This window comes from Deinococcus soli (ex Cha et al. 2016), from assembly GCF_001007995.1.
Taxonomy (GTDB): domain Bacteria; phylum Deinococcota; class Deinococci; order Deinococcales; family Deinococcaceae; genus Deinococcus; species Deinococcus soli.
Map to the genome: position 1 here is coordinate 3069779 of NZ_CP011389.1, position 56453 is coordinate 3126231.

At 70.2% G+C, this 56453-nt stretch carries 52 protein-coding genes (2 of these 52 running past the window's edge); 27 read left to right on the top strand and 25 right to left on the bottom strand.

The window, feature by feature from the left end; genetic code table 11:
- Together SY84_RS14875 and SY84_RS14880 are read left to right on the top strand one after the other, a co-directional pair.
- A protein-coding gene (locus SY84_RS14875; protein WP_046844656.1) for a tryptophan-rich sensory protein crosses the window boundary here: on the top strand, positions 1-435 show its 3' portion. Its footprint begins 318 nt before the window's first position; only the last 435 of its 753 coding nucleotides appear in the window; the start codon falls outside the window, past its left edge; the stop codon is at positions 433-435.
- A 73-nt stretch (positions 436-508) separates the two neighbouring features.
- A complete protein-coding gene (locus SY84_RS14880; protein WP_046844657.1) occupies positions 509-1255 on the top strand; it encodes a hypothetical protein in 747 nt (248 codons plus the stop codon).
- Positions 1256-1309: 54 nt separating this feature from the next.
- Here the strand turns inward: SY84_RS14880 and ileS are convergent, their stop codons facing one another.
- Together ileS and SY84_RS14890 are read right to left on the bottom strand one after the other, a co-directional pair.
- On the bottom strand, positions 1310-4495 hold the full coding sequence (ileS, locus tag SY84_RS14885) for an isoleucine--tRNA ligase (protein ID WP_046844658.1): 3186 nt from the start codon (positions 4493-4495) through the stop codon (positions 1310-1312).
- Between the two features lie 191 nt (positions 4496-4686).
- Positions 4687-5016 carry a DHCW motif cupin fold protein gene (locus SY84_RS14890; protein ID WP_046845301.1) on the bottom strand — a complete coding sequence of 110 codons (330 nt, stop codon included), beginning with the start codon at positions 5014-5016 and terminating at the stop codon, positions 4687-4689.
- A gap of 628 nt (positions 5017-5644) precedes the next feature.
- Between SY84_RS14890 and rho the strand changes: the two genes are divergently transcribed.
- The 5 genes from rho to pdxT all read left to right on the top strand — a co-directional run bounded on the left by rho (position 5645) and on the right by pdxT (position 10255).
- Complete coding sequence (gene rho / locus SY84_RS14895) at positions 5645-6919, top strand: transcription termination factor Rho (protein WP_046844659.1); 1275 nt, start codon at positions 5645-5647, stop codon at positions 6917-6919.
- A 39-nt stretch (positions 6920-6958) separates the two neighbouring features.
- Positions 6959-8296: a M23 family metallopeptidase gene (locus SY84_RS14900; protein WP_046844660.1), complete on the top strand. Its 1338-nt coding sequence runs from the start codon at positions 6959-6961 to the stop codon at positions 8294-8296.
- Positions 8293-8688, top strand: coding sequence for a response regulator (locus SY84_RS14905; protein WP_046844661.1), 396 nt, complete (start codon positions 8293-8295; stop codon positions 8686-8688). The genes SY84_RS14900 and SY84_RS14905 overlap by 4 nt, the downstream gene beginning before the upstream one ends.
- 83 nt (positions 8689-8771) lie before the next feature.
- Positions 8772-9662: a pyridoxal 5'-phosphate synthase lyase subunit PdxS gene (gene pdxS, locus SY84_RS14910; protein ID WP_046844662.1), complete on the top strand. Its 891-nt coding sequence runs from the start codon at positions 8772-8774 to the stop codon at positions 9660-9662.
- Between the two features lie 2 nt (positions 9663-9664).
- Positions 9665-10255 carry a pyridoxal 5'-phosphate synthase glutaminase subunit PdxT gene (pdxT, locus tag SY84_RS14915; RefSeq protein ID WP_046844663.1) on the top strand — a complete coding sequence of 197 codons (591 nt, stop codon included), beginning with the start codon at positions 9665-9667 and terminating at the stop codon, positions 10253-10255.
- 56 nt (positions 10256-10311) lie between these two features.
- Here the strand turns inward: pdxT and SY84_RS14920 are convergent, their stop codons facing one another.
- Positions 10312-11691, bottom strand: coding sequence for an MDR family MFS transporter (locus SY84_RS14920; protein ID WP_046844664.1), 1380 nt, complete (start codon positions 11689-11691; stop codon positions 10312-10314).
- A gap of 83 nt (positions 11692-11774) precedes the next feature.
- Between SY84_RS14920 and SY84_RS14925 the strand changes: the two genes are divergently transcribed.
- Entirely contained in the window at positions 11775-12749 is a 975-nt protein-coding gene (locus SY84_RS14925) for an aldo/keto reductase (RefSeq protein ID WP_046845302.1), read from the top strand.
- 56 nt (positions 12750-12805) lie between these two features.
- Here SY84_RS14925 and SY84_RS14930 read toward each other — a convergent pair whose 3' ends face one another.
- Positions 12806-13246, bottom strand: a complete 441-nt coding sequence (locus tag SY84_RS14930) for a response regulator (RefSeq protein WP_046845303.1) — start codon at positions 13244-13246, stop codon at positions 12806-12808.
- A gap of 149 nt (positions 13247-13395) precedes the next feature.
- On the opposite strand from SY84_RS14930, the gene SY84_RS14935 reads away from it, so the two are divergent.
- From SY84_RS14935 to SY84_RS14950, 4 genes are all read left to right on the top strand, one after another.
- Positions 13396-13821: a DinB family protein gene (locus SY84_RS14935; RefSeq protein ID WP_046844665.1), complete on the top strand. Its 426-nt coding sequence runs from the start codon at positions 13396-13398 to the stop codon at positions 13819-13821.
- Positions 13818-14372 carry an inosine/xanthosine triphosphatase gene (gene yjjX, locus SY84_RS14940; protein ID WP_046844666.1) on the top strand — a complete coding sequence of 185 codons (555 nt, stop codon included), beginning with the start codon at positions 13818-13820 and terminating at the stop codon, positions 14370-14372. Before SY84_RS14935 ends, yjjX begins: the two co-directional genes overlap by 4 nt.
- 24 nt (positions 14373-14396) lie before the next feature.
- Positions 14397-15248: an MBL fold metallo-hydrolase gene (locus tag SY84_RS14945; protein ID WP_046844667.1), complete on the top strand. Its 852-nt coding sequence runs from the start codon at positions 14397-14399 to the stop codon at positions 15246-15248.
- A gap of 111 nt (positions 15249-15359) precedes the next feature.
- The gene (locus SY84_RS14950) at positions 15360-15917 is read left to right on the top strand and encodes a hypothetical protein (RefSeq protein ID WP_046844668.1); all 558 of its coding nucleotides are present in this window, start codon (positions 15360-15362) and stop codon (positions 15915-15917) included.
- A gap of 40 nt (positions 15918-15957) precedes the next feature.
- Here the strand turns inward: SY84_RS14950 and SY84_RS14955 are convergent, their stop codons facing one another.
- Positions 15958-16608, bottom strand: coding sequence for a glycosyltransferase family 2 protein (locus tag SY84_RS14955; RefSeq protein ID WP_419177420.1), 651 nt, complete (start codon positions 16606-16608; stop codon positions 15958-15960).
- A 94-nt stretch (positions 16609-16702) separates the two neighbouring features.
- Positions 16703-18502: a hypothetical protein gene (locus tag SY84_RS14960; protein WP_211117118.1), complete on the bottom strand. Its 1800-nt coding sequence runs from the start codon at positions 18500-18502 to the stop codon at positions 16703-16705.
- Between the two features lie 270 nt (positions 18503-18772).
- Between SY84_RS14960 and SY84_RS14965 the strand changes: the two genes are divergently transcribed.
- The 3 genes from SY84_RS14965 (at position 18773) to ftsY (ending at position 22178) form a co-directional block, all read left to right on the top strand.
- Positions 18773-20854, top strand: a complete 2082-nt coding sequence (locus SY84_RS14965) for a protein kinase domain-containing protein (protein ID WP_046844670.1) — start codon at positions 18773-18775, stop codon at positions 20852-20854.
- Between the two features lie 2 nt (positions 20855-20856).
- Entirely contained in the window at positions 20857-21138 is a 282-nt protein-coding gene (locus SY84_RS14970; protein ID WP_052751199.1) for a glutaredoxin family protein, read from the top strand.
- Positions 21139-21221: 83 nt separating this feature from the next.
- A complete protein-coding gene (gene ftsY, locus SY84_RS14975) occupies positions 21222-22178 on the top strand; it encodes a signal recognition particle-docking protein FtsY (protein WP_046844671.1) in 957 nt (318 codons plus the stop codon).
- A 54-nt stretch (positions 22179-22232) separates the two neighbouring features.
- Here ftsY and SY84_RS14980 read toward each other — a convergent pair whose 3' ends face one another.
- The 6 genes from SY84_RS14980 to SY84_RS15005 all read right to left on the bottom strand — a co-directional run bounded on the left by SY84_RS14980 (position 22233) and on the right by SY84_RS15005 (position 30604).
- Positions 22233-23234, bottom strand: a complete 1002-nt coding sequence (locus SY84_RS14980; RefSeq protein ID WP_046844672.1) for an ABC transporter permease — start codon at positions 23232-23234, stop codon at positions 22233-22235.
- 16 nt (positions 23235-23250) lie between these two features.
- Entirely contained in the window at positions 23251-24279 is a 1029-nt protein-coding gene (locus SY84_RS14985) for an ABC transporter permease (protein WP_046844673.1), read from the bottom strand.
- 98 nt (positions 24280-24377) lie between these two features.
- Positions 24378-25955: an ABC transporter substrate-binding protein gene (locus SY84_RS14990; protein WP_046844674.1), complete on the bottom strand. Its 1578-nt coding sequence runs from the start codon at positions 25953-25955 to the stop codon at positions 24378-24380.
- Between the two features lie 652 nt (positions 25956-26607).
- On the bottom strand, positions 26608-27363 hold the full coding sequence (locus SY84_RS14995; RefSeq protein ID WP_046844675.1) for a fumarylacetoacetate hydrolase family protein: 756 nt from the start codon (positions 27361-27363) through the stop codon (positions 26608-26610).
- A 51-nt stretch (positions 27364-27414) separates the two neighbouring features.
- Positions 27415-29196, bottom strand: a complete 1782-nt coding sequence (locus tag SY84_RS15000; RefSeq protein WP_052751200.1) for a putative bifunctional diguanylate cyclase/phosphodiesterase — start codon at positions 29194-29196, stop codon at positions 27415-27417.
- Positions 29197-29467: 271 nt separating this feature from the next.
- The gene (locus SY84_RS15005; protein ID WP_046845307.1) at positions 29468-30604 is read right to left on the bottom strand and encodes an acyl-CoA dehydrogenase family protein; all 1137 of its coding nucleotides are present in this window, start codon (positions 30602-30604) and stop codon (positions 29468-29470) included.
- 194 nt (positions 30605-30798) lie between these two features.
- On the opposite strand from SY84_RS15005, the gene SY84_RS15010 reads away from it, so the two are divergent.
- Positions 30799-32094 carry a hypothetical protein gene (locus tag SY84_RS15010; protein ID WP_046844676.1) on the top strand — a complete coding sequence of 432 codons (1296 nt, stop codon included), beginning with the start codon at positions 30799-30801 and terminating at the stop codon, positions 32092-32094.
- A 21-nt stretch (positions 32095-32115) separates the two neighbouring features.
- Here SY84_RS15010 and SY84_RS16590 read toward each other — a convergent pair whose 3' ends face one another.
- A complete protein-coding gene (locus tag SY84_RS16590; protein ID WP_157883013.1) occupies positions 32116-32259 on the bottom strand; it encodes a hypothetical protein in 144 nt (47 codons plus the stop codon).
- Between the two features lie 155 nt (positions 32260-32414).
- Positions 32415-33722, bottom strand: coding sequence for an adenylosuccinate lyase (gene purB, locus SY84_RS15015; RefSeq protein ID WP_046844677.1), 1308 nt, complete (start codon positions 33720-33722; stop codon positions 32415-32417).
- 205 nt (positions 33723-33927) lie between these two features.
- Here purB and SY84_RS15020 point away from each other — a divergent pair, with 205 nt between their 5' ends.
- Positions 33928-34443 (top strand): hypothetical protein, encoded by a 516-nt coding sequence (locus tag SY84_RS15020; protein ID WP_046844678.1) that lies wholly within the window; start codon positions 33928-33930, stop codon positions 34441-34443.
- Positions 34444-34518: 75 nt separating this feature from the next.
- Positions 34519-35634 carry a DNA glycosylase AlkZ-like family protein gene (locus tag SY84_RS15025; RefSeq protein WP_046844679.1) on the top strand — a complete coding sequence of 372 codons (1116 nt, stop codon included), beginning with the start codon at positions 34519-34521 and terminating at the stop codon, positions 35632-35634.
- On the opposite strand, the gene SY84_RS15030 is transcribed toward SY84_RS15025, so the two are convergent.
- Both SY84_RS15030 and SY84_RS15035 read right to left on the bottom strand, forming a co-directional pair.
- Positions 35604-36620, bottom strand: coding sequence for a phosphotransferase family protein (locus SY84_RS15030; protein ID WP_081424623.1), 1017 nt, complete (start codon positions 36618-36620; stop codon positions 35604-35606). The two genes, SY84_RS15025 and SY84_RS15030, sit on opposite strands and share 31 nt — an antisense overlap.
- Positions 36621-36633: 13 nt before the next feature.
- On the bottom strand, positions 36634-36867 hold the full coding sequence (locus SY84_RS15035; RefSeq protein ID WP_046845308.1) for a hypothetical protein: 234 nt from the start codon (positions 36865-36867) through the stop codon (positions 36634-36636).
- Positions 36868-36988: 121 nt separating this feature from the next.
- Here SY84_RS15035 and glmM point away from each other — a divergent pair, with 121 nt between their 5' ends.
- On the top strand, positions 36989-38323 hold the full coding sequence (gene glmM / locus SY84_RS15040; protein ID WP_046845309.1) for a phosphoglucosamine mutase: 1335 nt from the start codon (positions 36989-36991) through the stop codon (positions 38321-38323).
- A 132-nt stretch (positions 38324-38455) separates the two neighbouring features.
- Complete coding sequence (locus SY84_RS15045; RefSeq protein ID WP_046844681.1) at positions 38456-38956, top strand: hypothetical protein; 501 nt, start codon at positions 38456-38458, stop codon at positions 38954-38956.
- A 246-nt stretch (positions 38957-39202) separates the two neighbouring features.
- Here the strand turns inward: SY84_RS15045 and rpsT are convergent, their stop codons facing one another.
- A complete protein-coding gene (gene rpsT / locus SY84_RS15050; RefSeq protein ID WP_046844682.1) occupies positions 39203-39481 on the bottom strand; it encodes a 30S ribosomal protein S20 in 279 nt (92 codons plus the stop codon).
- Between the two features lie 248 nt (positions 39482-39729).
- Between rpsT and SY84_RS15055 the strand changes: the two genes are divergently transcribed.
- Complete coding sequence (locus tag SY84_RS15055) at positions 39730-40296, top strand: RecX family transcriptional regulator (protein WP_046844683.1); 567 nt, start codon at positions 39730-39732, stop codon at positions 40294-40296.
- Positions 40297-40320: 24 nt separating this feature from the next.
- Here SY84_RS15055 and SY84_RS15060 read toward each other — a convergent pair whose 3' ends face one another.
- From SY84_RS15060 to SY84_RS15070, 3 genes are all read right to left on the bottom strand, one after another.
- Positions 40321-41253, bottom strand: coding sequence for a diacylglycerol/lipid kinase family protein (locus tag SY84_RS15060; protein ID WP_046844684.1), 933 nt, complete (start codon positions 41251-41253; stop codon positions 40321-40323).
- A gap of 71 nt (positions 41254-41324) precedes the next feature.
- A complete protein-coding gene (locus SY84_RS15065; RefSeq protein WP_046844685.1) occupies positions 41325-41513 on the bottom strand; it encodes a hypothetical protein in 189 nt (62 codons plus the stop codon).
- A gap of 114 nt (positions 41514-41627) precedes the next feature.
- Positions 41628-43274, bottom strand: a complete 1647-nt coding sequence (locus SY84_RS15070; protein ID WP_046844686.1) for a methylmalonyl-CoA mutase family protein — start codon at positions 43272-43274, stop codon at positions 41628-41630.
- 132 nt (positions 43275-43406) lie between these two features.
- Between SY84_RS15070 and SY84_RS15075 the strand changes: the two genes are divergently transcribed.
- On the top strand, positions 43407-44360 hold the full coding sequence (locus SY84_RS15075) for a hypothetical protein (protein ID WP_211117119.1): 954 nt from the start codon (positions 43407-43409) through the stop codon (positions 44358-44360).
- A gap of 61 nt (positions 44361-44421) precedes the next feature.
- Here SY84_RS15075 and SY84_RS15080 read toward each other — a convergent pair whose 3' ends face one another.
- Positions 44422-45453 (bottom strand): peptidylprolyl isomerase, encoded by a 1032-nt coding sequence (locus SY84_RS15080; protein WP_046844687.1) that lies wholly within the window; start codon positions 45451-45453, stop codon positions 44422-44424.
- An 81-nt stretch (positions 45454-45534) separates the two neighbouring features.
- Between SY84_RS15080 and SY84_RS15085 the strand changes: the two genes are divergently transcribed.
- A complete protein-coding gene (locus SY84_RS15085) occupies positions 45535-46599 on the top strand; it encodes a lipid II:glycine glycyltransferase FemX (protein ID WP_046844688.1) in 1065 nt (354 codons plus the stop codon).
- Positions 46600-46665: 66 nt separating this feature from the next.
- Here SY84_RS15085 and SY84_RS15090 read toward each other — a convergent pair whose 3' ends face one another.
- Complete coding sequence (locus SY84_RS15090; protein ID WP_046844689.1) at positions 46666-48744, bottom strand: S8 family serine peptidase; 2079 nt, start codon at positions 48742-48744, stop codon at positions 46666-46668.
- Between the two features lie 113 nt (positions 48745-48857).
- Between SY84_RS15090 and SY84_RS15095 the strand changes: the two genes are divergently transcribed.
- The 4 genes from SY84_RS15095 to SY84_RS15105 all read left to right on the top strand — a co-directional run bounded on the left by SY84_RS15095 (position 48858) and on the right by SY84_RS15105 (position 53395).
- On the top strand, positions 48858-49373 hold the full coding sequence (locus SY84_RS15095) for a metal-binding protein (RefSeq protein WP_046844690.1): 516 nt from the start codon (positions 48858-48860) through the stop codon (positions 49371-49373).
- Between the two features lie 299 nt (positions 49374-49672).
- Positions 49673-49810, top strand: a complete 138-nt coding sequence (locus SY84_RS16595) for a hypothetical protein (protein WP_157883014.1) — start codon at positions 49673-49675, stop codon at positions 49808-49810.
- Positions 49811-49942: 132 nt separating this feature from the next.
- Entirely contained in the window at positions 49943-52723 is a 2781-nt protein-coding gene (gene polA, locus SY84_RS15100) for a DNA polymerase I (protein WP_046844691.1), read from the top strand.
- 72 nt (positions 52724-52795) lie between these two features.
- Positions 52796-53395 (top strand): HAD family hydrolase, encoded by a 600-nt coding sequence (locus tag SY84_RS15105; RefSeq protein ID WP_046844692.1) that lies wholly within the window; start codon positions 52796-52798, stop codon positions 53393-53395.
- 259 nt (positions 53396-53654) lie between these two features.
- Here the strand turns inward: SY84_RS15105 and SY84_RS15115 are convergent, their stop codons facing one another.
- From SY84_RS15115 to nrdE, 3 genes are all read right to left on the bottom strand, one after another.
- Positions 53655-53924, bottom strand: coding sequence for a thioredoxin (locus tag SY84_RS15115; protein ID WP_046844694.1), 270 nt, complete (start codon positions 53922-53924; stop codon positions 53655-53657).
- Positions 53917-54912 (bottom strand): class 1b ribonucleoside-diphosphate reductase subunit beta, encoded by a 996-nt coding sequence (nrdF, locus tag SY84_RS15120; protein ID WP_046844695.1) that lies wholly within the window; start codon positions 54910-54912, stop codon positions 53917-53919. Before nrdF ends, SY84_RS15115 begins: the two co-directional genes overlap by 8 nt.
- A 224-nt stretch (positions 54913-55136) precedes the next feature.
- Positions 55137-56453, bottom strand: the 3' portion of a protein-coding gene (gene nrdE / locus SY84_RS15125; protein WP_046844696.1) for a class 1b ribonucleoside-diphosphate reductase subunit alpha. 771 nt of this gene lie beyond the right edge of the window; only the last 1317 of its 2088 coding nucleotides appear in the window; the start codon falls outside the window, past its right edge — the gene reads right to left on this strand; it ends in the stop codon at positions 55137-55139.

The window sequence follows — 56453 nt, forward strand, 5'->3', positions numbered from 1 at the left end:
CCCAGCGTGCTCATCATGCTGGCCCTGCTCGCCAGCCTGATCTGGCTGTACCTCACCGTTCGCGGCCTGCCGCCCCAGGGCGCGGAACGCTGGACGCTCGCGCTGCCCACCTCGCTGTACCTGGGCTGGATCAGCGTCGCCACGATCGCCAACATCACCGCGTACCTCGTCAGTGCCGGCGTGACGACCGGCGCGCTGGGCCTCAGCGCCCCCGTCTGGTCCGCCGTGCTCGTCGTGATCGCCGCCGCCATCGGCGTGTTCTTCGTGGCCCGCTTCCACGACTACGCCTTCGCCGGGGTGCTCCTGTGGGCCTTCTACGGCGTGTACGTCGCCCGCCCGGACGCCGCGACCGTCGTGACCGGCGTCGCCATCGCCGCCGCGCTGGTCGTGCTGGGCGCCCTGCTCAGCCTGCGCACCCGCCGCACCGCCCTGTAACCTCACCCCCTGGATGGGCCGCTGCGGGCATGACCGGCAGCGGCCCATCTGCGGTCGCTACACTGAACTTCACATGCATCCCGACTCGCCCCTGGCCCTGATCGGCTACCCAGCCCCGGCCGCCCGCGCCCTGCGCGACCTCGGCCTGATCGCCGTGAACGTCCCCACTGACGACCTGCGCGCCGTGCTGGACGCCAGCCGCACCCTCCACTTCACCGGGGCGCTCGTCCACCCCAGCCAGGAAACGCACGCGCTCGGCGCCGTCACGCCCGACGCCGTCGCCCGCCGCGTGGGCCGCGTGGACGCCATCGCCCTGAGCGGCGAATTCCACGGCACCTTCGCCCTCAGCGACGCGCTGACCGACGCGCTGGACGCCAGCGGGTACGCCTCGCGCGGCGCGAGCGTCCTGATCCTCGGCGTGGACGCCCATGACCTCGCCCTCGCCCTGCCCCTCGCCCGGCTGGGCTTCACCGAGATCGGCATCGCCGCCGAGAGCACCCCGGAAGCGGAACGCGCCGCCCGCGACCTCCCCGCCGGCCGCCGCGCGTTCCCCCTCAGCCGCCGCGATCCCAGCGTCACCGACTTCGCCGCCCGCGCCGACCTGCTGATCCTCACGGCCGGGACCCTCCCGCCCCGCCTCGTGCAGCCGTACCACACCATCATCGACCTGACCGGCCGCGCCAGCGTCACCGGCAGCGGCGCCAGCACCCTCGACCTGCGCGACCTCCCCCTGCGCCGCCTCGCCCGGCAGCTGGAACACGCCACCGGGCAGCGCTTCCACCCACAGGAACTCGAAGGAGCCCTCCAGGCCCTCGTGTAAAGGAAAGGGGAGAGGCGCACCCAGTAATCCGGGTGCGCCTCTCTTGATGCCGGCTCAGTTGTGGCTGACGGTGTCCAGTTTCTGCAGGTAGGCCTTCCCGCCTTCGAGTTCGGCCTCAAAGCCGTCGGCAGCGGCGAACACCAGGGTCTCGGCGAGGGTCTCGCTCATCAGGTATTCCTGCCATGCTTCGGCGGCCTCGCGGGCGTCGCCTTGAAGGTCGAGGTGGAGGGCGATGCGGTCCTGCACCTCGAATCCGGCTTTCTTGCGGGCGTCCTGCACGCCGCGCACGAGGTCGCGGGCGAGACCCTCGAGTTCCAGTTCGCGGGTCAGGGTGGTGTCGAAGGCGACGAGGTACCCGGCTTCCTCCTGCGCGGCGAAGCCTTCGGGGGACTTGGCGTCCACGAGGACCTCGTCTGGCCCGAGTTCGAAGCGTTCACCGGTGGGGGCGATGACCTCGAACTGCTTGCCGTCGCGCACGAAGCGGGCGACCTCGCTGGCGTCGGCGGCGGCCAGCGCGGCGCGGACCTGCGGGACGGCCTTCCCGAACTTCTTGCCCAGCACCGGGAGGTTGGGGCGCAGCACGTAGCTGACGAGTTCCGCGTACTGGTCGATCAGTTCGACCTCCTTGACGTTCAGTTCCTCCTTGAGCTGCTCGGCGAAGCGGCCCAGCGCCTGGGTCTGGTCGGCGGTGCGGGCGCGGACCATGACCTTCGGGAGGGGCTGACGCTGGCGCAGGCTGGTCTTCCCGCGGACGGCGCGGCCCAGGCTGACGACGCGCAGGACGGCGTCCATCTCGCCCACCAGGGTCGGGGCGGCCAGCGCCTCGTCGACCTTGGGCCAGGGGGTGAGGTGCACGCTGTCGGGCGCGTCCGGGACCAGCGAGCGCACGAGGTTCCCGTACAGCGTCTCGGCGAGGAACGGCGTGAACGGCGCGGTGAGCTGCGTGACGGTCACCAGGGCGTAGTGCAGCGTGGCGTACGCGTTGTGGTCCGCGCCGTCGTCACCGGCCCAGAAGCGGCGGCGGTTGCGGCGCACGTACCAGTTGCTCAGGTCCTCCACGACGAAGTCCTGCAGGGCGCGGCTGGCCCCGGTCGGGTCGTAGTTCTCCAGCGCGCCCGTGACGGTGGCGATCAGGGCCTGCACCTTGGCGAGCAGCCAGCGGTCCACCTCGGGGCGCTGATCGGCGGGCGCGGCGGCCTTCAGGTCCGGCTGGTCGAGGTTCGCGTACAGCACGAAGAACGAGTAGGTGTTCCACAGCGTCAGGAAGTAGCTGCGGAACGCCTCGCCGACGAGGTTCATGCCGAAGCGGCGGCTCAGTTCGGGCGGCGCGCTGACGTACATGTACCAGCGGGCGGCGTCCGCGCCGTACTGCTCGAACACGTCCCAGGGGTTCACGACGTTCCCCTTGCTCTTGCTCATCTTCGCGCCCTTCTCGTCCAGGATGTGCCCGGAGCAGATGACGCTCTTGTACGCCACGGAGTCGAACACCATCGTGCCGATCTGGTGCAGGCTGTTGAACCAGCCGCGCGTCTGGTCGATGGCCTCCGCGATGAAGTCGGCCGGGAAGCCGCCCTGCTCGAACTTCTCCCTGTTCTCGAAGGGGTAGTGGTGCTGCGCGAACGGCATGCTGCCGCTGTCGTACCAGACGTCCATCACGTACGGCACGCGCCGGAAGGTCTTCCCGCCGTCCTCAAAGGTGATGTCGTCCACGAACGGGCGGTGCGGGTCGAAGTCGGGTCCCGTCAGTTCGGGTCGGCCGCTCAGTTCGGCCAGTTCGGCGTAACTGCCGATCACGCGGTACTCGCCGTCCTCGGCCTCCCACACGGGCAGCGGCGTGCCCCAGTAGCGGTTGCGCGAGAGGTTCCAGTCGATCAGGTTCTCCAGCCACCCGCCGTAGCGGCCGTTCTTGATGTGCGGCGGGTGCCAGTCGATCGTCTGGTTCAGTTCGATCAGGCGCTCTTTCAGGCGGGTGTTGTTCAGGTACCAGCTCTCGGTGGCGTAGTACATGAGCGGGGTGCCGCAGCGCCAGCAGTGCGGGTAGGCGTGCAGGAAGTTCTTCTCGCGCCACATCAGGCCGCGCGCGCGCAGGTCGCGGACGATCTCGGTGTTCGCGTCGCGGAAGAACACGCCCTGCCACGGGCCGAAGCGGTGCTTGCCCTCGCCGTCCACGCCCACGATCACCGGGAAGCCGTAGTTGCGGGCCAGACGCATGTCGTCCTCACCGAACGCGGGCGCGGTGTGGACGATGCCCGTCCCGTCACTGTCGGACACGTAGGTGTCCAGGCCCGACATCCACACGGGCTTGCCCTCGCCCTCGGCCTCGTACGCTTCGGTGAAGAGGGGCTGGTACGCCACGCGCTCCAGCTCGCTGCCCTTGAAGGTCTTCACGACCTCGGCGTCCTCGCCCAGCACCTCGTCCTTCAGGCTGGCCGCCAGGATCAGCACCGCGCCGTCCTTGTCGCGCGCCGCCACGTACTCGAACTCCGGGTGGATGGCGACGCCCACGTTGTACGGCAGCGTCCAGGGCGTGGTCGTCCACACCAGGAACGCCGCGCCGTCCTCCAGGCCCAGGCGGGCCGGGTCGGTCAGGCGGAACGGCACGTACACGCTGGGGTCCTGGATGTCCTTGTAGCCCTCGCTGACCTCGGCGTTCGACAGCGTGGTGCCGTCCTTCGGGCAGTAAGGCGCCACGCGGAAGCCCTTGTACAGCAGGCCCTTCTCGCTGAGGTTCTTGACGCTCCACCAGATGCTCTCGATGTAGTCCTTGTGCAGCGTCATGTACGCGTCATCCAGGTCCACCCAGTAGCCCATGCGCTCGGTGAACTTTCGCCACTCGGCCTCGTACTCGAACACGCTGGCGCGGCACTCGGCGTTGAACTTGTCGATGCCGTACGCCTCGACCTCACGTTTGCTGTTCAGGCCGAGTTTCTTCTCGACGCCCAGCTCGACCGGCAGGCCGTGCGTGTCCCAGCCCGCCTTGCGGGGCACGTGGAAGCCCTGCATGGTCCGGAAGCGCGGGAAGAGGTCCTTGAACGAGCGGGCCTGGACGTGGTGCACGCCGGGCTGGCCGTTCGCGGTGGGCGGCCCCTCGAAGAACGTGAACACGGGGCCGCCCTGGGTCTGCTCCAGCGAGCGTTCGAACACGCGTTCGCGTTTCCAGAAGTCGAGGATGCCCTGTTCCAGCGCGGGGAAGTTCGGGTTGCCCTGCACGGGCGTGAAAAGGGTCTTCTTGTCGGTCATGTGATCTCCAGATGGGCGGTGAGGGTCGTGGTGGGTCGGGCGTCGGAGGCGGGGGTCACCCGCGTCCGAATCGGCCGCCTGGGCCGGGCGGGGCAGAGGGGCGTTCCGTTGGCCAGTCGGGTGTGTTGGATTAGGGTGCGGGGCATGGTCACCTCCGGCGGGTGCGGGTCAGGACAGGCGAGGGGGGGTGGCTAGTCGACGATGAACAGAGTTGCCCCCACCTCAGTCCTGGATCGGTGCGGTTCGGCGTGGTCGGCCACCTGATACGACTCGCCGGGCCGCAGCGTGAAGGTGCGCCCGTCGGCCAGTTCGGTATCCAGCTGCCCGGCCAGCACGAGCAGGATGTGGCCCTTCTCGCACCAGTGGTCGGCCAGATACCCGGGGGAGTACTCGACCATTCGCACGCGGACCGCGCCGAACTGCCGGGTGCGCCACACGGCCACGCCGCGTTCGCCGGGGTGTTCGGTGGCGGGCACGTCGGCCCAGGTGGTCACCCCGAAGGGAATGTCGGTCAGGTGCATGGTTCGGGCCTCCGGGGACAGCACACGGGCGAAGCGGGGCAGGGGTGAATGGGAATGGGGGCGGCGGGTCTCAGCGGTCACGCCCCCACGTGGGGGGACGGTGCTGGGACGCGCCGCCCCCGTGGGGAGCTGGTGCGTGGTACCACCCAACTTCACCGGCACGCTGCCGGTCTCCATTGGCCCTCTGTCGGGGGGTGTCCGGGCGGGTCTAGTCGGCCCGTGGGCCTTTCTTCCGCCGGCGCGGGAGGTGATGTTCGGTGCTCGCGGCTGGCGTCAGGCTTCCACCGTCCCTGACTCGCTCGCGCTGCCCTGCGGCCCTACTGTCCTCTCGGTCGCCTCTGCTGTCTCACCCCGGTCTGGGGTGCCCCTCATGGTAGGGCGGCAGGCTGGGGGCGGTCAACGTGGTCCCCCGGCGGGCCGCGCTTGCGGGTATGCTGGACGTCCGTTCCTCCAGCGTCCCATCCCCCCTGCCCCCGGCGCGTACGTGTGAAAAGCGTCAGCGCGCGTTTAGAATCGGTTTCAGGAGTACGTGACGAATGATCTCAATCCATCCAACCTGCCTGAACGACCAGCCCACCGCGCGCGTGGCGGGCGTGCCTGACAGGTTCCCACCGACGGAGGCCCCGCTGTGACCGACGCCCACCAGAGCCTCCCGTACCACGAACTGCAGCAGAAGATCCTGCCCGAACTGCACCTGATCGCCGCCGGGTACGGCATCGAGAACTACCGCAAACTGAAAAAAGACGCCCTGGCCCTGGCGATCATGGAGCACCAGGCGGCCAGCGAGGGCCAGCTGCTCGCGCGCGGCTTCCTGGAGATCAGCCCCGACGGGTACGGCTTCCTGCAGGCCGACCTGCTCGACCCGAACAGCCGCACGGTGCTGATCAGCGCCGGGGTGATCAAGCAGTACCACCTGCGCACCGGGGACGAGATCATCGGCCGCGCCCGCAAACCCCGCGAGAACGAACGTTTCGGGTCGCTCGTGCAGGTCGAGGCCGTGAACGGCGTGGATCCCGAGACGGCCCGCCGCCGCCCGCGCTTCGACGACCTGACGCCCACCTTCCCGGACGCGCAGCTGGTGCTGGAAGACCCCACCATGGACGACGGCCTGAGCCTGCGCGTCGTGGACCTGCTCGTGCCCATCGGTCGGGGGCAGCGCGCGCTGATCGTCGCGCCGCCCAAGGCCGGGAAGACCAGCCTGCTGAAGAAGGTCGCAAACTCCATCGTCAAGAACTACCCGGACGTGACCGTCATGGTGCTGCTCGTCGACGAGCGCCCCGAGGAGGTCACGGACTTCCGCGAGAGCGTGCAGGGCGCGCAGGTTATCGCCAGCACCTTCGACGAGCCGCCCCAGCACCACGTGCGCGTCGCGGAGTTCGTGCACGAACGTGCCCGCCGCATCGTCGAGGAAGGCGGGCACGTGGTGATCCTGCTCGATTCCATCACGCGACTGGCCCGCGCGAACAACCTCGTCACCCCACCCACCGGACGCACGCTGTCCGGCGGTCTGGACAGCAACGCCCTGCACTGGCCCAAACGGTTCCTGGGCGCGGCGCGCAACATCCGCGAGGGGGGCAGCCTGACCATCCTGGCCACCGCCCTCGTCGAGACCGGCAGCCGCATGGACGACGTGATCTTCGAGGAATTCAAGGGCACCGGCAACGCGGAACTTGTGCTGTCGCGCCGCCTTGAGGAACGCCGCATCTTCCCGGCGCTGGACATCCTGAAGTCCGGCACGCGCCGCGAGGAGCTGCTGCTGCAGCCCGAAGTCCTGAAGAAGATGTGGCTGCTGCGCAAGGTCATCAGTGACATGGACCCGGCGGACGCCATGGAGATGCTGCTGTCCCGCATGGGCAAGACCCGCAACAACGTCGAATTCCTGGCGGCCCTGGCCGGCGGCTGACGTCCGTCTACTCAATTCCCCCCCCTCGGAGCTCATACTTTGTCCTTTCCCTCCCTGCGCCGCGCGACGCGGCTCCTGACTCTCGGTGCGCTGCTGGGCCTCGCGCACGCACAACAAGCCACCCCTGACGATCGCCTGCTCGCGCCGCTGCAACTGCACTTGGACGCCCCGGCGGACGTGGTCCTCAGCCGCGACACCGGCGAGCGCGTGCTGGAGGTCGTCACGACCCGCGCGACGCCGCTGCCGAACGTCGCGCGACGTTACGGTCTGACGCCGGGCGCCGTGAAACTGGCCTCCACGCACGGCGCCACGCAGGTCGTGCAGCTGACCCTGCCCGGGCGCGTGCAGGCCCGGCAGCCGCTGCGGCCGCAGTCGGTCGTCACGTACCGCGTGCGGCCCGGGGACACCATCGCCCGGGTCGCGGGCCGCTTCGGGCTGACGGTCGTGGACGTGCTGGGCGTGAACCTCGACCGCACCAGCCTCGACCGCCTGCAGGTCGGCTCGACCCTGAACGTCCCCACCGGGACGCGCGGGCTGCTCGTGCGGATCAAGCCCGGCCAGAGCGCCCTGTCCCTGATCGCCGGGTACGGCGCGGACCTGCTGGCCACCGCCCGCGCGAACGATGTGCTGCCCACCGAACTCGACGTCGGGGACGAGCTGCTGCTGCCCGGCATCCGCGCCGAGGGTTTCGCGCAGCAGCTGGCCGAGAAACGCGAGGCCGAGCGCCGCGCGCAGGTCGCCGCGCAGCGTCAGGCGCAGTACGAGAAGTTCGTCGCGTGGAAAAAGGGCCGCGAGAAGGCCCGCCTGGAAGCCAAGTACGCCGCGCAGGAACAGTACGAGAAGTTCCTGGCGTGGAAGAACAGCCCCCAGCGCAAGGCCGCCATCGCCGCGCTGGAACGCCAGCAGCAGTTCGAGGCCGCGCAGGCCGCTGCGCAGGCCCGCACCCGGCAGAACGCGCGGCAGGCCGCCGTGGCCGCCGTCAGTCTCACTCCAGGGCGCAGCGGGCTGATCTGGCCCATGCGCAGCTACCGCCTGACCAGCCGCTACGCGGAGCGGGACATCGAATTCCACCGTCAGGTGTTCCACGGGGGGATCGATCTGGCCGCGCCGTATGGCACGCCGATCTACGCCGCGTCGGCAGGTCGCGTCACGCAGAGCGGCTATGGGGCGTATGGTCTGAATGTGTTCACGCAAAGTGGCGACAGCACCCTGGTCTACGGTCACATGAGCCGCACTGCGGTCGTGTCCGGGCAGTCGGTCCAGCAGGGCCAGCTGCTGGGGTATATCGGCTGCACCGGCGTCTGCACCGGGCCGCACCTGCACTTCGAGGTCCGGCTGAACGGGCAGACGGTCGATCCGCTGGGCCTGCTGCCATGACCGCGCCGCGCACCGGCGTGCGCCTGCTCGTCGTGGACGACGAGGAACAGATCCTGGAACTGCTGGACCTGACACTGTCCATCCAGGGCTACGAGGTGTGCCCGGCAGGCAGCGGCCCGCGCGCGCTGGAGATCCTCGCGGCCGAGCACATCGACGTAATCGTCATGGATGTGCTGATGGTGCCCTGGGACGGGTTCGAGACGGTGCGGCGCATGGCGGCGCAGTTCGGCGCGGGCCTGCCGCCCGTGGTGTTCCTGTCGGGGCTGGCGCGGCCCGCCGTGATGCCGGAGCTGGGCCCGGACGTGGTGCAGGAGTATCTGGTCAAGCCGTTCCGGCCGTCGCAGCTGGTCGAACGGATCGAGGAGGCCCGCCGCCGCAAGGCGTCCGGCTAGTCTGGACCCCCGGATAAACTGACCCCGCCGGCTGCGTCAATGTGACCCTCCCGGCGGGGTCAGTTCTCTTCTACCCTGGGGGCATGACCGAAGCGACCACCGGTACCCCCGCCCTCAAGCAGGGCTTTGCTGAAATGTTCAAGGGCGGCGTCATCATGGACGTCGTCACCGCCGACCAGGCCCGCATCGCCGAGGCTGCCGGCGCGACCGCCGTCATGGCCCTCGAGCGCGTCCCTGCCGACATCCGCAAGGACGGCGGCGTGGCCCGCATGAGCGACCCCAAGATGATCAAGGAGATCATCGGCGCCGTCAGCATTCCCGTCATGGCCAAGGTCCGCATCGGGCACATCGTGGAAGCGCAGATCCTCCAGGCGCTCGGTGTGGACTTCATCGACGAGTCCGAGGTTCTGACCCCCGCCGACGACCAGTATCACATCCTCAAGCACGACTTCAAAGTGCCCTTCGTGTGCGGCGCCAAGAACCTCGGCGAGGCCCTGCGCCGCGTCGGCGAGGGTGCCAGCATGATCCGCACCAAGGGCGAGGCCGGCACCGGCAACGTCATCGAGGCTGTCCGCCACGCCCGCACCGTGCTGGGCGAGATCAAGCACATCCAGGCCCGTCCCGCCGAGGAACTCATGACTGTCGCCCGCGACCTTCAGGCGCCGTACGAACTGGTCCGCTACGTCCATGAGCACGGCAAGCTGCCCGTCGTGAACTTCGCCGCCGGTGGCGTGGCCACCCCCGCCGACGCCGCGCTGATGATGCACCTGGGCCTGGACGGCGTGTTCGTCGGCAGCGGCATCTTCAAGAGTGATAACCCCGAGCGCCGCGCGCAGGCCATCGTCAAGGCCGTCACGCACTTCCAGAACGCCGACGTGCTCGCCGAGATCAGCGAGGACCTGGGCGCGCCCATGACCGGCATCAACATCGACGACCTGATTCCCGCCGAGCGCCTCGCCGCGCGCGGCTGGTAAACATGGCCCGTATCGGCGTGCTGGCCCTCCAGGGCGCGTTCCGCGAGCACCGCGCCGCCCTGGAACGCCTGGGCGCCCAGGTGGCCGAGGTCCGTCTTGCGGCGGACCTGGACGGCCTGCACGGCCTGATCCTCCCCGGCGGGGAGAGCACCACCATGGCCCGCCTGATGACCGAGTACGCGCTGTGGGAGCCCCTGCGGGCCTTCCACGCGCGCGGCGGGCAGCTGTGGGGCACCTGCGCGGGGGCCATCCTGCTGTCAGGCGAGGTGCAGGGCGCCCCACCGCAGTTCGGGCGGCAGGACAGCCTGGGCCTGCTGGACGTGACCGTGCAGCGCAACGCCTTCGGCCGGCAGATCGACTCGTTCACGACCGGGCTGGACGTGCGCGGCCTGGACGGCGCGTTCCCCGCCGTGTTCATCCGCGCGCCCGCCTTCGCCCGCGTCGGTGAAGGGGTGGAGGTGCTGGCCGAGTACGAGGGGCAGGCCGTCGCGGTGCGGCAGGGCCGCGTGCTCGCCACCGCGTTCCACCCGGAACTCACCGGGGATGACCGCCTGCACGAGCTGTTCCTCCAGGGCTGCCTCACGCCCGCCTGAACGCAGACGCCACAGGCCGCCACCTTCGATCGGGGTGGCGGCCTGTTCTGTATGGGTCAGTCGTTGCTGGCGGGTGCGGGCGCCTGGGCGGGCCGTGTGACGCGCAGGCGCAGGCTGAGTGCCAGGGCCAGGATGACCAGCCCCAGCGCCAGCAGGTAGGCGCGCCGCAGGCCCTCGGCGAGTTCGAAGCCGCCGCTCTGGATGGCGGCCGAGCCGATCAGCAGCGCCATCAGCGCGGTGCCCAGCGCGCCGCCCATCTGCCGGGCGAACAGCACGCCGCTCGTAACGGCGCCCAGTTCCTCGCGGCTGGACGTCTCCTGCGCGGCCAGCAGCAGGCTCAGCATGGAAAAGCCCATGCCGGTCCCCACCGCGAAGCCCAGCGCGCTCGTGACCCACAGAGGCGCGTGCACCGCGAAGGTCAGCGCCCCGAACATCACGACCAGCACCGCGAAGCCCACCTGCGCGATGCGGGCCAGCGGCACGGTCTTCACGAGGCGCGAGGTGACGATGGCGGTCAGCGTCCAGCCGACCAGCATGGGCGTCAGGATCGCGCCGCCCGCCGTGGCCCCGCCCCCCGTGACGCCCTGCGCGTACAGCGGCAGGTACGCGATCACGCCGAAGTACGCCGCGCCGCCCAGCAGGTTCCCGGCGAACGCCACGCGCGGCAGACGCTCGCGCAGGGCGCGCATGGGCAGCAGCGGGTCCGGGTGGCGCCGTTCGAGCAGGATCGCGCCCACCAGCGTCACGGCGCCCAGCCCCACCAACGGCCACTGCCGCTGCTCCAGGCCCCACACGACCAGCCCGCTGCCCAACGTGAACAGCGCCGCGCCTGCCCAGTCGATCCGGGCGGGGCGCGGCTGCCCGGTCTCCGGCAGGAAGCGCAGCGCGAGCAGCAGCGCCGCCACGCCGAACGGCAGGCTGGCGTAGAAGGTCCAGCGCCACGAGAGCGTCTCGGTGAGCCAGCCGCCCAGCAGCGGGCCCACCAGCCCGGACACGCCCCACACGCCGGAGATCAGGGACTGCACGCGGCTGCGTTCCTGCAGCGAGTACAGTTCGCCGACCATCGTGAGGGTCAGGGGCAGCAACCCGCCCGCGCCGATGCCCTGCACGACCCGCGCGGCGATCAGCAGGCCCATGGAGTGGCTCTGGCCGCACAGGGCCGAACCGATCAGGAAGATCAGCACGGCCGCGAGGTACAGACGGCGGCGGCCCACCACGTCGCTCGCTCGGCCCCACAGCGGGCTGCTGACGGTGCTGGTCAGCAGGTACACCGCGAACGGCAGGGCGTACAGCCCCTCGCCGCCCAGGTCGCGGATGACGCTGGGCATGGCGGTGGCGACGACGCTGGCTTCCAGCGCGGCCAGGAAGACGCCCACGATCAGGCCGGTGGTGGCCAGCTGCCGGGCCTGCGGGCTCAGGGTGGGGAGGGCATTCACCCGCGCAGCGTACTCCCGTGAAGGCCCCGTCAAGGGTGGGGCTGGATTCACACGTTCTGAATCGTTACAGTCTGCCCATGAGCATGCACCAACGACCACTCGGCCGCACAGGCCTGAACGTCACCGAGATCGGCTACGGCGCCTGGGGCATCGGCGCGGACATGTGGAAGGGGGCGCAGGACGACCACAGCCTCGACGCCCTGCGCCGCTATGTCCAGCTGGGCGGCAACTTCATCGACACCGCCATGGGCTACGGCAGCGGCCACAGCGAACGCCTCGTCGGGCAGGTCGCCCGCGAGCACCCGGGCACGCTGGTCGCCACGAAGATCAGCCCGAAGAACATGGAGTGGCCCGCCGCGCCCGGCACCACCGCCGACGAGGCCTTCCCCGGCGGGTACATCACCGACATGACCCGCGCCAGCCTGGAACGCCTGGGCCTGCCGACCATCGACGTGCAGCAGTTGCACGTCTGGAACGACACCTGGCTGGGCCAGGGCGACTGGCAGGACGCCGCAGCGCAGCTCAAGCGCGACGGGCTGATCCGCGCGTTCGGCATCAGCATCAACGACCACCAGCCGGACAACGCCGTGAAGGCCGTCGAGGCGGGCGCCGTGGACTCCGTGCAGGTCATCTACAACGTGTTCGACCAGTCCCCGCAGGACCGCCTGCTCGACGCCTGCCTCGCGAACGGCGTGGGGGTCATCGTGCGCGTCGCGCTGGACGAGGGGAGCCTGACCGGCACCCTGACCGAGTCCACCACCTTCCCCGACGGCGACTGGCGCAACGGCTACTTCGGCGGCGACCGCCTGACGCAGCTGCAACCGCGCCTGCGCGCCATCGAGCAGGACCTCGGCATTCACACTGATCAGCTCGCGGAGACCAGCCTGCGTTTCGTGCTGGCGCACCCCGCCGTGTCCACCGTGATCGTCGGCATGCGCTCGGTGCGCAACGTCGAGCGCAACGCCGCGCTGGCCGACGGGCGCGGCCTGCCGCAGGATCAGGTGGCGCGGCTGTACGCCCACCGCTGGGACCGCAACTGGTACCAGAGCGCCGAGTAAGCCACAGCCGAAGGGGCCGCCGAGCATGCCTCGGTGGCCCCTTCAGCGGTATCCGGTCAGCCGGCCCGTGGCGGCAGGCGCACGATGGTGAGCATGTACCGGCCCAGCGCCTGAATCGCGTCGTAGAACTTCCCGAACTCGACGGGCTTCACGACGTAACTCGCCGCGTACGCCTGATACGAACGCAGGATGTCCTCCTCGGCGCGGCTGGTGGTGAGCATGATCACCGGAATGGTCATCAGCTGCGGGTCCTGCTTGACCTCGCGCAGCACCTCCAAGCCGTTCATGCGCGGCATGTTGATATCCAGCAGGATCACGTCCGGACGGGGCCGGGCCGGATCGCGCAGGAACTCCAGGGCTTCCACGCCGTCACGCGCGACGTGCAGGTGCGTGTGGATCCCCGCCTCCTTGAAGGCCTCCTGGGTGAGGATGATGTCGGCCTCGCTGTCCTCGACCAGCAGCAGGTGAATCGGAATGGGAGAGTGAGTCTGGGTCATGACGGTGCCTCCGGCCCCTGTGGGGACCACTGCGGCCCAGTCTGGCAGCCGCGCGTGACCGCCGCGTGCAGCGCGCGTTGGTGCTCCCCGCACGCTTCCTTATGGCTCCCTTGAGGACCCGCGCGCAGCGCTGCACTACTCTGGACGGCATGAACGTCCTGCACTACGCGCTGGCGGGCGGCGCGGCCTTCCGCACCCCCGGTGACCTGCTGCGCGGCCTGACCCTGGACGAGGCCACCTGCGCCGTGCCGGGCCTGCCGTACACGCTCGGGGACCTTCTCGCGCATCTTCAGGTGACGCAGCGCACCAGCCTGGATCTCGCCACCGGCCGCGCCGACCGCTGGCCCGATGGGCTGGACGTCTGGCCTGCTTCCCCGGCCAGCGGGGCGGACCTGACGGCCCTGCTGGGCGACCTCCAGGCCGGGCTGGCCGAGGCGCAGGCCCTGGCTGCCGACCCCAGCAGCCGCGCGCGTGACGTCCTGACCGATCTGGCGGCGCACAGCGCGTACCACTGGGGGCAGGTGGCGCTGATCCGCCGCCTGCACGGCACGCTGCCCGAACCGGAGGGCGCGTGACGGTCCTCGTCGGCTCGCTGAACCCGGGCAAGGTGCAGCCCGTCCGGGAGGTCTTCGGGACGCTGTTCCCTGAACTGGAGGTCAGCGGCGCGGCGGTCCCCAGCGGCGTGCGCGACCAGCCGGTCGGGGTGGGGGAGACCCGCCGGGGCGCCGTGAACCGCGCCCGGCGGGCTGCCCGGCTGCCCGGCGCGACCTGGGGCGTGGGCCTAGAGGGTGGGGTGCGGGTCGAGCGGGGGCGCGGCTGGCTGTTCGGGGTGGTGGCCGCCGCGCGCGCCGGGGACGGCCTGCTCCTGACCGCCCGCACCGCCGAACTGCCCGTCCCGGAGGCTGCCCTGCCACGCGTGCTGGCGGGTGAGGAACTGGGCGGCGTGATGGACGAACTGCTGGGCACCCACGACCTGAAACGCGGCGCGGGCACGGTGGGCGCCCTGACCGGCGGGCTCGTGACCCGCCCGGCGGTGTGGGCGCAGGCGCTGGTGCTGGCCCTGGCGCCCGCGCTGCACCCCGGGTTCTACCCGGCCGTCCATGCGGCGCGGACGAACGTGCGTTAGGCGCCGTCTGGTAGGCTCGGGCGCGTGAGCACCTGGATCCAGTCCCGTCAGATCGGCCCCGCCACCGTCCACTCCCTGACCGACGGCCAGTTCCGCCTCGACGGCGGGGCGATGTTCGGCAGCGTCCCCCGCGCCCTGTGGGAACGCGCCACGACCCCCGACGAGCTGAACCGCATCCGGCTGCGCATCAACCCCCTGCTGATCCAGCTGGGCGGCGAGAACATCCTCGTCGAGACCGGCATGTGGGACCAGGGCGGCGAGAAATTCGAGGCCATGTACGCCCTAGACCGCGACGAGACCGTCTTCCGGGGCCTGGACGCCCTGGGCCTGAGCCCCGACGACATCCACCTCGTGATCAACACCCACCTGCACTTCGACCACGCCGGACGGAACGTCACCACCCTGGGCGACCCCACCTTCCCGAACGCCCGCTACGTCGTCCAGAAACAGGAACTTCACGACGCCCGCCACACCCACGAACGCAGCCGCGCCAGCTACCTCCCCGCCTACATCGACCCCATCGAGCACGCCGGCCTGTTCGAGATCGTGGACGGCGAACACGAACTGCGCCCCGGCCTGAGCGTCCTGCCGCTCCCCGGGCACAACCTCGGCCAGCAGGGCGTCGTGCTACGCCAGGACGGGCAGACCCTGGTGTACGTCGCCGACCTGATCCCCACCCTGGCCCACGCGCCCACCGCGTACATCATGGGCTACGACCTGTACCCCGTCACCACCCTGGACACCCGCAAACGCCACCTGGGCCAGTGGTTCGAGGAGGGGGCCGTCATCTGCACGCCGCACGACCCGGACACCGCCTTCGCGCAGCTGCACCCCAACCCGAAGGGCGGCTTCACGCTGAATCCCGCGCAGCCCTGAAGGCCCCGCACGGACGCCCATCGGGTCTTGCGCCGGTCAGCGCAGCCAGATGGGCTGCCCCGCGCATCACGGGGCATATGGCCGTCCGGCACGCTACCCTGGGGGGCGTTCATGCGTCCCCTCCTGCCCCTGATCCTCACGGCCCTGACCCTCCTGACCGCCGTTCAGGCCGCCACCCCCGCACTGGACCCCAACTACTATCCGCACCGCCCCGGCACCCGCTGGACGTACAGCAGCGGCGAAACCCAGATCGTCGGGGCCCCCGTCATCCACCGCGGCGTGAAGGTCACGCCCGTCAGTCACCAGTACGGCAGCACCACCTACAGCCAGGACCTCCTGGAGTACCGCGCCGACGGCAGCGTCTGGCTGCGCGGCGTGAACGCTGCCGGACGCCTCAGCTGGTACAGCCCGCCCCTGCTCGTGTACCCCGCCGGGCCCCTCCAGACCGGCCAGAAGTGGCAGGCCGCCAGCGGTCCGCTGCGCATGACCGTCGCCGTCACCGGCACCGCCCCGCTGAAACTCGCCGCCGGGACCTTCAACGCCCTGATCCTGCGCACCGAAAGCGTCACCGGCGGCCGCAGCAGCGTCCAGCTGACCTACTTCGTGCCCGCGTTCGGCATAGTGCGCTACCAGACGGCCGACGGCAGCACCATCGACCTGCAACGCTGAACGCGTCGGGCCACCGACCGGCACGCGGCGCCTGGACCGGTCAGCCCCGGCGGCGCGCCCGGTACGTCAGCAGCGACACGTACATCTTCGTGCGGGCCTTCGCGCCCCCCCAGAAGCCCCGCTTCTTCTCCTTGACGACCTGCGCCACGTTCGGCAGTTCCACGTACGCCCAGCGCGCCCCGGTCGCCTTCAGGTGCCGCGTGATCGCCGGTTCCGGCCAGCGTTCCGCCGCCAGGTCCGGCACGGCCAGCAGCCATTCGCGCCGGCACGCCCGCTGCCCGCTCAGGTGCGGCGTGAGCTTGTTCCCCCAGTCCGTCACGAACCCGCCGCCCTCGAACACCCCGATGCTCATGTCCAGGTCGCCGCGCCGCACCGGGTCGCACAGCGTCTCCAGATGCGCGGCGCTCAGGCCCGTCAGGTCCGCGTCCAGCAGGATCACCACGTCCGCCCGCGCCGCCCGCAGGCCCGCGTGCAGTGCCCCGCCCTTGCCGACATTCACCGCGAGATCCACGACCTCCGCGCCGGCCTCCCGCGCCGCGCCGACCGTGCCGTCCACGCTGCCGTCGGACACCACGATCACCTCCGGCGTGAAGGACCGCGCCACGCGCACCACCCCGCCCACGGTGTCCTCCTCGTTGAAGGCCGCAATCACAACCGCGCAAGACACCGAGACACCCGACATGCCGCTCATGGTACCCGCCCGCGCCGCCCCCACCAACCCGGCGCCCGTCACCCACCACGCGCCCGGCGGCAGGCCCATCTCCCACAGCGCTCCAGGTCGCGCGTCAGTTCATGCGGATGTCGTCAGTTGACAACTCGGCCGCTTCAAGCGTCGGGACCGGCACGTCGGGCGCCAGCGCCGCGCCCAGCCACGACCCGTGCCGGACCAGCAGCAGGTTCCCGCCCGGCAGGCGCGCCACGAGCAGGTCGTGCAGCACCATCGGCGCCAGCCCCGGCATCATGACGACCAGTTCCCCCTTGTAGTCCCAGCGGATGGTCACGCCCCGGCCCTCGACCTGCACCGTCAGCGGCTCGTCGCTGAGCACCACGCTCGTGAAGTGCCCGCCCGGCGCGAGATCCACCTGCGTGACCGGCACACCCTCAGGCATGGTTTCCGGGTCGTGCAGCGCGATATGCAGCGCCGCATGCAGCCGGTCGGCCACCACCCGGTGCAGCCCCAGTGCCTGCGCGGCGCTGCGGAAGGCCTGCGCCGCGTCATCGGCGCCCACCCGCGCCAGGCGCGTCACCAGGGTCTCCACGCCCTTGCGCGCGAAGGACAGCAGCACGTCCGGCGTGGCGTCCAGATACTTGCGGGCGCTGTCCGGCGTGAGTTTCTCCAGTTGCAGCGGACCGCCACGCATCACCTGCGCCGCCGCGCGTGCCAGGCGCAGGAACGCGAAATCCTGCGCCGGGTCGAGCAGCAGCGCTGCCGCCCGCGCCGTGGACGCCCGCCGGCCCAGTTCCAGCGCCGTGTGACTCTCGACCACCAGGGTCATGTACGCCCCGCTGACGAACGCCCGGAACTGCTGGTCGGGCAGTTTCAGCGTCTGCGAGCGCTCGTGCGGAGGCAGCCCTGGGCGCAGGAGGGTCAGCTGCGAGCCCACCTGCACCTGCCAGTTCGGGCCGATCGGCTGCCACTCAATGTTCAGGCCGCGCCAGCGGGCGCCGCTGCCGCCGCGCAGGAACACCGTCAGCCGCTCTGCCCCGTCGTCCGGCACGCGCATGGCGCTGCCCGCGTGCTGCGCCAGCAGGATGCTGCCCTGCGGCGCGCCGTTCAGGCTGGGCTTGGGCAGCGCGTCCAGAATCGGGTCGAGCAGCTGCGCCACGTGCCGCGCCGCCGCGCGGATCGCGGGCCGTTCCCGCGGGTCGCGCGGCAGCGGGAACTCGGCCCGCAGCGCCCGCACGAGCGCCTCGCGCGCCTCGTGCGACACGTGCTCCCGCTCGGCGGCCGCGATCCGCGCCGCGAGCACGTCCTCATCCGGGTGGCGCGGGAATGGCTCGGCGTGCACGGCCGACAGGGCCGCGCGGACCCGCGTGCGGCCGTCCTCTGTCAGGAGCAGCACGGACAGCGCCTGCGCGAGGCGCCCCGTGACCTCCGGGTCGTGCAGGTCCATCAGCGCGTCATGCGCGGGCGGCACCGCCAGCGGCTGCGTGCCGGGCCGCGAGAGCCGCTCGGCATTCTCGATCACGGTGTACAGCACCCGCAGGTGCCCGAATTCCGGTTCACGCTGCCAGCGCAGCGTCAGGTCCCGCGCCTGCGCCGCCGCCCGCTGATGCCACTGCAGCAGCTGCAGTTCCTCCCAGGCGCGCGACTCCTCGGAATCCGCCGTGGGCGGCGCCGTCCAGGTGCTCTGCCCGCCGTGCCCGGGGCGGGGGCGGGTGTGCTGCACCGGGTTACCCTGGTGCAGGCGGTACTGCCGGTCGGTTTCCATCAGGCGGCGCAGCAGCGGCGGCTCCAGCGGCGCGCCCAGCAGCTCGTCACGCAGCACGGCCAGACCGCGCCGCCCGCCGCGCGGCACGCGGCCCTCCGTGAGGTCCTGCACCTTGTATTCGTACAGTTCAACCAGTTCAAGCCAGAAGTCCACGGCGCACCTCCGGGCGGGTCAGCAGCGTTGAAGCGGGCATCCCGTCCAGTATGCCCCGCGTGACACGCCCCGCGCGCGCTCCCCCCCCGGACGGGCGCCATCCCCCAGCCGCTGCGCTCGAGTCGCTGCGCACCCACCCCTGGGCGCTGGCTCCCGGGCACGCGGCGCGCTGCATGCGGGGGGTGGGATGTAAGGCGCGTGACAGTGCCGACCTGTATAACAAGGGGCAATGACGCGCCCCACCTGCCCCCGCCCGCGCCGGAGCCGACCGTGACCCCCGTCCTGCTCGCGTCGCTGTTCGTCGTCGGCGTCCTGCTGACCGTCCGCCTGAACGAACGGGTGCTGAGCGGCGCGGTGGCCGTCGTGGTGGGGCTGCTGGCCGCGCTGCTGGCCGCGCTGGCGCTGGGCGTGGGCGGCCCGCGCGCCGCCGAGATGCAGCTGAGCGACCTGAACCGCGCGCAGGGCGTGCTGGTCGCCGCGGCGTTCGTGATCGCCACCGCCGCGTACCACATGGGCCGCATGATCCTGCCCAGCCTGGACCGCCCGGGCCGCAAGCCCATGAAGGTGCAGCGCACCGCCGCGCCCACGCAGGTGCAGCGCCGCACGAACCTGACGCAGACGCAGGTGACCAGCGACCTGCGCTTCCAGGACTACGAGGTCCTCGACCGGATCGGGGTGGGCGGCATGGGCAGCGTGTACCGCGCCCGACGTCGCCAGGACGGCCGTACGGTCGCCCTGAAGGTCCCGCAGGACAAGTACCTCGCGGACGCGAAGTTCGTCAAGCGCTTCTACCGCGAGGCGGAGGTCCTCAAGCGGTTCAACCACCCGAATATCGTGCGGGTGTACGACTACCGCATGCAGGACCCCGAGCATTACATCGCCATGGAATTCCTGGACGGCGAGAGCCTCGAGGACGTGCTGGAAAACCGCACGCTGACCTTCACGGAAAGCGCGCAGATCATGCGCGCCCTGGCCGACGCGCTGCGCCACATCCACATGCAGAACGTCGTGCACCGCGACATCAAGCCCGCCAACGTGATGCTGCTCAAGAGTGCCTTCACCGACGGCGTGCTGCGTGACGGCGGCGTGAAACTCATGGACTTCGGCATCGCGGTCGGGAAGGTCCTGACCCGCCTGACCATGACCGGTGCGCGCGTCGGCACGCCCATCTACATGGCACCCGAGCAGGCCAAGGGCAACCGCGTGGACGCCCGCAGCGACGTGTACTCGCTGGGGCTGCTCGCCTACGAACTGGTCACCGGGCAAACCGCCTTCAAGGGCAGCTACGAGGCCGTCGTGCACCAGCAGGTCTTCGAGTCCCCCAAGCCCCCCAAGCAGGTGAGGCTGGAGGTGCCGGGCAAACTGAACGACCTGATCCTGCACATGATCGAGAAGGACCCCGCCTCGCGCCCCACCCTGGACGACGTGATCGCCCGCATCGACGCCGGGGTGCTGAGTGACGACGTGTTCAACGATCCGCTCGCGCTGGCCCTGAGCGTCCAGGAGAAACGCGGTACGCTGCGCCTGCTGGACCTCAAGGGGAAGCTGCGCGCCAGTCTGCGCGACCAGACCGGCGGTGCCCAGGGCCTGCCCGGCGCGCCCAACGCCATGGCCAGCGACCACGAGGGCAACATGTTTGTCACGCTGCTCGACTACCGCCAGGGCCGCAGCGGCACCCTGGCGCGCAAACTCGACCCGGACGGGCAGGAACTCGCCTCCTTCGGACCGTACGGGCTGGGCGACGGTGAACTGCTCCAGCCGGTCGGCGTGGCCGTCACGCAGGGGCAGGTGTTCATCCTGGACGCCGAGGCGCACCACGTGGTCGTCTTCGACCTTGAGGGCCGCTTCCTGCGCCGCTTCGGCGGGCGCGGGCAGGGCCTGGGCCGCTTCGAGAAGCCCCGCTCGATCGTCGCTGCGCCCGACGGGCACGTGTATGTCCTCGATACCGGCAACAACGAGGTGCAGCGCTTCAACGCACAGGGCGAGTACATCAGCCGCTTCGCGTTCCGCCTGGACCGCAACAGCGACGCGCTGCGCCCCCTGGAGGGCCTGGGCGTGGACCAGTTCGGCGCGGTGTACATCGTCGACAGTGTCGCCCGCAAGGTCCGCAAGATCGAGGCGGACGGCACCCCGGGCCTGACCTTCGCCATGGAAACCCTGGTCGGCGAGCCCGCCGACGCGCCCTGGCTGATCCAGGTCGGACCGGACGGGCAGATGTACGCCGTGCGCCAGGGCGGACAGGTGCTGCGCATCTACTCCAACGTCGGGGACCTGCTGTCCTCGAACGACATGTACGCCCCGGTGCAGGCCATGTCGCTGCTGCACCGCCCACACGTCCTGCACCCCGCCTGACCGTGACCCCCACCCCGACCCTCCCCACCCTGACGCTGTACACCCGCGCCGGATGCCACCTGTGCGAGCAGGCGGCCGCGAACCTCGGCGCGATGAACGTCCCGTTCACCCCGGTGGACATCGACGCGTTCCCCGACCTGCGCGCCCGCTGGACCGACCACGTGCCCGTCCTGGTCTGGACGCCGCCCGGCCAGTCAGAACAGGTGCTCGGCAAGGGCGCGTTCAGCCGCGCGCGCGCCGGGCAGATCAAGCTGCACCTCATGCGTACTGTGTCCGGAACCTGAAGCCGTCCGGGGACGCGCGACCGCGCGCCGGGACGCTATGGTGGGCGCATGAATCACCCCTGTCCCCCCGCCGGAGTGCCCGCGTGAGCTGGCTCGAACGTCTCCGCGACGGGCTCTCCAAGACCCGCAAGCAGATCAACGACACCGCCGGGTTCCTCGGCAGTGACGTCCGCGACGTCCTCACCAACCGCCTGGACACGATTGAAGACCTCGAGTACGCCCTGATCGCCGCCGACGTGGGCCGCGCCGCCACCGAGGAGATCCTCGACGACATCCGCCGCGCAGAGGGCAAGAACCTCCAGGACGCGCTGATGGACGCCCTGACCCTGCAACTGGAACCCGACGCCAAACGCGCCGAGTTCCGCAAGCTGGGCTTCAGCCCCGACGCGCGGCGCAGCAGCGTCGACCCCAGGGGCCACGTCGTCATGGTGATCGGCGTGAACGGGGTGGGGAAGACCACCACCATCGCCAAGCTGGGCCAGTACTACGTGGACCGTGGCAAGAGTGTCATGTTCGCCGCCGGGGACACCTTCCGCGCCGCCGCCGGCACACAGTTGGGCGTCTGGGGTGAGCGCCTGGGCATCCCGGTCGTGCAGGGCGTGGACGGCGGCGACCCGGCCGCCGTGGCCTTCGACGGCGCGGCCGCCCGCGCGGCGCGCGGCACGGACCTGCTGTTCGTGGACACCGCCGGGAGGTTGCACAACAAGCACAACCTGATGGAGGAACTGAAGAAGGTCCGCCGCGTGATCGAGAAGGCCGACCCGAACGAACCGGCCGAGGTGTGGCTGGTGCTGGACGCCGTGACCGGCCAGAACGGCCTGCAGCAGGCCAAGAAGTTCCACGAGGCCACCCCGCTGACCGGCGTGATCGTCACGAAACTTGACGGCACCGCCAAGGGCGGCATTCTCGTGCCGATCGTGCGGGAACTGGGCGTGCCGATCAAGTTCATCGGGGTGGGCGAGCAGCCCGGCGACCTGCAACCCTTCGACAGCCGCGAGTTCGTCCGCGCGCTGTTCGACGTGAACATCCCCCGCGAGTAACGGTAGGAAGAGGCGGCCCCCAGGAGATCCGGGGGCCGCCTCATTGTGTGGGGTCTACTGGGTGCTGCGGGGGTCCAGGACGTCGCGCAGCCCGTCGCCGAGCAGGTTGAAGCCCAGCACGGTCAGGAAGATCGCCAGTCCCGGGAAGATCATGGTCCAGGGGGCGTCCAGGTAGTACTGGCGGCTGTCGCTGATCATGGTGCCCCACTCGGGCAGGGGCGGCTGCGCGCCGATGCCCAGGAAGCCCAGTGCGGCGACCTCGATGGTGGCGGTGGCGATGCTCAGCGCGCCCTGCACGATCAGGGGCGAGAGGCTGTTGGGCAGCACGTGCCGGAACACCATACGGCCCTGCGAGGCGCCCAGCGCCCCGGCGGCCGCCACGAACTCCCGCTCGCGGACCGAGAGGACCACGCCGCGTGCCAGGCGCAGGTACACCGGGATCTGGACCAGCGACACGGCCAGCATGGCGGTGACCAGCTGCGGACTGTTCAGTGCGAACAGCCGGTCCATGCCCGCGATCAGCAGGGGCGGGTTGTCGGCACTGAAGATGCTGGCGAAGCCGATGGCCAGCAGGATGCCGGGGAAGGCCAGCATCACGTCCGTGACGTAGCCCAGGACGCTGTCGAGCCACCCGCCGAAGTACCCGGCGAGCACACCCAGCAGCGAACCGATCACCAGGGCCAGGATGGTGCTGACCACGCCAACCTTCAGGCTGATTCGGGTGCCGTGCAGCACGCGGGTCAGGATGTCACGGCCCAGGTTATCCGTCCCGAATGGCGCGGCCAGCACATTCACCTTCCCGCTGACGGGATCGGTGTACGTCTGCTTCGCCTCCTCGTTCCACAGGGCCGTGACCGAGGGCGGCTTGAGGCGCAGGCTGTAGCGGTTGGGTTCGTTGCGAGGATCGTAGGGTTTCAGGACGCTGGCGAACACCGCCAGCAGCACGAATGCCAGCACGATCACCGCGCCGACCTTGCCGGGCGTGCTGCGCCGGAAGCGCCGCCAGAAGATGCTGTCCTGCTTGGGAGTGGACTGCGGAACAGTCGTTGTCGTCATGAGGTCACTGTTCCTTTCAGCTGTACTGGATGCGGGGATCAAGGGACGCGTAACTGAGGTCCACGAGCAGGTTCACGACACTGACCACCAGCGCCGCGAAGATCACGCCGCCCTGGATGATCGGGTAGTCGCGCTGGCTGATCGCGTCGTACACCCACGACCCCAGGCCCGGCCAGGAGAAGATCGTCTCGGTCAGCACGGCGCCGCCCAGCAGCGCGCCAGCCTGCAGGCCGATCACGGTCACGACCGGCAGCAGCGCGTTGCGCAGGGCGTGCTTCATGGTCACCGTGCGGTCCGCGAGGCCCTTGGCCCGGGCGGTGCGCACGTAGTCCTGGTTCAGGACGTCCAGCATGGCGCTACGCGTAATGCGCGCCACGATGGCCAGCGGAATGCTGCCCAGCGCGATCGCCGGGAGGATCAGGTGCCGTACGGCGTCCCACGCCGCGGCCAGCTGCCCGCGCAGCAGGGCGTCCAGGACGTTGAAGCCCGTGATGGGTGCAATGTCGAACTCGGTGCCCAGGCGGCCGCTGGGGGGCAGGATGCCCAGCTTCACGCCGAAGAAGTACGACAGGAGCAGACCCAGCCAGAACACCGGCATGCTCACGCCCACCAGCGAGATCGTCGTGGCGAGGTTGTCCCAGATGCTGTTGCGCCGCAGCGCCGCCAGGATTCCGGCGGGCATGCCGATCAGCAGCGCGACCAGCAGCGCCGCGACGCTCAGTTCCGCCGTGGCCGGGAAACGGGCCTTCAGGTCGTCCAGCACGGGAATGTTGCTTTTCAGGCCGGTGCCCAGGTCACCGCTGAGCAGCGCCGTCATGTACTTCGGGTACTGCGCGTCCAGCGGGTTGGCCGGGTTGAAGAACCAGGGTTTGTTCAGGCCCAGCTGCTCGCGCAGCGCGGCGGCCGCTTCGGGCGTGGCGCGCTCGCCCAGCATGGCCACGGCCGGGTCGCCGGGAATCGAGCGGACGAAGACGAACACGACCAGACTGATGCCCAGCATGACCAGCAGGGTGCGTGCAAGGCGGCGGATCAGGTAACTGCCCAAGGTGGATCTCCAGAGGTGAGGGGGAATCGAAATGGGGGAGGGGCCGGAGCAGGCGCCGTGCAAGGCGCAACTCCGGCCCCTCCGCGTTCAGCCGGGCGTTACTTCTTGCTGCCGACGCTGATGGTGTTGAATGGTTCGCTGCCCAGCGGGCTGGGCGTCCAGCCCTTCACGTAGCTGCGCGCGGCGGCCAGCGGGTTGCTGTGCACCATGGGAATGCGGTACGCGGCGTTGTAGGTGAGTTCGTGCAGCTGCTGGTACACCTTGGCCTTGGCGGCCTGGGTGTTCGCGGCGCGGCCCTGCTGCAGCAGCGTCTCGACGTTCGCGGGGTTCCAGTTGATGTCGTCTGACGCGTTCGCGCCGTAGTACGCGCCGTAGAAGTTGTCCGGGTCGCCGTAGTCGCCGGTCCAGCCGATCATGTACATGTCGAAGCCCGGTTCCTTGTTGCGGTCTTGCAGGTACTTCGCCCAGTCCTCGGTCTTCAGGTTCACCTTGATGCCGATGACGCTCAGGTCCGCTGCGATCGCTTCCGCGATGGGCTTGGGGGTGGGGAAGTACGGGCGGCTGACCGGCATGTACCACAGGTCGATCGAGAAACCGTTGGGGTAGCCGGCGTCGGCCAGCATCTTCTTCGCGGCGGCCGGGTCGAACTTGTAGTCGGCCGGAACCTTGGGGCTGTTCGCCCAGGCGAGCACCGGGGGCAGGAAGCTGGCGTTGCTGACGGCCAGACCGTTCCAGAAGGCGTTGGCGATCTCCTTCTTGTTGATGGCCATGCTGATCGCCTGACGCACCGCCTGGTTCTTAAGGTACTGGTTGCGGTTGTTCATGCTGACGAAGCCCACGTTGAAGCTGGGGCGCTTGACGGCCACGAGGTTCTTGTCCGCCTGGATGCTCCTGAGGCTGTCAGGGGTCAGGTCGTTGGCGAAGTCGATGGTCCCGGCCTTCAGTTCGTTCAGGCGCTGGCTGGCGTCCTTGATCGAGCGGATGACCAGCTGGTCGACCTTGGCCTTCTCACCCCAGTACAGCTTGTTGGGCAGCAGGGTGACGCGGTCCCCGGTGCGCCAGCTCTGGAAGATGAACGGGCCGGTGCCGACAGGTTTGCTGGCGGGCGTGCCGTACTTCGCGCCTTCTTTCTTGATCGCCGTCGGGCTGGCGATCCCGAAATACCCGGCGGCCAGGACTTCCGGCAGGACGCTGGAGGGCTTGTTCAGGTCCACGCGCACGGTCGTGTCGTTCACCTTGACGATGTTCTTGATGACGGCAGTGGCGTCGCCCTTGTAGCCGCCGAGCAGTTCGCCGACGATCTCGAAGGTGCGGCCCTGGTCACGGAAGCCGTAGGGGTGGCTCTTGTCCCACCAGCGGCTCAGGTTGAACACCACGGCGTCGGCGTTCATGGGGGTGCCGTCGTGGAAGCGCACGCCCTTGCGCAGCGTGAAGGTCCAGGCGGTGTTGTTGGCGTTCGCGGTCCACTTGGTGGCCAGGCCGGGCTTGAGGTCGGTGGTGCCGTCCTCGAAGTCGACCAGGGTGTCGTAGATCTGCCGCTGCACCAGAATGCTGATGCCGTCGGTGATGTTCCCGGATTCCAGGCTGACGGGTTCGCCGTTACCGCCGAAGACGAGGGTGGCGGCCGACGCGGCACTGAGGGTCGCGAGCAGGGCGGTCAGAAGCACTTTCTTCATGGAACCTCCAGTCCTGACCGGCACAGGCGTCACAGCCCCGGTCAGGGGCGCGTGGGCAGGGTGGGCAGGACGATGAAAAGGAAAAACGTGCGTTCAGGGTATGGGCCACCCCCGGGGGTGTCAAGCGACCGTCACTGACCGCGGTGTCAGCTGTGCGCCCCCTCGGGACAGTTCGGGGGTCGGGGGCCTCCTGACCTGGGCCTCTGCCCGGGCGGTCGGGGGACCATCCCGCCCCTCCTGACGGCGCAGACGGCCCGTGTCACCGCAGCATTCACAGCAGAATCATACGGACTCCGATTGAATGGGCTTTGCAGCCCGTTCAATCCGAGCGAAGCGAGTGGGAGAAAAACGGGTTCCGGACGTGGAGCTGGCAATCCGGTGAAGTTCCGGATTGTTGGCGAAACAAACGGAATCCGTATCAGAGGTATTGAAGGGGTTGCCCAAGACCTCCGATTCGAGCGGAGCGAGCATCTGAGAAGGACAGCGGTTGAACCTGGACTTGAGGGGCGTGTTCTTGGCCCCTCAATGCAACTGGAAACCGCTGCCAGCGCTCCTGATGGGCTGATCTTTGAGATCTTTGAGATCGGGCGGACCCGCAGGACGGGCACCCGGGAGGGGCGCGGTGGCTCCCGGGTGTACCTGGAAAGCGCGGTCAGACGATGGGCGTGACGAGGACCCCGAGGCCCGAGACCTCCACCTCGACCGTGTCGCCCGGACCGACCGGGCCGACGCCCTCAGGCGTGCCGGTCAGGACGACGTCGCCGGGTTCCAGCGTCACGAAACGCGTCAGGTACACCAGGATATCCACGACCGGGAAGATCATCTGGGCGGTGCGGCCGTCCTGTCGCGTCTGGCCGTTCACGCGGGTCTGCACGCGCACGTCGCGGGGATCGAAGTCGGTCTCCAGCCAGGGGCCCAGCGGGCAGAAGCGGTCGGCGGCCTTCGCACGGAACCACTGCAGGTCGGTCTTCTGGAGGTCGCGCGCGGTCAGGTCCAGGGCGCAGGTATAGCCCGCCACGGCTGCCAGCGCTGTGTCGGGCGTGAGGTTCCGGGCGCGCTGCCCGATCACCAGCGCCAGTTCACCCTCGAAGTGGAAGTTCTGCGTCCAGTCAGGGCGCTGCACGGCGCCGCCCGGTTCAGCCAGGGTGTTGGGGCCCTTCAGAAAGATGCCGGGCTCTGCAGGCAGGTCGCCAGTGTCGTTGCCCAGCTCGCGGATGTGGTCGAGGTAGTTGCGGCCCACGCAGACGATCTTGCTGGGCTCGGCCGGGGCGAGCAGCGTCACGCCCGCAGCGTCCAGCGTCTCGCCTGTGGGCTCGCCGCCCATACCGCGCGTGACCTGCACCTGCGTGCCGTTCAGGACGCCCCACTGCGCCGCGCCGTCCCCTGCCGTGAATCTGACGAGTTTCATGCGCGCAGGATACGGCCCGCGGGCCCCACGCCGGGACCCGGGGGCGGGAGTTCAGGCCAGCGGGGCGGGACGCCCGAAGTGGAAGCCCTGCAGGTACGTGCAGCCCACCTCCCGCAGCAGCGCCGCCTGCATGGGTGTCTCCACGCCCTCGGCGACGGTGTTCAGGCCCAGGGCGCGCCCCAGAGTCACGATGGCGCGCACGACCTCCAGTGAGCGGACGCCGGTCTCGCCGTCCTGCCCGACGCCCTGCACAAAGGACCGGTCGATCTTCAGGTGCTGGACCGGCAGGCTCGACAGGGCCGACAGGCTCGAGTACCCGGTGCCGAAGTCGTCCAGGGCCAGCTGCACGCCCAGCGCGCGCAGGTCCCGCAGGACCGCCCGGGAGCGGTCGGCGTCCAGCAGGGACGACTCGGTGATCTCCAGCACGAGCCGGTCGGGGTCGATGCCGCTCTCGTTCAGGATGTCGGACACGCGCTGCACGTACCCGGGCTGGTCGAATTCCAGCGGGCTGACGTTCACGGCCACCCGCCGCAGGCGGCCGCGCTGGATCTCGCGGGTGGCGGCCCTGAGCATGAACTCCCCCAGCTGGTGGATCTGCCCGGACCGTTCGGCCAGCGGGATGAAGTCCGCCGGGCTGATGAGCTGCCCGCTGCGCTGCCAGCGCACCAGGGCCTCGCAGCCCGCCGGACTGTAATCGTTTGCGTGCACGACCGGCTGGAAGTACGCGAGCAGCTCGCCGCGTTCACCCGCGTGGTGCAGCGCCGACAGCAGTTCGAGGTCCGAGGCGCTGCGGGAGTCGTGCAGCGCATTGAAGAACGCCCAGCCCAGCCCCGCGCGCTTGGCGCGGTACATGGCGGTATCCGCGCGGGCCAGCATCTCCTCGGCGTCCACGCCGTCGTCCGGGTACAGGCTCACGCCCGCGCTGAAACTGGCGGGCAGGTCACGCCCACCCACCGTGAACGGCCGCTCCATCGCGTACCGCAGTCGCGTCAGGACCCGCTCCACGGACCCGATGCCCCGCACGTCGGTCAGCACCAGTGCGAACTCGTCGCCTCCCATCCGGGCCACGAGATCACTGCTGGACAGTGCCTCGCGCAGGCGCGTCGCCACCTGCTGCAACAGGACATCCCCGGTCTGATGCCCCAGCGAGTCGTTGATGACCTTGAACCCGTCGAGGTCCAGTAGCGCCAGCGCCACCCGCTCGCCCGACAGGGTCACCCGCTGCGCCGACTGGCGCAGGTACTCGCGCAACTGCGCGCGGTTGGGCAGGCCGGTCAGGGCGTCGGTCAGGGACAGCCGCTCGAGCTGCACCTGCACCGCGCGGCGTTCCAGTTCCCCGCTAAGCACCTCGGCCAGCTGCGTGAGCGACTCGACCTGCTCGGGCGTGAAGGGGCGGGGGCGGTGGTCAATCACACACAGGGTACCCAGTGCGTAGCCGTCCGGGGTGACCACCGGCACCCCGGCGTAGGCGCGGACGCTCATGGGACCGGTGACAGTCGCGCGCCGCGCCACGCGCGGGTCGAGGTGCGTGTCCGGGATCACCAGCGGCCCAACCTGCTCGACGACCAGCGTGCAGATCGAGTCGGTGCGGCTCGAGCCGTCCTGGACGGTGCCGGAGCGCGCCTTGAACCACTGGCTGTCGCGGTCAATCAGGCTGAACAGCGCCACCGGGGCCTGACACAGTGTCCGGGCGAGATCAACGATCCGGTCGAACGCAGCCTCGGGCGGCGTCTGCCACAGGCCGCTGCCCCGAATCGCCTCCAGTCGCCCACACTCGTCACCGACGATGCCGAGCGTCTGAAAGGGGTTCAGGTGTGGCTCGCCGGGCTTCATGTCCCAAGTGTCCATGAATGCCTCTCACACGTTCCTGTCGAAGGGGATATTAATGCAAGGACTTCAACGTGGTCAGGGCCCGGCATCTGCGCCGGCGCGCAGCCTGCCCGGTCTGAAGAGCTGCCGCGCACGGTGGCGTGGTCCAGTCAGCAGGTCCGGCACAGGCGCCCGTCGGGCAGGTCCGGGGTCACCACTGCGGTGACTTCCGCCGCGGAAAGGGGCCGGGCGCGGACGGTCTGCCCGCCCCGCGCCCGGCCCCCCCGGGCAGCGGTCACTTCAGCAGATTGCGGCTGATCACCACGCGCTGGATCTCGTTGGTGCCCTCGTAGATCATGTTCAGTTTCACGTCGCGCAGCAGCTTCTCGACCGGGTACTCGGCCACGTAGCCGTACCCACCGTGAATCTGAATGCCCTCGTTCGCGGCGTTGAAGGCCATTTCACTGCAGTACGCCTTGGCGATCGCGCTCTCGAACCCGTGAGGCTGCCCCTGGTCCACCAGCCACGCGGCCTTCTGGTACATCAGGCGGCCCGTCTCGATGCCGATGGCCATCTCGGCCAGTTTGAACTGGATCGCCTGGAACTCCGCGATAGGCCGGCCGAACGCCGCGCGGTCCTTGGCGTACTTGATGCTCTCCTCCATGGCGCGCCGCGCGATGCCGACCGAGCCCGCCGCGACCGGAATGCGGGTCTTGTCCAGGGTCTTCATGGCGATCTTGAAGCCGTCGCCCAGGCCGCCCAGCTGGTTCTCGCGCGGCACGCGGACGTTCTCGAACACCAGTTCGCTGGTCAGGCTGGCGCGCTGGCCCAGCTTGTGCTTGATCTTGTTGTACGAGAAGCCCGGCGCGTCCTTGGGCACCACCAGCGCGACCGTCGCCTTGTGACCGCCCTGCTTGTCGGTGGTGGCGAACACGACCGTCACTTCGGCCAGACCGCCGTTGCTGATCCACATCTTCGTGCCGTTGATGACCCACTCGTCGCCGTCCAGCACGGCGGTGGTGCCCATCGCGGCGGCGTCGGAGCCGTTGTTCGGTTCGCTCAGGGCGAACGCGGCCAGCCCGGCCTTCTCGGTCAGCGGCGTCAGGAAGCGCCTGTGCTGCTCCTCGGTGCCGCCGATCAGGATCGGGGCGATGCCCAGTTCGCTGGCCATCAGGACGGTGTAGATGCCCATGCAGCCGTACGCGATCTCCTCGCCGATCAGGCACTCGTCGAACATGCCCAGGCCCAGACCGCCTGCGTGCTCGGGGATGCTGGGGTTGAGCAGGCCGACCTCGAAGGCCTTCTCGACGACCTGCCAGGGCAGTTCTTCCTTCTGGTCGTACTCGGAGGCGATCGGGATGATCTCCTTGCGGGTGAAGTCGCGGGCGAGCTGCTGCAGCTGGCGTTGTTCGTCGTTCAGGGTGAAGTCCATGGTCACTCCTCAGTGTGGGCGCGCGGCTGCGCCGGAATGGGGGGGCAGAATGGGGGATTGTACTGGGTTCAATCTTATCAGGGCCGCGCCCCCCCACGCACCTGTCCCCGACCCGGTGGCGCACAGCCCGTCCACCCACGCTGATCATGAGCTGATCACGCCCCACCCGGTACAACCCAGGCCAGAGGCGCCCCATGACCACACCCCCACCGCAGCGATCACCGGACCCACCGCCGCCCCCACACCTGGACCTCACGCTAGACCTGCGCGTCCTGAACGACGAGAACTTCGCCCGCAGCGACGCCACCTGCCACGCCAGCCACACCCGCCTGCCCCTGCTTGGCCGCCCCCACACCCACCGCCAGTACCTGCGTCTGGGCGGCAGCCGCACGCTGACCCTGAACCTTCACTGCCCCCCGGCCCTCCACCCCCATACCCTGCGCGTTGAGGCCGTCATCCACGAGACCCGCCCCGCACCGGCCCGCGCGCGTCACCACGCGGCCGTCCCACTGCGCCCCGGCCTACCCACCCCGCAGGGCCTGCCCCTGCACCTGCCCGGCGACCCGCACCCGTACGCGCACCTGACCCTGCGCTGCACCCTGATCCCCGCCGGACCTGACCCGGGCGGCGCCCTGCACGCCCGCGCGTGCAGCCTCGGCTGGACCCCCACGCACCTGCACGCCGTGCCCGGCGGGCACCAGCTGACCACCGACCACGGCGCCCTGTACCACGACGGCCACACCACCCGCGCCCTGCACCACCACGCCGACACCCACTACCACGCCCGCGGCGGCCCCGGCGGTCCCCTGGGCCTTCCCACCGGCGACGCCCTGACCAGCCCCGGGTGGACCCTCACGTTCGCCGGGCACACCCTGCGGCACGAACGCGGCCACACCGCCCTCCTGACCCGCGCGGCCGCCGCGCACTGGCCCGCCGCCGGCGCCATCCTCGGCCTGCCGGTCGCCGACACCACCCGCCTCGACCGCCCGCCCGGCCCGCTGGACGTCACCCCCTGCGAGCACGGCACCCTGCTCGTCGACCCCACCCGGCCTGCCCGGATCACCCCCAGGACCCTGCGCGTCCCGCCCGCGCGCGTCACCCGCTGGCTCCAGGCGCACCTCGACCCGACCGGCAGCGGCGAACAGTCCGGGCAGTTCAGCGACCCCTGGCCCGGCCAGCCGCTCCGCTACCCGCTGACCATCCACACGCCCGGCGGCCCCCTGACCCTGTGCGTGCCGCTCGCCCTGAAGATCAGCCCCACCCCTGACGCCCGGCGCGAAACGCACCTGAACGCCCGGCAGGCCGGCGTGATTGACCTGCCCCCAGGCACGCCCGCCCGCGCCGCCCGCCACACCCTGCGCGTCCTGGATGACCTGCTGCGCCGCCCCCTGCTGCTCGCCACCCTGGGCGCCGGCAACCACCTGATCGGCGCGCACGTCACCCCGGACGGTGGCCTGCACCTGGACTTCCTGCCCGCCGACTGGACCTGACCGCGCTGTCCAGTGCCGACGCTAATTCAGCTCGCGCAGCACGGCGGCCAGCAGCAGCACGTTCACGCACAGCAGCACGTTCGACGCGGGCACCACCCAGCCCGGCTCGAAGGTCCCTGCGCCCCGGCGGGGTTTTCTGCGTTTCGCACGTCGTTTCCGAGCCATCGGGTGGCGAAGGTACCACCCGCAGGCCCGGCAGAACGGGAAAAACCATGCAAACGCCCCCGCTGGGGGCACCTGCATCCCGTGCAGGACAGCGTCAAGCAGGCGGGGCGGGGGAGAGCACGCGCCTCCACCCACCCCGCCCAGAATCGACCGGTTTACATGCCGAAACGCGCGTAGATGTCGTCCACGTGCCGCAGGTACCAGCCCAGGTCGAACGCGGCGTCCAGTTCCGCGTCGCTCAGGGGGCTGTCCGCGTCGGCCTTCAGCAGGTCACGCAGGCCCTCGCCGGTCTCCCAGGAGCGCAGGGCATTGCGCTGCACCAGGGTGTAGGCGTCCTCGCGGGACAGGCCCTTCTCGTCGATCAGGGCGTGCAGCACCCGCTGGCTGAACACCAGGCCGCCCAGGTCGTTCAGGTTGCGCAGCATCCGCTCGGGGAACACCACGAGGTCACGCAGCACCCCAGTCAGGCGGCGCGTGGCGTAACTGGTCGCGGCGGTCGCGTCGGGCAGGATGACCCGCTCGGCGCTGGAGTGGCTGATGTCCCGCTCGTGCCACAGCGGCACGTTCTCCAGGCCCGTCAGCAGGTACCCGCGCAGCAGCCGTGCCAGTCCCGTCACGTTCTCCGTGAGGATGGGGTTCTTCTTGTGCGGCATGGAGGAACTGCCGGTCTGGCCCTTCCCGAAGGGTTCCATCGCCTCGCGCACCTCGCTGCGCTGGAGGTGGCGGATCTCCACGGCGATCTTCTCGACGGTGGTGCCGTAGATCGCCAGGGCGCTCAGGACCTCGGCGTGACGGTCCCGGGCGAGCGTCTGGTTCGTGACCGGCGCGGCCTGCCAGCCCCACGCCTGCGCCACCTCCTCCTCGATGCGGGGCGAGACGTGCGCGAACGTCCCCACCGAACCCGACAGCATGACCACCTGAATGCGCTTGCGCGCGGCGTGCAGGCGCTCCAGGTCGCGGTCCAGGGTCGCCATCCAGTTCAGGAACTTCAGACCGAAGGTCATCGGTTCGGCGTGAATGCCGTGCGTGCGGCCCACCGTCGGCGTGTGCTTGTGCGCCGCCGCCTGAATGCGGCACACCTCGCGCAGCGCCTCCACGTCCGTGATAATCACGCCCAGCGCCTCGTCCAGCACGAGATTCTGCGCGGTGTCCACCACGTCCGTGCTCGTCAGGCCGTGGTGGATGAAGCGCGCCTCGTCGCCGTAGCGGTCGGTCAGGGCGCGCGTGAACGCCACGATGTCGTGCCGGGTCACCGCCTCGATCTCCGCGACCTTCAGCGCGAACGCCTCGTCGAGCGGGTCGGCCTCACTCTTGGCCGTCAGGGTGTCGAAGGCCGCCTGGGGCACCTCGCCGTGCCGCGCCTGCGCCTGCATGGCGGCCAGTTCCACGCGCAGCCACGCGCGGTACTTGCTGGCCTCGCTCCACAGCGCCTTCATTTCCGGGGTCAGGTAACGGTCAATCACGGTTTTCCAGCGTACCACCCCCCCGCCGCCGCCCGGCGCGCGGTGTCCAGCCGGGGGCAGAGGCGCCGCCGGGCAGCCCCCCCGATTGGCGGGAGGGACGCGAACTTTTTCGTGTTCACAGCTTTCCGTCAGCTTCGCGGCGCACACTGCGGGCGTTGTCTCAATTCACGGCGGCCCCGCGCCGCCCCATGCCAGAGGAGGCCCCATGAACCGTACCCTGATCGTCACCCTGACCGCCCTGACCCTGGGCACCGCCGCTCTCGCCGAGGACGCCGCGACGACCGTCACCCTGCCCGGCACCGTCACCACCAGTGTGAAGGACGCCTGGGCCGCCTTCGCCACGGCCGGTGGAAAGGCCGAATTGCTCGGCGCGGACGGCAGCGTCATCGGCACCCTGAACGCCGACGGCACCGTCACCCTGACCGGCGCGGCGACCCTGAGCGACGTCCGGAGCGTCAGGCTGGCCCCCGCGACCGGCGAGGCCATCACCGTGAACGTCACCCGTGACCTCAGCAAACCCGGCGCGATCAAGATCGAGTTCACCGACGCCCGTGGCCGCACCCAGTCCCTGCCCCTCCCGGCGGTCGTCAACCGTCTGAAGGCCGCCGCGCCGGACGACAGCGGCGAGAGCGGCGACGACAGGGGCGCTGGTGACAAGGGCAAGGGGAAGGACGACAAGGGCGGCAAGCCCAGTACCAACCCCGGGAAAGGCAAGCCCTGACCCTCTGATTACGCGGAACGCGGGACGCTCTGATCGGGGCGTCCCGCCGTCCCGTATGTGCGCTAGCCTGAACACGTGAGCCTCACGCCTGCCGACCTGCGCGCCGCCGCGCTGCGCACCCTGGCCCCCGCGCAGGGCGTGCAGGCCGCGCTGAGCCGTATGGGCTTCGTGCAGGCCGACCCGATCCGCGCGCCCGCCCGCGCACAGGACCTGACCCTGATGGCCCGCGTGCAGGACTACCGCGCCGGGGACCTCGAGCGGCTGTACCCCACGCTGGACGCCGAGGAGGACATCATCCCCAACTACGGGTTCGTGACGCGGGACGTGCAGCGCCTCCTGCACCCGCGTGAGGTGCCCCCAGGCCGCGTGGAGCGCGAGCATCCCGGCCTGATCGCCGACGTCCGCGCCGTGCTGCACGAGCGGGGCGAGGTCCACCCCCGTGACGTGATCGCCGCGCTGGGCGCCCGGCGCGCCTCGAACTACTGGGGCGGGAATAGTCAGGCGACCACCCGCGCGCTCGACACCCTGCACTACCGGGGCGAGGCGCGGATCGTACGCCGCGACGGTGGCGTGCGCGTGTACGCTCTGTCCCCGCACCTGGACGCCCTGCGGGCCGATCCGCTCCCCACCCCGGACCGCCTGCGTGGGGTCGTGTACCTGCTCGCGCGGCTGTACGGCCCGCTGCCCGAGGCCAGCCTGCGCTACCTGACCAGCCTGTCCGGCTACGGCCTGCCGCACCTGCGCGCGGACCTGCGCGGCGCGCTGCGGGACGTTATGAAAGGTGAACTTGAGGGGGCGCGTGTGGACGGCGTGCCGTACGTGTGGGCGCCGGGCGACCACCCCGGCGACGCGCCCGCTTCGCGCGGCGTGCGGATCGTGAACCCCTTCGACCCGCTGGCGTGGGACCGCCGCCGCTTCGAGCACCTGCACGGCTGGGCGTACCGCTTCGAGGCCTACACGCCCGCCCCGAAGCGCACCATGGGGTACTACGCGCTGCCGCTGCTGCACGCGGGCCGCGCGGTCGGCTGGGCGAACCTGAGTGTGGGCAGCGGCACCCTCAATGCGGGGATCGGCCTGCGGCCCGGCGTGCGGCGCAGCGCCACGTTCACGGCCGCGCTGGACCGCGAACTGGACCGCCACCGCGCCTTTCTGAACGCCGCTCAGGTCGCGGTGTCGTTCGACCACGCCTGAGCGGCGCGGGCCAGCGCCTCCGCAACACCACCCGATCCGCTGCCCCGGCGGCGCAGGGTCTGCCGGGCGGTGGACAGCAGGTTCAGCGCCAACCCCGCCCGCTCCTGCGCCCGCAGCGCCGCCGGGGACAGCGGCAGGCCTGCCTGCGCCAGCGCGTCCGCGTAGATTTCTCGCAATTCGCCGCCCAGCCGGGCGCGTTCCCCGGCGTCCAGCCGCAGCGCCAGCAGGTGCGCGAGATCCTCGCCCGGCAGGCTGGGATGCACCTGCCCGTAATCGATCAGGACCGGCGTGCCGTCCGCGCGGGACCACATCACCTGCCCCGCGTGTATGTCGCCGTGCACCAGCGTCCAGACCGGCACGTCCCGCAGCAGCGCCGGGAGGGCCTGCGCGGCGTCCAGCAGGGCGTCCCGCTGCGCGGCGGGCAGATCCGGCACGCCGGGCCGATCCTGCCACCGGGCCACGCGATTCCGGTCCAGCACCTCCTCCGGCTGCCACGTCCACTCGCCGCTCAGGGCCGCGCGGCCCGGCCCGGCCCAGTGCGCGTGCAGGGCCGCGAGCAGCCGCACCACGTCCCGCAGGCCCTCCTCCCGCGCGGCGTCGTCCGTGAAGTAGCCCCAGCCGGTCGTCGCGTCCGTCAGGTCCCGCATGAGCAGGTGCGCCAGCGGCCGATCCGCGCTGCGAGCCGCGTGCAGCAGCGGCGCGTACGGCACCGGGCAGCCGGACGCGAGGTCGCGCAGGTAGGCCGCCTCCCGCTCCAGGCGCCCGGCGGCCCGCGCGTCCCGCCACCCGGCCGGGAGGTACTTCAGGAACAGCGGCCCGCCCGCCGACGCGTAACGGGCGAAGGCCGCGCCCTCGCCCACCCACGATTCCCGCAGCTGCGCGCCGGGGAACTGCGCCCGCAGCGTGCGGGGCCACACGCGGGCGTCCACCGCCACCTCGCCGGACGGGGCGCGCCACGTATCCGCCAGCAGCGCCCCCAGCCGCATCAGCTCAGCCTCATCAGGTCAACAGGGACACGAGACCCAGCAGCGACCCGCCCGCCAGCGCCGCCCCCACCACGAACACGCCCAGGCAGCCCAGCGGCCCCCGGCGGCGCGCGCGGTAGTGCCCGCCGTGCCCGTAGTGGTGCCGCCCGTGGCTGTGCGAGGAGCGGCTGTGGTGCCCCAGGAACCCGCCCCGGTGCCCGTGCCCACTGCGACTGAAGGAGAACGATCCGATCGAGAATCCACTCATGCCCTGCACTACGCGGCCCGCCCGGGAAAAGTTGCGCCGCCTGAACCGGGTCCATTCAGGTGCACTGGCCTGCACGGCCTCCGGCGAGGCCGACACTCCGGCGCGTATGATGGGCGCGATCATGACGGAACGGAAGTACTTCGGAACGGACGGCGTGCGCGCCGTCGCAGGCACCCATCCCCTCACGGCCAGCTGGGTCATGACGCTCGGCGCGGCCGCCGGGGAGGTCCTCAGGGGCAGCAACCCACGCGCCACCGTGGTCATCGGCAAGGACACCCGCCAGAGCGGCGACATGCTGGAAGCCGCGCTGGCCGCCGGGCTCACCAGTCGCGGCGTGAACGTCATCCACCTGGGCGTGCTGCCCACCCCCGGCGTGAGCTACCTGACCCGCCACCTGAAGGCCGACGCGGGCGTGGTCATCAGCGCGTCGCACAACCCCTACGAGGACAACGGCATCAAGTTCTTCGGCGCGGACGGCCAGAAGCTCAGCGACACCACCGAACTGGAGATCGAGGCCGCGATTGACCGTGTCCCCGATCTGGCTCCCGTGACCGGTGTGAACCTGGGTGAGGTCACCAACTACACCGAGGCGGAGCGCCTGTACGTGAACTACCTCAAGGCCCTCGCGCCCGACCTGAGCGGCCTGCGCATTGCCATGGACTGCGCCAACGGCGCCGCGTACCGCGTGGGGCCCAAGGTCTTCCAGGCCGCCGGGGCGGACGTGTTCGCGGTGTACACCACCCCGGACGGGCGCAACATCAACCGCGGCTGCGGCAGCACCCACATGGACCACCTCCAGCGCATCGTGCGGGAAGGGAAGTACGACCTGGGCGTCGCCTTTGACGGGGACGCCGACCGCGCGCTGTTCGTGGACAGCCGCGGGAACGTCGTCCACGGGGATCACATGCTGCTGCTGAACGCCCGCGCCCGCGGCGAGACTGCCGTCGTGACCACCATCATGGCGAACATGGGCCTGGAGGTGAAACTCCGTGACGCGGGCATCCCGCTGGAACGCACCGCGGTCGGCGACCGTTACGTGCACGAGCGCCTGCACGGCGGTGGCCTGCATCTGGGCGGCGAGCAGAGCGGCCACATCCTCTTCCTGGACGTGTCGCCCACCGGGGACGGCGTCCTGACCGCCCTGCTGACCCTGAAGAGCATGCAGCAACTCGGCACCACCCTGGACGCCCTGCACGACGACCTCGTGATGTTCCCGCAGACCCTCGTGAACGTCCGCGTGGCCGACAAGAAGGCCATCGCGCTGGACGCCGAGGTGCGGGCCGCTGTTGACCGCGCTCAGGAGCGTCTGCACGGGAAGGGCCGCGTGAACCTGCGCCCCAGCGGCACCGAGAACCTCATCCGCGTGATGGTCGAGGGCCAGGACGAGGCGGAAATCCACGAGATCGCCCGCGAACTGGCTGGCGTGGTCGAGGCGCGCGGCGCCCTGACGGCCTGACCGTCTGGCCCGCCGGGGCGAAATCGGTCACAGCACCCTCATGTACGCCCGGGGTACACCTACGTCAGACCCGCGTCACACGCCCGCGCTCAGAATGACGCCCGAGACCGCACGCCGCCCCGGAGGACGCCCATGAACCTGTTGCCCCTGCTCTTGACCCTGCTGCCCGGCGCCGCGCTGGCCGCCGCGCCTGCCGCCCCCAGTCCCCTGAAACTGACCGCCAGTACCTCCGTCGTCACGAAGACCACGAAGGACGGCAAGACCACCGAGACCCTCACCGACGCCAGCCGGGTCGGCGTGGTACCGGGCACCACCCTGGACCTCGCGCAGACCTTCCAGAACGTCAGCGCCCGCGAGCTGGGCGGCCTGAAACTCAGCATGCCGGTCGACAAGGCCGTGATCTTCCAGAGTGCAGGCTGCACCGTCGCGGGCGTCACCACGCTGTACTCCGTGGACGGCAAGACCTTCGGACCGGCGCCCCTGAAGAAGACCGTGACCGTCACCGAGAACGGCCGTCAGGTGCAGAAACAGGTGGAGGTCAAACCCAGCGAGTACCGCGCGGTCCGCTGGGAGATCCCCACCCTGAAGGCCGGTGCGTCGGGCCGCTGCGCGGTGCGCGCCACCGTCCGCTGACGCAGCCACGCAACAGACGTCCCCCACACCACGCTGGTGATGGGGGACGTCTACTGTCGCACGGACGCCGCGTGAATGGTTTGCAACAGCCGTTCAATCCGGGCGGACGCCAGAAGGAGCAAGGCGGGTTCCGGGCGTGGGGGTGGCAACCCGGTGTCCTTCCGGGTTGTGAACGACGCAGACGGAATCCATACCACACGAGAGGGGCGCGTCAGCCGCAGCCGACGCGCCCCTCCGGGCTGGAGTTCAGCCCTGCTGGGCGGCCTTGGCCTTGTTGATGGCCTTGGCCAGACGGCTCTTCTTGCGGGCCGCGGCGTTCTTGTGCAGGGTGCTGCCCTTGGCGGCCTTGTCGATCAGGCTCTCGGCGCGGGCCTGCACGGCGGCGCTGTCCTCGGCGCCGGTCTGGGCGGCCACCAGGGCCTTCTTGCTGAAGGTCTTGATGGTGCTCTTGCGGCTGCGGTTCAGCAGGCGGCGCTTGAGGCTCTGGCGATGACGTTTCTGGGCGGATTTGTGACGAAGGGCCATGGTGGTTCTCCTTGTTCTCCCGCCGCCTGTCTGGCGGGTCGGGGCGGTTCCCATGGCGGGAACGCGAGCGTCCGGACCACGGGGGTTCCGGCGCGCCGGGCACGTCGCCGTGACCCGGGCCGCTCACCGCGCGCGGTGGGCAACCTGCGCACTATAGCGGCCCGCGGCGCCGCGCGGCAAGTGCGGGCCAGGTGCGGGCGCGGTGCCGGGACACCTTCGCCTTCCAGCCCACGCGGCATACTGCGCGGGTGAGAGCCCGCCGACCCCGCCCCGCCACCCCGGACGCCGGGCCCGAGGCCCGCCCCGCGCGGCCCCGAGACCCGCAGGAGGAACGCGACGCGCTGCTCGCGTACGCCTTCCGCGCGCTGGGCCAGCGGGCCCTGAGCGCCGCCGAACTGCGCGGCCGCCTGGAACGTCGCAGCGAGAACCCGGACCTGATTGAGGAGGTCCTGAAGCGCGTGCAGGAACTCGGGTACCAGAACGACGCGCAGGTCGCCCGCAGCGAGGGCGCCCGCCGGGGCGTGGGTACCATGCGCGTCCGCCAGACCCTCAAGCGGCGCGGCGTGCAGGACGACCTGATCCAGGAGGTCGTCGAGGCCCGCGACCCCGACCGCGAGCACGCCGAGGTTCTGACCCTGCTGGAGCGCCGCTGGTCGTCCCTGGCCCGCAAGCGCGACCCGCAGGCCAGTGCGTTCGCGTTCCTGGCCCGGCGCGGGTACACCGGGAACGTCATCTGGCCCGCCCTGCGCGAGTTCATGGCGGGCCGCCCGGTCGAGGAACCCGGCGACGAACCGGACTGGCCAGACGAGAATTGACAGGCGAGGATTGACCCTCGGGGTTCAGGCGTTCAGGAGCCGCACCGCGCCGGGCCGCACCTTGGCCTCCAGGCGGGTGACGGGGGCGCTCAGGTCACCGTCGAGGTGCGCGCGGATGGGGCGGCTCCAGCGGACCGAGACCTGCCGCGCCGCCGCATGGTGCGCCAGCGGGTGGCCCAGGTGCGTGCCACGCAGCACCCGCGCCAGCAGTCCGCTCAGTTGCAGGCGGGTCATGGGGCCGCCCACGACCACGTTCAGCAGGCCGTCACGCACGTCCGACTGTGGGCTGATCAGGAACCCGCCGCCGTAGCGCGTGCCGTTCATGACCGCCACGATCGGGCTGGGCCCCGCGTACAGCGTCATGCCGTCCGCGTCCACGGTCACGTCGGCCAGCGTGAGGTCCTTCAGGGTCGCCACCGCCGACCACGCGTAGCGCGCGAAGCCCCGCACGCGTGGCGGCACGCGGTCCATGTTCGCGGTGACGTCCGCGTCGAAGCCCATGCCCAGGCCGTTCAGCAGCGTCCGTTCCGTCACGCGGCCGTCCGCGTGGTACGCCCGTACGGTCAGGGCGTCCACGGCGCGCGGCGTGAACGCCAGCCGGTCCAGCGCCTCCCCGAACGCGCCGGGTTTCAGGCCCAGCAGGCCCGCAAAGTCGTTCCCGGTGCCCAGCGGCAGGATCGCCAGGGGCCGCCCGGTCCCCACCACGGCAGGCAGCAGCGCGCCCACCGTGCCGTCCCCACCGACCGCCATCAGCGCCGTGTCCTTCGGGAGGGCCTGCACCCGCACCAGGGCCAGCGCGGCGTTCTCCTCCTGAATCAGGGTATGGCGCATCCCGCGCCGCTCCAGTTCGGCCCGCAGCCGCGGCCACTCCCGCGCGGCCAGCCCACCCCCCGCATTCGGGTTCAGGACCACAGCCAGTTCCGGAAAGTCCGCCGCGCGGAGAGAAGCGTCACTCACGATCCCAGCAGGATAAGGCCTGCGCCCCGCGCCACCGGCCCGCCCTGACCCGGTTCAGCCCCCGGGGCGGGTCACTTCATGTTCGGGTCGTCCTGCAACTTCCGGGCCTCCATCTGCCCGACCAGGTGCAGCCACTCGTCGTCACTCAGGTCGTCCGGGGTGCGGCCACTGGCCTGAAGCAGGTCCCGCATCAGGGCCACCTCGCGGTCGGAACTGGCCTGCTCGCCCAGCCGGGCACGGATCGCGGTGTCGGAGATCATGCCGCACCCTAGCGCCCGCCCGCGCGGCGCGCCTTCACGCGCCCACCAGCGTCCCTTCACCAAAACGGAAGAGGGAGGCCCTGACGGCGCTCCCTCTGCGGCGCTGTGGTCCGCTCAGACGATGGCGGGTTCCACGTACTCGCCGTACACGGTCTTCAGGATGTCCATCTGCTCGCCGAGCGTGCAGTAGGCGTGCGCGCACTCCAGGAAGGCGGGCATGGAGTTCGCGCCGGTCACGGCGGTGTCGCGCAGGGCGTCCAGCGCGGCCTGCACCCGATTCGGGTCGCGTTCGCGGCGCACCTGCGCCAGCCGCGCCTCCTGCACCCGCTCGACCTGCGGGTCGATGAGCTGGATGGGCACCTCGACGGCGTCCTGTACGAACTCGTTCACGCCGACCACGATGCGGTCCCTGGACTCGACCTCGCGCTGGTAGCGGTAGGCGGCCTCGGCCATCTCCAGCTGGAAGAACCCGCTGTCGATCCCGGCCTCCACGCCGCCCATCATGCGGATCTGCTCGATGTAGCCCATCGCGGCCGCCTCGATGTCGTCGGTGAGTTTTTCGACGTAGTAGCTGCCGGCCAGGGGGTCCACGACGCCCGCCACGCCGGTCTCGTAGGCGATGATCTGCTGGGTGCGCAGGGCGATGGTGGCGGCTTCCTCGGTGGGCAGCGCCAGCGCCTCGTCGAAGGAGTCGGTGTGGAGGCTCTGCGTGCCGCCCAGCACCGCCGCGAGTGCCTGAATGGCCACGCGGGCGATGTTGTTCAGCGGCTGCTGCGCGGGCAGGGACACCCCGGCGGTCTGGGAGTGCGTGCGCAGCATCCAAGAGCGGGGGTTCTTCGCGCCGTAGCGGTCCCGCATCTGCCGCGCCCAGATGCGCCGCGCGGCGCGGAGCTTGGCGATCTCCTCGAAGAAGTCGTTGTGGATGTCCCAGAAGAAGCTGATGCGCGGCGCGAACTCGTCGATGTTCAGGCCGCGCTCCAGCGCCTTCTCCACGTAGTGGAAGCCGTCCGCGAGGGTGAACGCGAGTTCCTGCACGCCGGTCGCCCCGGCCTCGCGGATGTGGTACCCGGACACGCTGATGAAGTTCCATTTGGGCAGGACCTTCGGGCCCCACTCGAAGGTGTCGATGACCAGTTTCACGCTGGGCGCGGGCGGGTAGATGAATTCCTTCTGCGCGATGAATTCCTTCAGGATGTCGTTCTGGATGGTGCCGCCCACCTGCCCCAGGTCCTTGCCCTGCTTCTGCGCGTTGGCGATGTACATCGCCCAGATGGCGTTCGCCGGGCTGTTGATGGTCATGGACGTCGTGACCTGCGTGGGGTCGATTCCCCGGAACAGGATCTCCATGTCGGCGAGGCTGCTGACGGCCACGCCGCACTTGCCGACCTCGCCCTTGCTGAAGGGGTGGTCGCTGTCGTAGCCCATCAGGGTGGGCAGGTCGAAGGCGGTCGAGAGGCCCGTCTGCCCGGCCTTCAGCAGGGCGTGGAAGCGCTCGTTGGTCTGCTCGGCACTGCCGAAGCCCGCGAACATCCGCATGGTCCACAGTTTCCCGCGGTACACGCTGGGCTGCACGCCACGGGTGTACGGGAACTCGCCGGGGTAGCCCAGGTCCCGCTCGGCGTCCCAGCTTTTCAGGTCGTCGGCGGTGTAGATGGGTTCGGGCTCCATGTCCGAGAGATTCTTGAAGTTGTACTTGCGCTCGGGGAACTTCTGCGCGGCGGGGCTGTAGACGCTCTGCATCCACTCGTTCTTGCTTTTCATCGGGGGACCTCCGGGGCGGGGGAGAGGCTGGAACAAACGCTCGTTAGGTTCCTGCCAGGATAGCAGGGCGCTCGCCCCCCGGACCCCATGTGCGGCAACCCACCGAACTGGAGGGCGCTAGCGTGTCCGGCAGTGACGACCACCGACACCCTGCCCGGCACCACTGAACTTCCGACTGCCGCTGAACTGGCCACCTTCACCCTGGCCACGCAGCACCCCGCCACGCACGGGTGGATGGACCGCGGCGCCCGCCTGCGCAACCTGACGGATGAGCACGAGATTGACCTGCAACTTGCCACCGACCTCGACCTCGCCGCGCAGCGGGCCGAATTCCTGACTGCCGGACCCGCCGCGCCCGCCTACCTGAACCGCTGGGTGACGGTGAGCGCCGACCTGCACGCCATGCTGAGCATCCGTTTCGAGGGACTGGACGTCACGAAACCCTTCGTGGACGTCAGCGTCACCAGCCGCCCCATTGTGCGTGCCGACCTCCCGGCCCTGGCGGACGCGGCCCGCGTGTACGCCGCGTTCCACCCGCCGCGCCTGCGCGTCTGGAGTGCCGCGCCCCTGACCGACTGGGCGGACCTCGACCCGGACCGGCGCGTCCTGGCCGCGCCCGTGGGGCACCTGCGCGGGCACCCTGTCCCGGAGGGGCTGACCCTGACGCCCACCGCCGACACCAGCCGGTACGCCGACGCACAGGCGGCCTACGACGCTGTGGACGCCGCCCACCCCCACCACCCGTACGAGGCCCGCCTGCTGCCCGCCGAGGACCTGCAGGAGTGCATCGACGCCGGAACCATGTTCGACGTCCACTGGCGCGGCGGGTGGGCCGGGTACGCGGGCACCCTCGCCCACCCACAGCTGGGCCTGGACGCGCAGGTCGTGCAGGAACTCCTGCTCGCCCCACACGCCCGGGGGCACGGCCTGGGCGCGGCGCTGAGCACCCTGTTCGCCCGGCACCTGCCCGACCCCGCCCAGGTCCTCAGCGGCACCATCCACGGCCGCAATCGGGGCGCGCTGAACGCCGCCACGCGCGCCGGGCGGCACGACGTGGGCGGCTGGTGGTGGGCGCCGCTGCGCTGACCGGCACAGGAGGAGGCACCGCCGGTTCAGCTGGCGGTGCCTCCTCCTGCACTCCCAGGGTTTACTTGTCGGCGGGCTGGACCGTCACCGTGGCCGGGAAGGTCTCGCCGCCCAGCTTGGCGACCTGGGTGTCCAGGTACTTCTGCGCGGCCTCGCTGGACAGCTTCGCGCGGATCAGCGGCGCGGCCTCCGCCAGAGGCATCACGCCTGCCTCGGTGCGTTTCGTGACGAGCACGAGGTGCCAGCCGAACTGCGACTGCACGGTCTGTACCTGATTCAGCGGGCCCTTGAAGCTGGCCGCATCGAAGGACGCGACCATCTCGCCGGGACCGAAGCAGCCCAGGTCGCCGCCCTGCGCGGCGCTGCCCGGATCCTGACTCTTGGCCTTTGCGACCGCCGCGAAGTCCGCGCCGCCCGCGAGGTCCTTGGCGATGGCCTGCGCCTCGGCCTGGGTGGGGACCAGGATGTGCTTCACGCACGCTTCCGGGTCACGCTGGAACTCGGCGCGGTGCAGGTTGTAGAAGCCGCCCACCAGCGCGTCCCCGAACGTGAAGCGCCCCTGGACCTTCTCCAGGTACGCGCCCACGACGGCGCGGCGTTCCAGTTCGGCGCGCAGGTCGTCCGGGCTGCCGTAGCCGGTGGCGGTCAGCGCCTCCTGGAATTCCGCGTCGGTCTCGAAGTCCGCGCGGGCCTCCTGCATCTGCAAGTCGATCTGCGCCGCGTCGGGCGCGCCGGACGCCCGCGCGAGCTGCTCGACGGCGCGGTCACGCACGAACTGCTTCAGGAAGTCCGCGCGGGCCTCGGCGAACTGCGCGACGTACGATTCCTCGAAGGGAATGCCCTGACCGTTCAGGACCCGCGCGACCGCCAGCCGGAAGGCCCGGTTGTAGTCCGCCAGCGTGTAACTGACCTTCCCGACGCGCGCGACGATCACCGCGGCCGTCATGTCGGCGCTTGCGGGCGCCGTGACCGGAGCTGGCGTGGCAGCGGGCGCTGGCGTGGTGACCGGGGCGGGCGTCGCGGGCGCGGTCGTGTCGGTCTGAGCCAGGGCAGCCCCGGACAGCAGCAGGGCAGTCAACAGGAATTGTTTCACCCCGCCACTCTAGCGTCCCGGCGCCGCCGCACCGTGACAGGCGCGTGAATCCCGCCGGTGGGGACTGCTACAATCCCCCGCGTGCGCCTGAACCTCGTGGAAACCACCGACCCGCGCGTCTATGACGACGCCGTGCGGCACCTGCCCATCACCAGTGCCCTGCAGGGCTGGGGGTACGGTGAGGCCAGGCGGCAGCTCGGGCAGACGCCCGCCCGGTACCTCATCCAGCAGGAGGGCCGCACCGTCGGCGCGCTGCAACTCCTGCGCAAGCGACTCGTGCCGGGGTTCAGCACCCTGTACGCCCCGCGCGGCCCCGCCCTGGAGAGCCTGGACCTGCTGCCGGGCGTGGCGGACGCCGTCCGGCGCGTCGCGCGGCCCACCGACGCCCTGCTGAAGATCGAACCGCCCGTCCCGTTCCTGGCGGCCGAGGGCGTCACGCTGCCCGACGCCTACGGCCCGTTCCGCCGCGCGGACACCGAGCAGCCCGAACACACCATCGTGGCGGACCTGACCCGCAGCGAGGACGAGCTGTTCGCGGGCCTGCACTCCATGGCGCGGCGCAACGTCCGCACCGCGCAGAAACTCGGCGTGGTGGCCGGGCGCGACGATGACTTCGACGCGTTCTGGGAGATCTTCACCGCCACGAACGAACGCGCCAAACTGGGTGCTTTCCCCCGCGAGTACTACGAGACTATGCTCCGCGAGGGGAACGCCCACGGCGGCGAGGCGTACATCGTCCTGTCGCGCTACCAGGGCCGCGCGCTGGCCGGAGGGTTCTTCCTGGCGATGGGCAAGGGCACCTACTACCTGTTCGGCGGCAGCGTCCGCGACGACCGCACGAACGAGGACGGCAGCCCCCTGAAAGACGCCAAGGCGCCCGACGCCTTCTACTGGAACGCCATGCTGGACGCCAGGCAGCGCGGCTACGAACTGTTCGACTTCTGGGGCATTCCGCGCGTCCTCGACGAGAGCAAGCACTCGTACGGGGTGTTCAAGATGAAACTGAAGTTCAGTGAGCAGCGCGTCTGGTACCCCGCGTACGACCTGAACCTGAATCCGGCCGCCCCCGCCATCGTGAAGGCCCTGCGCTGGCGCAAGACGCAGAACAACCTCCGCAAGCGCGGCAGCGCCGACGACGTGCTGTAACACCCCCTGGACCGAAGCGAGGCCCCCACACCGGCAGTCGGGTGTGGGGGCCTCCTCCCTGCTGGATCAGCGGGGGGTCAGGTCACCCAGCGTCACGCGCGGCGCCGCCTCCGAGAGCGTCACGGCCCGCTCGTCGCGCGTCTCGCCGCTCTCGCCGTACACGCCGTTGCCGTTCACGTCCGAACCCGCCACGACCTGATACGTGCCCTCACCCAGGAACGCCCGGAACGCCCCGGTGCTGTCCAGCGCCGGCTGGAAGCTCAGGCCCCGGCTGCTCTGCACGCGCACGCCCAGGCCGCTGCTCACCTGCGGGGCGTTCAGCGCCGCCGCCGCGTTGATCATCCCGAACCCGAACCGGTCGTCGCGGCCCGCCGCGCCCAGGTCCGTCGCGGTGCCGCGCAGGCGCGCCAGCGTGTCCTCCGGTCCGGTCGTGACGCCCTTGCTGAGCAGCAGCGCCGCCAGCGCCGCCACCTGCGGGCTCGCCTGACTCGTGCCAACCTCTGCCTCGTAGTTCGGGGCGTCCTTCACGTAGTTCCAGCCGGTCGACAGGATCATGTCCGGGAAAGGCGCGGTGTTGAACGTCCCCCCGTTGAAGGTCGCCCCGCTGCCCGGGTCCGCGCCGCCCGGCGCGGCCAGCTGCACCTGAGGGTACGCATTGCTGAACGCCGAGTGCATCGGCGCGCTCGCGCCCGACAGCGTCACGCTGCCCACTGCCACCGCCCCGTCACATGCCGCCGGGTAGTACGGCACCGTTCCGTACCCGTTCCCGGCCGCCGCGACGACCAGCGAGCCGGCCGCGCGGGCCTCTGCGATCGCGTCGCACATGGGCTGCGCGTCCGCCGCGCTGATCGCGCCGCCCAGACTCAGGTTGATGACCTGCGCAGGGTGCGGCGAGCGGTACGTCACGCCGTCCAGCGTGACCGGCAGGCCCGCCGCGTAGCGGATGCCTTGCGTGACGTCCGCCTCGGTGGCGTTCCCGCCCGCGTCGATCACCCGGATGGGCAGGACCTTCACGTTCGCCTTGTACGCCGCGCCCACCACGCCGCTGGGGCTGCACCCGGCGCACACGCCGCTGTTCTCGCCCCAGCGGGCCGCGATGATCCCGGTCACGTGCGTGCCGTGACTGCCAGTCGTGCGGCCCGGTACGGACGGGTCGGTCGGATCGGTGTCCGGGCCGGTCCCGTCACCGTTCGCCGCGTCCGTGATGACGTCCAGCGCGCCCTCGCCCGGCCCCCACAGCGCCCCCGCGAGGTCCGGGTGGTCGAACCGCACGCCGGTGTCGATCACCGCGACCGTCACCGCGCGGCTGTACGCGCCGCCCTCCATGTCCCGCCAGACCGCTCCGTACCCCAGCAGCGGGTACGCCCACTGCAGCGGCGCGAACTGATCGGTGGGCGTGACCGGCGTGGCGAGCGCCTGTGTGTTCATTGCCTGGGTGCGCAGCACCGCGTTCGGCACGGCGTACTCCACGTCCGGATCGGCCCGCAGCGCCGCCAGCGCGCCCTTCACGTCCGCCACGTCCAGCGCGGCGCTCCGTTCGCCCAGCGGCGTGTGCCGCTGCACCGACACACCCGCCGCGCGCAGCCGTTCCCGGCCCCGCACGTCCGCCCGCAGCGGCCCCGCCGCGCCCTGCGCCGACTGCGCGCTCAGGCCCGAGCGGTACTTCACGATCACGCCCCGCGCCTGCGGCGTCCCCACCTGCGGGCCCGTCACGCTCGTGACCACGTCTGTTCCTGTCACCGCTGCGGGGGCACTCAGGCGACCCGTCAGTTCGTACTGCTGCGCCGTCACCACCCATTTCGCCGTGCCGTTCTTCGCGTCCGCGCCACTGCCGGTCGTCCACGCGACCCGGATCACGCCGCTGAGCTGCGCCTGATCCGCCGCGACCGGCGTGGCGTCCTGCCGGACCGCCGCGACCGACAGCGCGACCGCGCCCGTCCCCGCCGGTTTCGACACCCGCACCCAGGACGGGTACTCCACGATCCGCCAGCTGCCGCTGAACGGCACAGTCACGTCCTGCTGCGCGCGCAGACCCAGCGCGACCGTGCGGTCCTGCACGCCCACACCGGCGGTGTGCAACTGGTCACAGGCCGTCAGGGCCAGCGCCGCCACGAGCAGTCCTGCCTTCCCGAAGAGATGAGTCATGTACGGCACAGCATGCCGCAAGAAAGCTGACGGCGCATGAAGGCCCGCCCGGACCCCACCGCGTACCCCGCGCCCCACAGGGAGGGCGGCGCAGGTGGCACAATGGGCCGCGCATGCCCAGCGGACGAGTCCACAACCTGATCAACATCGCCGCGTACAGCGTCCTGGCCGCGGGCGCCCTGTACGCCACCCGGCAGGACCTCCTGGTCGTCACGCCCGCCCAGGCGCTGAACTTCACGCTGGCGTACGCCGCCGGGACGTTCCTGCTCTCCCCGGACCTCGACCTCGCCGAGGGGAAGGTGGACAGCAAACGCCACTGGGGTGTCCTGGGTGTGCTGTGGGTGCCGTACGGCATGCTGTTCAGCCACCGCGGCTGGTCGCACAGCTGGGTGATCGGCCCGCTCACGCGCCTGCTGTACGTGGCGCTGATCGCCGCGCTGATTGTGGGCCTCGTGCGCTTCGTCGCGCCGGACCTGCAGGTGCCGACCATCCCGCAGCCCATCGCGTGGAAGGTCGTGCTGCCCTTCCTGATGGGGTACTACCTCAGCCAGTGGCTGCACCTGGTCGCCGACGGGGTCCGCCCCGACCACGGGCTGCGCAAAGGCTACCGCAAGGTCCGGGGCCGCTGACGCGCCCGCCCCCACGGTCCCTTCACAGATCAACGCGTCCCCACGTGCCGCGCACGCCGGACTCACGGACCGCCCGTAAGCTCCGGCTACCCACAATTCAACTCCCGGCCGGGTGAAGTCGGGACACGGGACGCCCCGCCGGACGCGGGGCTTTTTCACGGTGTCCACCCGCCCTCCCATGCCCCCCGTGGTGGGCTGATGAACGCCGCATTCATACATGCAGTTCCCCTCAAGGGCAGCTTCAGGAGGCTTGAGACGCCCGTCATGGACGCCCGAGGCACGCGGCGCACACTGAATCCATGAGCCTTCTGCTGATCATGGCCGCCCTGACCCTCCTGGTCATGCTCGTGTCCTTCGTGGTCATGACGCATGAGGACCGCGCGATCCTGCGCGAACAGGAAGACCTGCCCTTCCGGACCCTCCAGGCCGGGGACTGATCCCCGCCGCCCCCGCACTCTAGCCCCACAATCCAGTCCATCCACGAGCCGCTGCCGGTGCCCTCACCACGGCAGCGGCACTGTTGTGTCCGCCCGACTTGAACGCATTACGCCCCCAGTAGAATGCCGGGTATGACCTCCGCCTCCCCCGATACCCTGGTGCTGATCGACGGACACGCTCTGGCGTTCCGGTCGTACTTCGCGCTGCCACCACTCACGAACAAACAGGGGGAAGCCACCAACGCCATCCTGGGCTTCCTGCGCCTCACGCTGCGCCTCGCCCGGCAGCGCAGCAATCAGGTCATCGTGGTGTTCGACCCGCCCGTGAAGACCTTCCGGCACGAGCAGTTCGACGGGTACAAGTCCGGCCGCGCCGAGACGCCTGCCGACCTGCCCGGCCAGATCAACCGCATCCGCGAGATCGTGGACGCCATCGGCTTCCCCCGCCTAGAAGAACCCGGGTACGAGGCGGACGACGTGATCGCCAGCCTGACCCGCAAGGCCGAGGGCACCGGCATGCAGGTCCGGATCGTGACCAGCGACCGCGACGCGTACCAGCTGCTGGACGACCACGTGCGCGTCATCACGAACGACTTCCGCCTGATCGGCCCGGCCGAGGTGCTCGAAAAGTACGGCGTGACCGTGGGGCAGTGGGTGGACTACCGCGCGCTGACCGGCGACGCCAGCGACAACATCCCCGGCGCGAAGGGCATCGGCCCGAAAACCGCCGCGAAACTGCTTCAGGAGTACGGCACGCTGGAGGGCATCTACGCCGCCGCGAAGGCCGGCACGCTGAAACCCGACGGGACCCGCCAGAAACTCCTCGATTCCGAGGAAGCCGTGGAGTTCAGTCACCGGCTGTCCTGCATGGTCACGGACCTGCCGCTGAACGTGGAACTCGGCGCGGGCCGCCTGCCGGGCAACCCGGACCGCCTGCACGAACTGCTGACCGAGCTGGACCTGCACTCCGTCAAGCGTGACGTGGCCGCACTGGACGGCATCGAGAGTGTCCTGAGCGTCCCCGACGCGGTGCACGACAGCACCCACCGGGACGCGCTGCACGACGCCCCCGAGACCGCCGACGTGCCTGCCGCCCCGACCCTGACCATCCAGACCGCCGAGTGGCGCACCCCCGCGCAGGGCGTCATCTGGGGCTACCGCCTGTCCCGCGAGGACGACCTGACCGCCGCGCTCGTGGACGCCGCCACCCTGGAACTCGACGGCACGGCCGGCACCGTCCGCACCGCGCCCACCACCGAACCCGCCGAGTGGCGCAGGGCCGAAGCATATGCCCAGCCCGGCGGCCTGTTCGACACCCCCGACGAACCCGCCGCGCCCCTGACCAAGACGCAGCAAAAGGCCGCCGAGAAGGCCCGCAAGGAGCAGGAAAAGGCCGCCGCGAAACTCCGCGAGCAGTATCCCGCCACCGTGGACGACGCGCAGTTCGTCGCGCAGCGCACCGTCACCGCCGCCGCCGCCAAGGCCCTCGCCGCGCACCTGAGCGTCCGCGGCACCCAGGTCGAACCCGGCGACGACCCCCTGCTGATGGCGTACCTGCTCGACCCCGCCAACACCACCATGAGCGCCGTCACTCAGCGGTACCTGAATGTCCCCTGGCCCGACGACGCCGCCGGACGCGCCGCGATCACCGCGCAACTCCTCGACCTCCTGCCGCCCCTGCTGGACGACGCCCGCCGCAAGCTATACGACGACATGGAGAAACCCCTGTCCGCCGTGCTGGCCCGCATGGAAGTGCGCGGTGTGCGCCTGGACAGCGAGTACCTGCGCGGCCTGTCCGCCGCCACCGGCGCCCGCCTGAGCACCCTGGAAACCCAGATCCACTCGCTGGCCGGACGCGAATTCCAGATCCGCAGCCGCGACCAGCTCGAAGCCGTCCTGTACGACGAACTCGGCCTCGCCAGCGGCAAGAAGACCAAGCTCACCGGCAAGCGCAGCACCGCCGTCGCCGCCCTCGAACCCCTGCGGGACGAGCACCCCATCATCCCCGCCCTGCTCGAGTACCGCGAACTGGAAAAACTGCGCGGCACGTACCTCGACCCCCTCCCGAACCTCGTCAACCCCCGCACGGGGCGCCTGCACACCACCTTCGCTCAGGCGGCCGTCGCCACCGGGCGCCTGAGCAGCCTCAACCCCAACCTCCAGAACATCCCCATCCGCAGCGAAACCGGCCGTGAGATCCGCAAGGGCTTCATTGCCGACCAGGGCTTCTGCCTGATCAGCGCCGACTACTCCCAGATCGAACTGCGCCTCCTGGCGCACATCGCCGACGATCCCCTCATGCAGCAGGCCTTCCAGGAGGGCGCGGACATCCACCGCCGCACCGCCGCGCAGGTGCTCGGCCTGAACGAGGGCACCATCACGCCGGATCAGCGCCGCGCCGCCAAGACCGTCAACTTCGGCGTGCTGTACGGCATGAGCGCCCACCGCCTCAGCAACGACCTGGGCATTCCCTACGCGGACGCCGCCGGCTTCATCGAAACGTACTTCGCCACGTACCCCGGCATCCGCGCGTACATCGACCGCACCCTCGAATTCGGCCGCCAGCACGGCTACGTCGAGACCCTCTACGGCCGCCGCCGCTACGTGCCGGAACTCGTCGCCACGAACCGCACCCTGCGCGAGGCCGGGGAACGCCTCGCGTACAACATGCCCATCCAGGGCACCGCCGCCGACATCATCAAGTACGCCATGATCACCCTGGAACGCGAACTTCAGGGCACCGGCGCCCGCCTCCTGCTGCAGGTGCACGACGAACTGCTCCTCGAAGCCCCCGAAGACAAGGCCGAGGAGATCAGCGACACCGTCCGCCGCATCATGGAAAGTGCCGCCAGCCTCAAGGTGCCCCTGGCCGTCGAGGTCGGCGTCGGTCCCAACTGGTACGACACGAAGTAACGGGCACAGACGGCCCTCACCCTTCCTTGGCGTTGCCGTCCTGCCAGCCGGACACCGGCGTACCCTGCGGGCATGACCATCCGCGCCCTCTTCTTCGACATCGGCGGCGTGCTGCTCAGCAACGGCTGGGACCGCGAGCAGCGCGCCGCCGTCGCCACGCAGTTCGGCCTGGACCCCACGGACTTCGGTGAGCGGCACAAGCTGGCCGTGCCGGAACTCGAACTGGGCCGCATGACCCTGGACGAGTACCTCGAGCAGACCGTGTTCTGCCACCCGCAGACCTTCACGCCCGCCGACTTCCGCGCCGCCATGGAAGCCCAGAGCACCCCGCACGAAGGCGCCCTGGCCCTCGCCCGCGACCTCGCCACGCGCCACCGCCTGTACGCCCTGAACAACGAGGGCCGCGACCTGAACGACCACCGCATCCGCACCTTCGGCCTCAGCGAGTTCCTGCTGGCGTTCTTCACGTCCTCCACGCTGGAACTCATGAAACCCAACCCCGCCATCTACCGCGCCGCCCTCACCCTGGCCGCCGTCGCCCCGCACGAGGCCGTCATGATCGACGACCGCGCCCAGAACACCGAAGCCGCCCGCCGGGTCGGCATGCACGCCATCCGCTACGAGAACGCCGCGCAGCTCCGGGAAGAACTGGCGGCGCTGGGCGTGGAGTAAGCAGGCGTGTAAGCTTCAGGAGGATGTCAAACCCTCGCCAGGAAGCGAATTTTGCCCTTATCGAACTGCTTCTGGAGCAGATTGAAAGAGATCCTGATCTGCGATTCGGGCAGCTGCTCTGGAATCTGGGGATCGTAATCCCAGATGCGGCAGGCGGAATCCTTGATTCTCACGCGGAAGAGTCGCTTGTCACTCTTAACCGGGCCGTGCAACGGGTAGAACGACTTCGCCGCGCCGCAGAGTGAAGGGGGCGTGGCTCTCAGCTCTGAGTGAGGAACGCCTTGACCGCGCCGAGGCTGCCGGTGTCGAGCAGCACCTCTCCGCTGGGGCGGTGCAGCAGGGCGGGGGTGCGGGCCAGGCCGTGCGCGTCGGCCAGCGCGGTGAAGGCGTCGGGGTTCTGCTGGCGGTGCAGCACTTCGATCTGGTCGTCGAACGCGCCGCGCAGGGGGAGGGTCAGCATGCGCTTGAGGGTCTCGCACTGCGGGCACTGATCCTGCGTGAACAGCACAAAGGGTTTGGGGTCAGTCATGGGCCACCTCCTGCGCGGGCCAGAGTTCGCTGAAGTCGTCGTCGGTGAGGGCCTCGACCCGCAGCTTGGCGTAGCTGCTGCCCTTGGCGCTGAAGAAGTCATGCGTGGTGCCGCGGGAGCGGATGCCGTTCAGCACGACGGGGTTCACGTCCTCGTCCGGGAAGCGCCGGTCCAGCCCCAGATTGTCGGCCAGCACGTTGAAATTGAAGCGGATGAACGTGGCGACGTCCTCCACGAGGTTCACGCCGCCGTACAGCACCTCGGTGTACGCCAGTTCATTGCGGTACAGCGTGTCGAGGCTCTGCTCGTACCACGCGAGCGCCTGCGCCTGCTCGTCATCGGTCAGCGCAGCGAACTTCTCCTGCGCCAGCAGCGCCACGTACACGCCGTGCACCGCCTCGTCGAGGATGATCAGGTTGAAGATCTCCCCGGCCGCCACCATGCGGCCCTGCCCGGCCAGCAGCAGCGGGTAGTAGAAGCCGCTGTAGAACAGCGCGGTTTCCAGCATGCACGACACGACCATCTTCCGCCACAGGCCGAAGTCGCTGGTGTCCGGGTCGCGGAACACGTCCTCGATGAACTGAATCTTGAACTGAAGCTGCGGCTGCGCCTCCACCCACGCGAACACGGCGCGTTCCTCGGTGGTCGTCAGGAACGTCTTGTTCATCAGGCTGTAGCTGCGCGCGTGAATGTCCTCCATCATCCCCTGGAATTGCAGGGTCGCCTTGCGGATGTGCCCGTCCACGAGGCCGCGCAGGGCTGGCATGCCGACCTCGCCCTGGAGCGTATCCAGCGCGTTCAGGCCCGCCGAGGCGTGCATGTACGTCCAGCGTTCCTGCTCGGTCAGGCTCTTCCAGTGAATGGCGTCGTTCGTCAGCGGAATCTCATCCGGGAACCACAGCTGGGACGTGTACTTCTCGTAGAACGTGACCGAGAAGCTGTCTTCCGGGTCGCTCCAGTTCGTGGCGGTAAAGGGGGCTCGGGTCATATCAGGTCTCACAGGGGTTGGGGAGGGGAGAGGGGGTCTATCCGGTGGCGACTTGAGGGAAGGGGCTGAGGGTCTAACTGTCCAAGGATCTAAACGTCTGAGGGTCTAAGAATGGTTTGGCAGAGGGGCTTTTCCTAGACTCTTTGACCCTTTGACACTTTGACTCTTCGACCCTCGGACGGTCAGTCGTGTAGTCCGATGCCACCCCGTCCCCCGTTCCGCCGTCAGATGGCGCAGTTCAGGCACTCGTCGATGCTGACCTTGCGCAGGCGCGTGTAGTACAGCGTTTTCAGGCCCCGCGCGTAGGCGTACAGGTAGTAGCGTTGCAGGGTGCGGGTGCTGGCGTTGCTGGGCACGAAGAGCGTGCAGGAGATGCCCTGGTCCACGTGGCGCTGCGCGGCGGCGACGGTGTCGATCACGCGCTGCTGGTCCATGTCGTACGCTTCCTCGTAGAACCATTCGGTCATCTCGCTTAAGTGCGGCATGGGGTAGATGGTGCGGGCCTTGTTGCTCGTGCGGGTCTCGACGCGCTCGGTGATGGGCATGATGCTGGCCGAGGCGTTGCTGACATAGCTGATGCTGCCCGTGGGGGCGATGGCCATGACGAAGGAGTGCGCCAGTCCGTGCGTCTGGATGTCCTGCACGAGCGCCTGCCAGTCGGCGCGGGTGGGCAGCTCGTGACCCTCGAACAGCGCGGCGACCTCGGGTGTGGTCGGCAGGAAGTCCTCCTGCAGGTACTGCGCGAAGTGCTCGCCGGTCTGGTAGCGGCTGCCCTGGAAGCCCTGGAACACGAAGCCGGTATCGCGCGCAATCTGCATGCTGGTGCGGCGGGCGTGGTAGTGCACGGCCGCGAAGTACACGTTCACGAACTCCAGCGCCTCGGGGCTGCCGTACACGAGTTCGTTCTTCGCCAGGAACGAGTGCAGGCCCATGGCGCCCAGGCCGATGCTGCGCATCTCCTCGTTGGCGCGTTTCACGGCGGGCACCTCGTGGATGCTGGTCGAGCGGGCCACGTTGTCCAGCAGTTTCACCGCCGAGCGCACCACGCGCCCCAGGTCGCCGCTCGCGAGGCTCTGCTCAATGACCAGCGAGGCGAGGTTGCAGCTGACGTCCAGGCCCACCTGGTCCCTGTCCTCCTGCCCGTAGGCGTGGAAGGTGCTGGGGAGGGTGGGTTGCAGAATCTCGCTGCACAGGTTGCTCATCTTGATCGTCCCGACGTTCGGGATGGGATTCACGCGGTTCGCGTTGCCCTCGAACAGCAGGTAAGGGTAGCCGCTCTCGCCCTGCGTGACGGCAATGTCCTCCAGGATGCGCCGCGGCGACACGAGCTTCTTGCGCAGGCGCGGGTTCGCGGCCAGGGTCTCGTACTCGCGCGTCCAGTCGATGCTCGTGAACTCGCGCCCGGTCTCCTGGAACAGCGAGTGCGGGTAGAACTGGTAGATGTCCTGCCCGGCGCGCGCCTTCTCCATGAAGATGTCCGGGATGGTCGCGCCCATCGAGAGGGTCTTCAGGCGGGCGTCCTCGTCCGAGGCGATCTTCTT

What these genes read in the sequence shown, in the direction of transcription:
- SY84_RS14950 (WP_046844668.1), top strand. Translation starts at nt 15,360, where the DNA reads ATGCGTCCCCTCCTGCCCCTGATCCTCACGGCCCTGACCCTCCTGACC.
- ileS (WP_046844658.1), bottom strand. Translation starts at nt 4,495, where the DNA reads ATGACCGACAAGAAGACCCTTTTCACGCCCGTGCAGGGCAACCCGAAC.
- SY84_RS14930 (WP_046845303.1), bottom strand. Translation starts at nt 13,246, where the DNA reads ATGACCCAGACTCACTCTCCCATTCCGATTCACCTGCTGCTGGTCGAG.
- pdxS (WP_046844662.1), top strand. Translation starts at nt 8,772, where the DNA reads ATGACCGAAGCGACCACCGGTACCCCCGCCCTCAAGCAGGGCTTTGCT.
- SY84_RS15005 (WP_046845307.1), bottom strand. Translation starts at nt 30,604, where the DNA reads ATGGACTTCACCCTGAACGACGAACAACGCCAGCTGCAGCAGCTCGCC.
- SY84_RS14880 (WP_046844657.1), top strand. Translation starts at nt 509, where the DNA reads ATGCATCCCGACTCGCCCCTGGCCCTGATCGGCTACCCAGCCCCGGCC.
- SY84_RS15000 (WP_052751200.1), bottom strand. Translation starts at nt 29,196, where the DNA reads ATGAAGCCCGGCGAGCCACACCTGAACCCCTTTCAGACGCTCGGCATC.
- SY84_RS16595 (WP_157883014.1), top strand. Translation starts at nt 49,673, where the DNA reads ATGAGCCTTCTGCTGATCATGGCCGCCCTGACCCTCCTGGTCATGCTC.
- SY84_RS14935 (WP_046844665.1), top strand. Translation starts at nt 13,396, where the DNA reads ATGAACGTCCTGCACTACGCGCTGGCGGGCGGCGCGGCCTTCCGCACC.
- nrdF (WP_046844695.1), bottom strand. Translation starts at nt 54,912, where the DNA reads ATGACCCGAGCCCCCTTTACCGCCACGAACTGGAGCGACCCGGAAGAC.
- SY84_RS15020 (WP_046844678.1), top strand. Translation starts at nt 33,928, where the DNA reads ATGAACCGTACCCTGATCGTCACCCTGACCGCCCTGACCCTGGGCACC.
- SY84_RS15095 (WP_046844690.1), top strand. Translation starts at nt 48,858, where the DNA reads ATGCCCAGCGGACGAGTCCACAACCTGATCAACATCGCCGCGTACAGC.
- SY84_RS14980 (WP_046844672.1), bottom strand. Translation starts at nt 23,234, where the DNA reads ATGACGACAACGACTGTTCCGCAGTCCACTCCCAAGCAGGACAGCATC.
- SY84_RS15090 (WP_046844689.1), bottom strand. Translation starts at nt 48,744, where the DNA reads ATGACTCATCTCTTCGGGAAGGCAGGACTGCTCGTGGCGGCGCTGGCC.
- rpsT (WP_046844682.1), bottom strand. Translation starts at nt 39,481, where the DNA reads ATGGCCCTTCGTCACAAATCCGCCCAGAAACGTCATCGCCAGAGCCTC.
- SY84_RS14955 (WP_419177420.1), bottom strand. Translation starts at nt 16,608, where the DNA reads ATGAGCGGCATGTCGGGTGTCTCGGTGTCTTGCGCGGTTGTGATTGCG.
- SY84_RS16590 (WP_157883013.1), bottom strand. Translation starts at nt 32,259, where the DNA reads ATGGCTCGGAAACGACGTGCGAAACGCAGAAAACCCCGCCGGGGCGCA.
- SY84_RS14990 (WP_046844674.1), bottom strand. Translation starts at nt 25,955, where the DNA reads ATGAAGAAAGTGCTTCTGACCGCCCTGCTCGCGACCCTCAGTGCCGCG.
- SY84_RS14890 (WP_046845301.1), bottom strand. Translation starts at nt 5,016, where the DNA reads ATGCACCTGACCGACATTCCCTTCGGGGTGACCACCTGGGCCGACGTG.
- SY84_RS15115 (WP_046844694.1), bottom strand. Translation starts at nt 53,924, where the DNA reads ATGACTGACCCCAAACCCTTTGTGCTGTTCACGCAGGATCAGTGCCCG.
- SY84_RS14925 (WP_046845302.1), top strand. Translation starts at nt 11,775, where the DNA reads ATGCACCAACGACCACTCGGCCGCACAGGCCTGAACGTCACCGAGATC.
- polA (WP_046844691.1), top strand. Translation starts at nt 49,943, where the DNA reads ATGACCTCCGCCTCCCCCGATACCCTGGTGCTGATCGACGGACACGCT.
- SY84_RS15035 (WP_046845308.1), bottom strand. Translation starts at nt 36,867, where the DNA reads ATGAGTGGATTCTCGATCGGATCGTTCTCCTTCAGTCGCAGTGGGCAC.
- SY84_RS15105 (WP_046844692.1), top strand. Translation starts at nt 52,796, where the DNA reads ATGACCATCCGCGCCCTCTTCTTCGACATCGGCGGCGTGCTGCTCAGC.
- SY84_RS15070 (WP_046844686.1), bottom strand. Translation starts at nt 43,274, where the DNA reads ATGAAAAGCAAGAACGAGTGGATGCAGAGCGTCTACAGCCCCGCCGCG.
- SY84_RS14995 (WP_046844675.1), bottom strand. Translation starts at nt 27,363, where the DNA reads ATGAAACTCGTCAGATTCACGGCAGGGGACGGCGCGGCGCAGTGGGGC.
- SY84_RS15010 (WP_046844676.1), top strand. Translation starts at nt 30,799, where the DNA reads ATGACCACACCCCCACCGCAGCGATCACCGGACCCACCGCCGCCCCCA.
- SY84_RS14905 (WP_046844661.1), top strand. Translation starts at nt 8,293, where the DNA reads ATGACCGCGCCGCGCACCGGCGTGCGCCTGCTCGTCGTGGACGACGAG.
- SY84_RS15045 (WP_046844681.1), top strand. Translation starts at nt 38,456, where the DNA reads ATGAACCTGTTGCCCCTGCTCTTGACCCTGCTGCCCGGCGCCGCGCTG.
- pdxT (WP_046844663.1), top strand. Translation starts at nt 9,665, where the DNA reads ATGGCCCGTATCGGCGTGCTGGCCCTCCAGGGCGCGTTCCGCGAGCAC.
- SY84_RS15065 (WP_046844685.1), bottom strand. Translation starts at nt 41,513, where the DNA reads ATGATCTCCGACACCGCGATCCGTGCCCGGCTGGGCGAGCAGGCCAGT.
- SY84_RS15030 (WP_081424623.1), bottom strand. Translation starts at nt 36,620, where the DNA reads ATGCGGCTGGGGGCGCTGCTGGCGGATACGTGGCGCGCCCCGTCCGGC.
- glmM (WP_046845309.1), top strand. Translation starts at nt 36,989, where the DNA reads ATGACGGAACGGAAGTACTTCGGAACGGACGGCGTGCGCGCCGTCGCA.